This is a genomic window from Streptococcus sp. GMD4S, from assembly GCF_000296955.1.
In genome coordinates this window covers 1-56,995 of record NZ_AJRE01000031.1, presented here as the reverse complement: position 1 = coordinate 56,995, position 56,995 = coordinate 1, and the positions used below count along the sequence as shown (strand labels likewise).

Annotated in this window: 58 protein-coding genes, 1 tRNA gene and 1 riboswitch (1 of these 60 cut by a window edge); of the genes, 50 read left to right on the top strand and 9 right to left on the bottom strand. The window is 42.5% G+C overall.

Annotation, left to right across the window (positions count from 1 at the left end; translation table 11 throughout):
- The 5 genes in view from folP to GMD4S_RS02255 are tightly spaced (at most 41 nt apart) and all read left to right on the top strand, a layout consistent with a single transcriptional unit that may run on beyond the window.
- Positions 1–52 carry the final stretch of a dihydropteroate synthase gene (gene folP / locus GMD4S_RS02275; protein WP_000491578.1) on the top strand. It extends 893 nt beyond the left edge of the window, so only the last 52 of its 945 coding nucleotides appear in the window; its start codon lies off the left edge, out of view; the stop codon is at positions 50–52.
- A gap of 1 nt (position 53) precedes the next feature.
- Entirely contained in the window at positions 54–1,376 is a 1,323-nt protein-coding gene (locus tag GMD4S_RS02270) for a bifunctional folylpolyglutamate synthase/dihydrofolate synthase (RefSeq protein WP_001002329.1), read from the top strand.
- Positions 1,357–1,911: a GTP cyclohydrolase I FolE gene (gene folE, locus GMD4S_RS02265; protein WP_000380931.1), complete on the top strand. Its 555-nt coding sequence runs from the start codon at positions 1,357–1,359 to the stop codon at positions 1,909–1,911. The genes GMD4S_RS02270 and folE overlap by 20 nt, the downstream gene beginning before the upstream one ends.
- Before the next feature lie 41 nt (positions 1,912–1,952).
- Entirely contained in the window at positions 1,953–2,774 is an 822-nt protein-coding gene (gene folK, locus GMD4S_RS02260; protein ID WP_000372498.1) for a 2-amino-4-hydroxy-6-hydroxymethyldihydropteridine diphosphokinase, read from the top strand.
- Positions 2,767–4,050, top strand: coding sequence for a hypothetical protein (locus GMD4S_RS02255; protein WP_000040986.1), 1,284 nt, complete (start codon positions 2,767–2,769; stop codon positions 4,048–4,050). The genes folK and GMD4S_RS02255 overlap by 8 nt, the downstream gene beginning before the upstream one ends.
- Before the next feature lie 50 nt (positions 4,051–4,100).
- Here GMD4S_RS02255 and GMD4S_RS02250 read toward each other — a convergent pair whose 3' ends face one another.
- On the bottom strand, positions 4,101–4,418 hold the full coding sequence (locus tag GMD4S_RS02250) for a DUF960 domain-containing protein (protein ID WP_000886044.1): 318 nt from the start codon (positions 4,416–4,418) through the stop codon (positions 4,101–4,103).
- 204 nt (positions 4,419–4,622) lie between these two features.
- Between GMD4S_RS02250 and ccpA the strand changes: the two genes are divergently transcribed.
- On the top strand, positions 4,623–5,633 hold the full coding sequence (gene ccpA / locus GMD4S_RS02245) for a catabolite control protein A (RefSeq protein WP_001090635.1): 1,011 nt from the start codon (positions 4,623–4,625) through the stop codon (positions 5,631–5,633).
- 51 nt (positions 5,634–5,684) lie between these two features.
- On the opposite strand, the gene GMD4S_RS02240 is transcribed toward ccpA, so the two are convergent.
- Complete coding sequence (locus tag GMD4S_RS02240; protein WP_001124799.1) at positions 5,685–6,647, bottom strand: asparaginase; 963 nt, start codon at positions 6,645–6,647, stop codon at positions 5,685–5,687.
- A gap of 65 nt (positions 6,648–6,712) precedes the next feature.
- Here GMD4S_RS02240 and GMD4S_RS02235 point away from each other — a divergent pair, with 65 nt between their 5' ends.
- Complete coding sequence (locus GMD4S_RS02235; RefSeq protein ID WP_000453118.1) at positions 6,713–8,104, top strand: Cof-type HAD-IIB family hydrolase; 1,392 nt, start codon at positions 6,713–6,715, stop codon at positions 8,102–8,104.
- Between the two features lie 496 nt (positions 8,105–8,600).
- Entirely contained in the window at positions 8,601–10,586 is a 1,986-nt protein-coding gene (locus GMD4S_RS02230) for a CAP domain-containing protein (RefSeq protein WP_000731516.1), read from the top strand.
- Between the two features lie 121 nt (positions 10,587–10,707).
- On the opposite strand, the gene GMD4S_RS02225 is transcribed toward GMD4S_RS02230, so the two are convergent.
- Positions 10,708–11,160 (bottom strand): universal stress protein, encoded by a 453-nt coding sequence (locus tag GMD4S_RS02225; protein ID WP_000079162.1) that lies wholly within the window; start codon positions 11,158–11,160, stop codon positions 10,708–10,710.
- 166 nt (positions 11,161–11,326) lie between these two features.
- Between GMD4S_RS02225 and GMD4S_RS02220 the strand changes: the two genes are divergently transcribed.
- From GMD4S_RS02220 to rpmH, 3 genes are all read left to right on the top strand, one after another.
- The gene (locus tag GMD4S_RS02220; protein WP_000651408.1) at positions 11,327–11,626 is read left to right on the top strand and encodes a hypothetical protein; all 300 of its coding nucleotides are present in this window, start codon (positions 11,327–11,329) and stop codon (positions 11,624–11,626) included.
- A 144-nt stretch (positions 11,627–11,770) separates the two neighbouring features.
- Complete coding sequence (locus GMD4S_RS02215; RefSeq protein ID WP_000666454.1) at positions 11,771–12,985, top strand: pyridoxal phosphate-dependent aminotransferase; 1,215 nt, start codon at positions 11,771–11,773, stop codon at positions 12,983–12,985.
- A 144-nt stretch (positions 12,986–13,129) separates the two neighbouring features.
- Positions 13,130–13,264: a 50S ribosomal protein L34 gene (rpmH, locus tag GMD4S_RS02210; protein ID WP_000831905.1), complete on the top strand. Its 135-nt coding sequence runs from the start codon at positions 13,130–13,132 to the stop codon at positions 13,262–13,264.
- 181 nt (positions 13,265–13,445) lie between these two features.
- Here rpmH and GMD4S_RS02205 read toward each other — a convergent pair whose 3' ends face one another.
- Positions 13,446–15,290 (bottom strand): APC family permease, encoded by a 1,845-nt coding sequence (locus GMD4S_RS02205; RefSeq protein ID WP_000488831.1) that lies wholly within the window; start codon positions 15,288–15,290, stop codon positions 13,446–13,448.
- Positions 15,291–15,440: 150 nt separating this feature from the next.
- Between GMD4S_RS02205 and GMD4S_RS02200 the strand changes: the two genes are divergently transcribed.
- The 12 genes from GMD4S_RS02200 to pflA all read left to right on the top strand — a co-directional run bounded on the left by GMD4S_RS02200 (position 15,441) and on the right by pflA (position 26,234).
- On the top strand, positions 15,441–16,217 hold the full coding sequence (locus tag GMD4S_RS02200) for a TatD family hydrolase (RefSeq protein ID WP_000575652.1): 777 nt from the start codon (positions 15,441–15,443) through the stop codon (positions 16,215–16,217).
- Positions 16,214–16,792, top strand: coding sequence for a ribonuclease M5 (gene rnmV / locus GMD4S_RS02195; protein ID WP_000659978.1), 579 nt, complete (start codon positions 16,214–16,216; stop codon positions 16,790–16,792). The genes GMD4S_RS02200 and rnmV overlap by 4 nt, the downstream gene beginning before the upstream one ends.
- Complete coding sequence (locus tag GMD4S_RS02190; RefSeq protein WP_000832168.1) at positions 16,789–17,643, top strand: SDR family NAD(P)-dependent oxidoreductase; 855 nt, start codon at positions 16,789–16,791, stop codon at positions 17,641–17,643. Before rnmV ends, GMD4S_RS02190 begins: the two co-directional genes overlap by 4 nt.
- 186 nt (positions 17,644–17,829) lie before the next feature.
- Positions 17,830–18,702 (top strand): 16S rRNA (adenine(1518)-N(6)/adenine(1519)-N(6))-dimethyltransferase RsmA, encoded by an 873-nt coding sequence (gene rsmA / locus GMD4S_RS02185; protein ID WP_001216884.1) that lies wholly within the window; start codon positions 17,830–17,832, stop codon positions 18,700–18,702.
- Between the two features lies 1 nt (position 18,703).
- Complete coding sequence (gene rsgA / locus GMD4S_RS02180) at positions 18,704–19,582, top strand: ribosome small subunit-dependent GTPase A (RefSeq protein ID WP_008289073.1); 879 nt, start codon at positions 18,704–18,706, stop codon at positions 19,580–19,582.
- Between the two features lie 10 nt (positions 19,583–19,592).
- Entirely contained in the window at positions 19,593–20,249 is a 657-nt protein-coding gene (gene rpe / locus GMD4S_RS02175; RefSeq protein WP_000084979.1) for a ribulose-phosphate 3-epimerase, read from the top strand.
- Positions 20,212–20,874, top strand: coding sequence for a thiamine diphosphokinase (locus GMD4S_RS02170; protein WP_001001250.1), 663 nt, complete (start codon positions 20,212–20,214; stop codon positions 20,872–20,874). Before rpe ends, GMD4S_RS02170 begins: the two co-directional genes overlap by 38 nt.
- Position 20,875: 1 nt before the next feature.
- Positions 20,876–22,132, top strand: coding sequence for a DNA recombination protein RmuC (rmuC, locus tag GMD4S_RS02165; RefSeq protein WP_000450905.1), 1,257 nt, complete (start codon positions 20,876–20,878; stop codon positions 22,130–22,132).
- On the top strand, positions 22,122–23,063 hold the full coding sequence (locus GMD4S_RS02160) for a 3'-5' exoribonuclease YhaM family protein (protein WP_000703210.1): 942 nt from the start codon (positions 22,122–22,124) through the stop codon (positions 23,061–23,063). The genes rmuC and GMD4S_RS02160 overlap by 11 nt, the downstream gene beginning before the upstream one ends.
- A 104-nt stretch (positions 23,064–23,167) precedes the next feature.
- Entirely contained in the window at positions 23,168–23,995 is an 828-nt protein-coding gene (gene purR, locus GMD4S_RS02155) for a pur operon repressor (protein ID WP_002874197.1), read from the top strand.
- Positions 23,996–24,061: 66 nt separating this feature from the next.
- Positions 24,062–25,318 carry a diaminopimelate decarboxylase gene (locus tag GMD4S_RS02150; RefSeq protein ID WP_000856549.1) on the top strand — a complete coding sequence of 419 codons (1,257 nt, stop codon included), beginning with the start codon at positions 24,062–24,064 and terminating at the stop codon, positions 25,316–25,318.
- 121 nt (positions 25,319–25,439) lie between these two features.
- A complete protein-coding gene (gene pflA, locus GMD4S_RS02145) occupies positions 25,440–26,234 on the top strand; it encodes a pyruvate formate-lyase-activating protein (RefSeq protein WP_001288281.1) in 795 nt (264 codons plus the stop codon).
- 71 nt (positions 26,235–26,305) lie between these two features.
- Here the strand turns inward: pflA and yidC are convergent, their stop codons facing one another.
- Together yidC and GMD4S_RS02135 are read right to left on the bottom strand one after the other, a co-directional pair.
- Positions 26,306–27,235: a membrane protein insertase YidC gene (gene yidC, locus GMD4S_RS02140; protein WP_008289070.1), complete on the bottom strand. Its 930-nt coding sequence runs from the start codon at positions 27,233–27,235 to the stop codon at positions 26,306–26,308.
- Positions 27,236–27,312: 77 nt separating this feature from the next.
- Complete coding sequence (locus GMD4S_RS02135) at positions 27,313–27,591, bottom strand: acylphosphatase (protein WP_001174609.1); 279 nt, start codon at positions 27,589–27,591, stop codon at positions 27,313–27,315.
- A 33-nt stretch (positions 27,592–27,624) separates the two neighbouring features.
- Between GMD4S_RS02135 and GMD4S_RS02130 the strand changes: the two genes are divergently transcribed.
- The 11 genes from GMD4S_RS02130 to GMD4S_RS02085 all read left to right on the top strand — a co-directional run bounded on the left by GMD4S_RS02130 (position 27,625) and on the right by GMD4S_RS02085 (position 36,414).
- Complete coding sequence (locus tag GMD4S_RS02130; protein WP_008289068.1) at positions 27,625–28,365, top strand: TrmH family RNA methyltransferase; 741 nt, start codon at positions 27,625–27,627, stop codon at positions 28,363–28,365.
- A gap of 54 nt (positions 28,366–28,419) precedes the next feature.
- Positions 28,420–29,103, top strand: coding sequence for a Bax inhibitor-1/YccA family protein (locus GMD4S_RS02125; RefSeq protein ID WP_001076860.1), 684 nt, complete (start codon positions 28,420–28,422; stop codon positions 29,101–29,103).
- A 109-nt stretch (positions 29,104–29,212) separates the two neighbouring features.
- Positions 29,213–30,205 carry an aspartate--ammonia ligase gene (asnA, locus tag GMD4S_RS02120; RefSeq protein ID WP_000747998.1) on the top strand — a complete coding sequence of 331 codons (993 nt, stop codon included), beginning with the start codon at positions 29,213–29,215 and terminating at the stop codon, positions 30,203–30,205.
- A gap of 64 nt (positions 30,206–30,269) precedes the next feature.
- Positions 30,270–30,809, top strand: coding sequence for a 16S rRNA (guanine(966)-N(2))-methyltransferase RsmD (gene rsmD / locus GMD4S_RS02115; RefSeq protein ID WP_000706939.1), 540 nt, complete (start codon positions 30,270–30,272; stop codon positions 30,807–30,809).
- Positions 30,799–31,287, top strand: a complete 489-nt coding sequence (coaD, locus tag GMD4S_RS02110) for a pantetheine-phosphate adenylyltransferase (protein ID WP_001280714.1) — start codon at positions 30,799–30,801, stop codon at positions 31,285–31,287. The genes rsmD and coaD overlap by 11 nt, the downstream gene beginning before the upstream one ends.
- Complete coding sequence (locus GMD4S_RS02105; protein WP_000730776.1) at positions 31,271–32,308, top strand: SepM family pheromone-processing serine protease; 1,038 nt, start codon at positions 31,271–31,273, stop codon at positions 32,306–32,308. The genes coaD and GMD4S_RS02105 overlap by 17 nt, the downstream gene beginning before the upstream one ends.
- A gap of 55 nt (positions 32,309–32,363) precedes the next feature.
- Positions 32,364–32,594: a DUF1146 family protein gene (locus GMD4S_RS12765; RefSeq protein WP_008289067.1), complete on the top strand. Its 231-nt coding sequence runs from the start codon at positions 32,364–32,366 to the stop codon at positions 32,592–32,594.
- 23 nt (positions 32,595–32,617) lie between these two features.
- A complete protein-coding gene (gene murA, locus GMD4S_RS02100) occupies positions 32,618–33,901 on the top strand; it encodes a UDP-N-acetylglucosamine 1-carboxyvinyltransferase (RefSeq protein WP_000411919.1) in 1,284 nt (427 codons plus the stop codon).
- A complete protein-coding gene (locus GMD4S_RS02095) occupies positions 33,888–34,082 on the top strand; it encodes a DNA-directed RNA polymerase subunit beta (protein ID WP_000739701.1) in 195 nt (64 codons plus the stop codon). The genes murA and GMD4S_RS02095 overlap by 14 nt, the downstream gene beginning before the upstream one ends.
- Positions 34,083–34,122: 40 nt before the next feature.
- The gene (locus GMD4S_RS02090; protein WP_000358998.1) at positions 34,123–34,947 is read left to right on the top strand and encodes a DNA/RNA non-specific endonuclease; all 825 of its coding nucleotides are present in this window, start codon (positions 34,123–34,125) and stop codon (positions 34,945–34,947) included.
- A gap of 135 nt (positions 34,948–35,082) precedes the next feature.
- Positions 35,083–36,414, top strand: coding sequence for a hemolysin family protein (locus tag GMD4S_RS02085; protein WP_000390022.1), 1,332 nt, complete (start codon positions 35,083–35,085; stop codon positions 36,412–36,414).
- A gap of 134 nt (positions 36,415–36,548) precedes the next feature.
- Here GMD4S_RS02085 and GMD4S_RS02080 read toward each other — a convergent pair.
- Positions 36,549–36,619: transfer RNA gene (locus GMD4S_RS02080), tRNA-Cys, on the bottom strand.
- A 299-nt stretch (positions 36,620–36,918) separates the two neighbouring features.
- Here GMD4S_RS02080 and GMD4S_RS02075 point away from each other — a divergent pair.
- The 5 genes from GMD4S_RS02075 (at position 36,919) to GMD4S_RS02055 (ending at position 43,403) form a co-directional block, all read left to right on the top strand.
- On the top strand, positions 36,919–38,898 hold the full coding sequence (locus tag GMD4S_RS02075) for a peptide ABC transporter substrate-binding protein (RefSeq protein ID WP_000749704.1): 1,980 nt from the start codon (positions 36,919–36,921) through the stop codon (positions 38,896–38,898).
- A gap of 66 nt (positions 38,899–38,964) precedes the next feature.
- Positions 38,965–40,461 carry an ABC transporter permease gene (locus tag GMD4S_RS02070; protein ID WP_000759891.1) on the top strand — a complete coding sequence of 499 codons (1,497 nt, stop codon included), beginning with the start codon at positions 38,965–38,967 and terminating at the stop codon, positions 40,459–40,461.
- Complete coding sequence (oppC, locus tag GMD4S_RS02065; RefSeq protein WP_000103692.1) at positions 40,461–41,387, top strand: oligopeptide ABC transporter permease OppC; 927 nt, start codon at positions 40,461–40,463, stop codon at positions 41,385–41,387. Before GMD4S_RS02070 ends, oppC begins: the two co-directional genes overlap by 1 nt.
- Positions 41,388–41,395: 8 nt before the next feature.
- Positions 41,396–42,463, top strand: coding sequence for an ABC transporter ATP-binding protein (locus GMD4S_RS02060; protein ID WP_000589650.1), 1,068 nt, complete (start codon positions 41,396–41,398; stop codon positions 42,461–42,463).
- Between the two features lie 10 nt (positions 42,464–42,473).
- On the top strand, positions 42,474–43,403 hold the full coding sequence (locus GMD4S_RS02055) for an ATP-binding cassette domain-containing protein (RefSeq protein ID WP_001291310.1): 930 nt from the start codon (positions 42,474–42,476) through the stop codon (positions 43,401–43,403).
- Positions 43,404–43,491: 88 nt separating this feature from the next.
- Here GMD4S_RS02055 and GMD4S_RS02050 read toward each other — a convergent pair whose 3' ends face one another.
- Positions 43,492–44,931, bottom strand: a complete 1,440-nt coding sequence (locus GMD4S_RS02050) for a TrkH family potassium uptake protein (RefSeq protein ID WP_001043432.1) — start codon at positions 44,929–44,931, stop codon at positions 43,492–43,494.
- 3 nt (positions 44,932–44,934) lie between these two features.
- On the bottom strand, positions 44,935–46,284 hold the full coding sequence (gene trkA / locus GMD4S_RS02045) for a Trk system potassium transporter TrkA (protein ID WP_000706815.1): 1,350 nt from the start codon (positions 46,282–46,284) through the stop codon (positions 44,935–44,937).
- A 400-nt stretch (positions 46,285–46,684) separates the two neighbouring features.
- Here trkA and GMD4S_RS02035 point away from each other — a divergent pair, with 400 nt between their 5' ends.
- From GMD4S_RS02035 to rpsI, 11 genes are all read left to right on the top strand, one after another.
- On the top strand, positions 46,685–47,188 hold the full coding sequence (locus GMD4S_RS02035) for a tRNA (cytidine(34)-2'-O)-methyltransferase (protein WP_000181370.1): 504 nt from the start codon (positions 46,685–46,687) through the stop codon (positions 47,186–47,188).
- Positions 47,189–47,228: 40 nt separating this feature from the next.
- Positions 47,229–47,447: riboswitch (FMN riboswitch) on the top strand.
- Positions 47,448–47,600: 153 nt separating this feature from the next.
- The gene (locus tag GMD4S_RS02030; protein ID WP_000185840.1) at positions 47,601–48,164 is read left to right on the top strand and encodes an ECF transporter S component; all 564 of its coding nucleotides are present in this window, start codon (positions 47,601–47,603) and stop codon (positions 48,162–48,164) included.
- Entirely contained in the window at positions 48,154–48,804 is a 651-nt protein-coding gene (locus GMD4S_RS02025; protein ID WP_009013718.1) for a phosphatase PAP2 family protein, read from the top strand. The genes GMD4S_RS02030 and GMD4S_RS02025 overlap by 11 nt, the downstream gene beginning before the upstream one ends.
- 27 nt (positions 48,805–48,831) lie before the next feature.
- Complete coding sequence (locus GMD4S_RS02020; RefSeq protein WP_000867350.1) at positions 48,832–49,251, top strand: hypothetical protein; 420 nt, start codon at positions 48,832–48,834, stop codon at positions 49,249–49,251.
- A gap of 311 nt (positions 49,252–49,562) precedes the next feature.
- Positions 49,563–50,609: a phenylalanine--tRNA ligase subunit alpha gene (pheS, locus tag GMD4S_RS02015; RefSeq protein ID WP_008289063.1), complete on the top strand. Its 1,047-nt coding sequence runs from the start codon at positions 49,563–49,565 to the stop codon at positions 50,607–50,609.
- The gene (locus GMD4S_RS02010; protein WP_000619930.1) at positions 50,609–51,118 is read left to right on the top strand and encodes a GNAT family N-acetyltransferase; all 510 of its coding nucleotides are present in this window, start codon (positions 50,609–50,611) and stop codon (positions 51,116–51,118) included. The genes pheS and GMD4S_RS02010 overlap by 1 nt, the downstream gene beginning before the upstream one ends.
- Positions 51,119–51,194: 76 nt before the next feature.
- Positions 51,195–53,600, top strand: coding sequence for a phenylalanine--tRNA ligase subunit beta (pheT, locus tag GMD4S_RS02005; protein ID WP_000961535.1), 2,406 nt, complete (start codon positions 51,195–51,197; stop codon positions 53,598–53,600).
- A gap of 250 nt (positions 53,601–53,850) precedes the next feature.
- Positions 53,851–54,744, top strand: a complete 894-nt coding sequence (locus GMD4S_RS02000) for an ABC transporter ATP-binding protein (protein WP_000895260.1) — start codon at positions 53,851–53,853, stop codon at positions 54,742–54,744.
- Positions 54,741–55,940, top strand: a complete 1,200-nt coding sequence (locus GMD4S_RS01995) for an ABC transporter permease (protein ID WP_001245393.1) — start codon at positions 54,741–54,743, stop codon at positions 55,938–55,940. The genes GMD4S_RS02000 and GMD4S_RS01995 overlap by 4 nt, the downstream gene beginning before the upstream one ends.
- A 210-nt stretch (positions 55,941–56,150) precedes the next feature.
- Positions 56,151–56,597: a 50S ribosomal protein L13 gene (rplM, locus tag GMD4S_RS01990; protein WP_001044624.1), complete on the top strand. Its 447-nt coding sequence runs from the start codon at positions 56,151–56,153 to the stop codon at positions 56,595–56,597.
- An 18-nt stretch (positions 56,598–56,615) separates the two neighbouring features.
- Positions 56,616–56,995, top strand: a 380-nt coding sequence (gene rpsI, locus GMD4S_RS01985) for a 30S ribosomal protein S9 (protein WP_000075972.1), incomplete at its 3' end; no start/stop codon positions are given.

Here is a 56,995-nt window from a genome sequence, read left to right as displayed (position 1 = left end):
CATTCGTTTGGCAGATGATGCAGAAAATCTAGATTTAAAACAATATAAGTAAGATGAACGAAATTGAAAACAATCAGTGGATTGCCCACTACCGGACGGACCAACCACATTTTGGTTTGGAGCGAATGGTAGAACTCCTAGCTTTACGTGGCAATCCCCATCTCAAACTCAAGGTTATCCATATCGGCGGAACAAATGGTAAAGGTTCGACCATTGCTTTTTTGAAAGAGATGCTGGAAAAGCTAGGCCTGAGAGTAGGGGTGTTCAGCTCGCCCTATCTCATTCATTATACAGATCAGATTAGCATCAATGGGGAATCTATCCCCGAGGCTAGGCTAGAAGCCCTCATGGCAGACTATCAGTCGTTGCTTGAGGGAGAATCGGCTGACAATTTGCAGGGAACAACCGAGTTTGAGATTATCACAGCTCTAGCTTATGATTACTTTGCCTTAGAGCAAGTAGATGTGGCTATCATGGAAGTCGGCATGGGTGGTCTTTTGGATAGTACTAATGTTTGTCAGCCAATTTTGACAGGGATTACGACCATTGGTTTGGACCATGTAGCCCTACTTGGTGACACCTTGGAAGCCATAGCAGAACAGAAGGCTGGAATCATTAAGCAAGGTGTTCCTTTAGTGACAGGTCGTATAGCTCCAGAAGTCTTGGCCGTTATCGACCGCATTGCGGAAGGGAAACATGCACCGAGACTTGCCTATGGGACAGATTATCAGGTTTGTTATCAAGAAAGTGTAGTGACAGGTGAGGTCTTTGACTATACAAGTGCTGTCAGACAAGGTCGCTTCCAGACAGGCCTGCTTGGTTTACACCAGATAGAGAATGCGGGGATGGCCATAGCTTTACTTGATACTTTTTGTCAAGAAGATGGGCGGGAGTTGGCAAGTAATGACTTAATTGCTCAAGCTTTGAAAGAGACCAGATGGGCAGGGCGTTTGGAGGTCATGTCTAGCGACCCATTGTTGCTTTTGGATGGGGCCCACAATCCTCATGCTATCAAGGCTTTATTAGCAAACTTGCAAGAACGCTTTGCGGATTATCATAAGGAAATCCTCTTTACGTGTATTAAAACCAAGGCTTTGGAGGATATGCTGGATTTGCTAGAAACGGTGCCAGGTAGTCAATTGACTTTAACCCATTTTGACGATAGTCGGGCGACGGATGAAAGCGTGCTGAAAGAGACAGCCAAGTCTAGAAATCTCAATTACCAAAGTTGGCAGGATTTTCTAGAGCAGAAATTGACAGATAAAAATGAAGAGAAACAAACAGTTAGGATTATCACAGGTTCCTTGTATTTCTTGAGCCAAGTGAGAGCCTATCTGATGGAGAGGAAGAACGAGAATGGATACACAAAAGATTGAAACGGCTGTAAAAATGATTATCGAGGCTGTTGGTGAGGACGCTAACCGCGAGGGCTTGCAGGAAACACCTGCTCGTGTAGCCCGTATGTACCAAGAGATTTTTTCAGGTCTTGGCCAAACTGCTGAGGAACACTTGTCAAAATCCTTTGAGATTATTGATGATAATATGGTGGTAGAAAAGGATATCTTTTTCCACACTATGTGTGAGCACCACTTTCTGCCTTTTTATGGGAGAGCGCACATTGCCTACATTCCAGATGGTCGTGTGGCAGGCCTGTCTAAGCTAGCCCGTACGGTTGAAGTTTATTCGAAAAAACCACAAATTCAAGAGCGGTTAAATATCGAAGTGGCCGATGCCTTGATGGACTATCTGGGGGCTAAGGGAGCCTTTGTTGTCATTGAGGCGGAACATATGTGTATGAGTATGCGTGGTGTTAGAAAGCCAGGCACGGCAACCTTGACGACAGTAGCTCGTGGTCTATTTGAAACAGATAAAGACCTCCGAGACCAGGCTTATCGTTTAATGGGACTATAAAAGAATCCGCTTTAAGCGGATTTTTCTAGAAAGGACTAGTTATGGATCAACTGCAGATTAAAGATTTGGAAATTTTTGCCTATCATGGTCTTTTCCCTAGTGAGAAGGAATTGGGGCAGAAGTTTGTTATTTCCGCAAGCTTATCTTATGATATGACCAAGGCGGCGACAGACTTGGATTTGACAGCTTCTGTCCATTACGGAGAATTGTGTCAGCAGTGGACGACCTGGTTTCAGGAAAGTGCTGAGGACTTGATTGAGACGGTAGCCTACAAACTCGTTGAACGTACCTTTGAGAGCTATCCTCTTGTCCAAGAGATTGAGTTGGAACTAAAAAAACCGTGGGCGCCAGTGCATTTACCGTTAGATACCTGCTCGGTGACCATTCACCGTCGTAAGCAGCGGGCCTTTATCGCTCTAGGAAGTAATATGGGAGACAAGAAAGCGAACTTGGAACAAGCTATTGATAAACTGCGGACTCGAGGTATCCATATTCTCAAAGAGTCCAGTGTCTTGGCGACGGAGCCTTGGGGTGGTGTGGAACAAGATAGCTTTGCCAATCAGGTGATTGAAGTAGAAACCTGGCTTCCAGCATCAGTCTTATTAGAGACCTTGTTAGCAATTGAGTCCGAGATGGGACGGGTTCGAGAGGTGCATTGGGGACCGCGTTTGATTGATTTGGACCTGCTTTTTGTGGAGGATCAGGTCATTTATACAGACGACCTCATCTTGCCTCATCCTTATATAGCAGAGCGCCTCTTTGTCCTTGAACCGTTAGCGGAAATAGCTCCCCATTTTATCCATCCAATCTTAAAACAACCAATTCGATACTTGGTTGACCAGTTGGAGCAAGGAAATGTCTAAGCTTTCCGAGACCTATAGCAAGTGGAAGAGTATCGGGGAGGGACTACTTGCTATTGTTTTAGGGCTTCTCTTGATTCGTTTTGGACAAGTTATTCCGCGAATGGGGTACCAGTTGCTGATGGGCTATTTTTCCTTGTCAGCAGTTTGGCACTTGTTGACTCGCTGGTTTCAGGATAAAAAACGTCGGGAAAATATCTTTGTAACCTTGGGCAAGCTGGTGGTTGCGGCTCTTGTATTTGACTCTATCATCTTGCAAGACCTCGCCCTCTATCTCCTGGTTTTTATCATTGCGAGCTATCAGCTGTTTACGGGCATCATTAGCCTTGTGACTTGGTCTCTCTATCAAAAAAATGCCATTCATCCTCGGCTCCATCATCTCTTCGATGCTGTATGGATGATAGGATTCGGTCTTTATAGCATCTCTCCTTTTCACGATGCAGCGAATTTTGAATTGCTCTTGCTTGGGTTTTACTTGCTCATGCTAGGAGCCAGTAGCCTCCGGGACGGTTTCTTTTTTGAAAGGATAGAAAACAATCCCAAGCTAAAACGACGAATGCGAATGACTTTGCCGATCTTTGTGACGGCTTTGATCCCTATCAGCACCTTGCGCAAATTGAATGAGTGGCTGTCAAATCATGAAAGTCAAGAAGGGGAAGTTCATTCAGAAAGAAAAAACGATCAGGTAGTTGATCTAGAAATTTTTATTCATACCTCAGAAACATCCTTCTTCCTCGCTATGGGACATGTGGATATTTGTTATCAAGGGAAGGTTATTTCCTATGGTTCGTATGATCCCCACTCGGAGCGTTTGTTCGGCATGGTTGGAGATGGTGTTTTGTTTAAGGCCAATCGGGAAAAATACATCGAGCTCTGTAAGAGGGAAAGTCAGAAGACCTTGTTTGCTTATGGTCTGAGTTTGACGGACCAACAGAAAGCAGCCATCCAAGCTCGTCTAGAGGAGATAGAAGACCTGTTAATTCCTTGGGAACCAAGTTCACAGTTGATGAAAAGAAGAGAGGGCGAGGTAAAGCATACCTACTCCTACCAACTGAAACAAGAAGCAGATGCGACCCTCTATAAATTCAGTTCATCCGAGTTTAAGACCTACTTTGTTCTCAGTACCAATTGTGTTTTGCTGGCAGACTCTATCGTGGGAAAAGCTGGGACTGATATATTGAGTCCCCAAGGTTTCATTGTGCCAGGGACTTATCAGGATTACCTTGACTTAGAGTATACAAAACCAAATGGTCTAGTTGTCAGTCGCTCTATTTATTAGAAAAAGAAAACTCTAGTTCCTCAGCAGTTTGTGCCAAGAAGCTAGAGTTTTTAAAATAGGTCATTTTCTTCTGGAAGGAGGATGGTTTCTCTGCCGTCCAAGTCTAAAATAAGGACCCTAGGAGGGTAAAGCGGATCGAAAGGATGATTGAAATCAAAATCGATGCTAGTCGGAAGGTGCTGGCTAGAAAAATGGAAGGTGATGGTCCCCTTATTGTTGAGCAGTTGAAACTCAAGCTCTTCTTCTAATTCAAAGACATTTTTTAGGAAATGATCGATAATATACCATAAAGAGTCAATGACATCGTCAGGTAGGCTGGTCACGACACCAAAACTAGCGGAACGTCTCTGTGTATTTGTAAAAGCCATGTTTTCATCCCCCTTTTATTTTCCTTATCATACAGCAAAATGTCTTAAAAATCAAGAAATCGTAATTGCTTTTTCAAAATGGGAATAAACTGTGAAATTTTTTCAAAGTTTCTCTAAAAAATACTTGAAAGTGTTTACAATAAGTGATAAAATGGAGTAAGTAGATGCGTGAAAGCGAAATTTTCATTATAGAAAGGAAACGGAATGAACACAGATGATACAGTAACGATTTATGACGTCGCCCGTGAAGCAGGAGTTTCAATGGCAACAGTTAGCCGTGTCGTTAATGGCAACAAGAATGTTAAAGAGAACACTCGAAAAAAAGTCCTAGAAGTGATTGATCGCTTGGACTATCGTCCAAATGCGGTAGCACGTGGTTTGGCTAGCAAGAAAACAACGACAGTCGGAGTTGTGATTCCTAACATTACCAATGGTTATTTCTCAACACTTGCTAAGGGGATTGACGACATTGCTGAAATGTACAAGTATAACATTGTCCTAGCAAATAGTGATGAGGATGATGAAAAGGAAGTTTCAGTGGTTAACACTCTCTTTTCAAAACAAGTCGATGGGATTATCTTTATGGGCTATCACTTGACTGAAAAGATTCGTTCAGAATTCTCTCGTTCACGGACACCGGTTGTTCTTGCCGGTACTGTGGATGTAGAACACCAACTTCCAAGTGTGAATATTGACTACAAACAAGCAACGATTGATGCCGTGAGCTACCTTCTCAAAGAAAACGAGAAAATTGCTTTTGTGAGTGGACCACTCGTCGATGATATCAATGGCAAGGTTCGTTTGATTGGTTACAAGGAAGCCTTGAAAAAAGCTGGACATTCTTATAGCGAGGGATTGGTCTTTGAATCAAAATACAGCTATGATGATGGTTATGCCTTGGCAGAACGCTTGATTTCATCACAAGCTACAGCCGCAGTTGTAACAGGCGATGAATTGGCAGCAGGTGTCCTAAATGGTTTGGCTGACCACGGTGTGTCTGTACCAGAAGAGTTTGAAATCATTACGACAGATGACTCTCAGATTGCACGATTCACTCGTCCAAACTTGACTACTATTGCCCAACCTCTTTATGACTTAGGTGCTATCAGCATGCGTATGTTGACTAAGATTATGCATAAGGAAGAATTGGAAGAACGTGAAGTTCTCTTACCTCATGGTTTGACAGAACGCCGCTCTACACGAAAACGTAAATAGAAAAAATCAGGAAATCGTGAGATTTCCTGATTTGCTTTCTAGAGAAGAGGATTAGCCTTCCATATAGTCTTTTAAGGCTTGTCCTTTTAATCCAGCATTAAGGGCAATTAATAATTTGAGGCGAGCTTTTTGAGCGTTGAGTTCTTTGACAAAGAGAACGCCAGACTCTTGCAATTGAACCCCCCCACCTTGGTAGGCATAAACAGGTTCAGCAATGCCATTAAAACAACGTGAGACCAAGGCGACTGGGATTCCTTTTTGGAGGAGATTTTCCAACTTTTGAGCTGTTTCTTTGGGAACATTGCCTGCTCCAAAAGCCTGAATGACTAAGCCATCCAGCTGTTCCAAGTCTAACATATCGATCAGCTCGTCTGTCATACCGGCATAGGCTGAGATGATGGGAACTAGACCTTGAATATGCTCAAGATCAAAGCGGACACGAGGTTCAGCCGTTTTAAAGTAGAGGATTTCTTGCTTCATGATGAGGCCAAGTGGTCCATGTGTTGGGGTTTGAAAGGTGCTGACGTTGGTCGTATGAGTTTTGGTAACATACTTTGCTGCATGAATCTCGTCGTTCATGACGACCAGCACACCCTTGTCGGCTGCTTTATCATCGCTGGCAACTCGTAAAGCGCTCAGATAGTTATAAACACCGTCGCTACCAAGTTCGTTTGAACTACGCATGGCCCCGGTTAGAACGATGGGGATGGGCGGGATTTTCATGGTATCAAGGAAGTAGGCTGTTTCTTCTAAGGTATCTGTACCATGTGTGATGACAACTCCATCGTAGTTATCAGCTTCCTCTTTAATCTTATGATAGAGTGCAAGCATATGCTTGGGTTTGATATGAGGGCTTGGCAGATTAAAAAAGTCTAGGGCATGAACCTCAATCCCTTCAAGCGGATTGGAAACATGGTTCATGGGATTGTCCTGGCTAGTTACAACGGCACCAGTGGCATCTGCTTGCATGGAAATAGTCCCACCTGTATGTAAAACAAGGATTTTCTTAGGCATGATTTAGTCACTCTTTCTGAAATGTGGTATAATCATTGTAACACAAAAGGGGAGAATGGGACAGGATGGAAGTCAAGGCTGTTTTTTTTGATATCGATGGAACGCTAGTCAACGATCGCAAGAGTGTTTTGAAATCCACTAAGGACGCGATTAAGATTGTCAAAGAGCAAGGAGTGCTTGTTGGAGTAGCGACAGGACGAGGGCCGTTTTTTGTCAAGGAATTGATGGAAGACTTGGACCTAGACTTTGCGGTGACCTACAATGGCCAATACATTTTTAATAAAGAAAAGGTGCTCTTTGCGAGTCCGATTGCTAAGTCAAGCCTGCGTCAACTGATTGCTTACGCTAAAAAGGAGCGTAAAGAAATCGCTCTTGGAACCGAGCATGCCGTTGTTGGTTCGAAAATTATGTCATTTGGTCTCGGCTCCTTTTCCCAACTGGTTAGTCGTTTTATTCCGACTGTTCTGACAAGAACCGTTAGCCGTTCCTTTAATCGAATGGTTAGCAAGGCAGTTCCTCAAAAGGAAGACGACCTGCTTAACTTGATTAATCAACCCATTTATCAAGTTTTGATGCTGATGACGCCAGAAGAATCTGAGAAGGCAGCAAGTGATTTTGACGACTTGAAATTAACTCGAAGCAATCCTTTTGCAGCAGATATCATCAACCAAGGAAATTCCAAATTAGAAGGCATTCGCCGAGTCGGGAAAGAATATGGCTTTGATCTCAACCAAGTCATGGCCTTTGGTGATTCAGACAACGATCTGGAAATGTTGGCGGGTGTTGGTATGTCGGTTGCTATGGGGAATGGCAGTAGCAGTGTTAAAGAAGTTGCTAAGCATATTACGGCAAGTAATCAACAAGATGGTATCCACAAGGCGCTCGAGCACTTTGGTGTTTTGGCTTCAGAAAAAGTGTTTGTCAGTCGAGACTACCACTTTAATAAGGTCAAGACCTTCCACCACATGATGGATGAACGAACTCAAGAAGAGCCACAGGCATGGGATGCTGAAGGTGCAACCCACCGCGCAGATTTTAAAATTGAAGAATTAGTAGAGTTTGTTCGCGCAGCAAGTTCTTCGGAGGAAGAATTCCAAGACTCCCTTGCAAGCATGCGTGAGGCACTTGATAAGGCGGCAGAGAAAGTGGCGAAAAAGACACCTGCTAAGCAAAATTTGGTCGGTCAAGTGGATGCTTTGATTGACACACTGTATTTTACATACGGTAGTTTTGTTTTGATGGGAGTAGACCCAGAACGCATTTTTGATATTGTCCATGAAGCAAATATGGGGAAGGTTTTCCCTGATGGGAAAGCTCATTTTGATCCAGTTACACACAAGATTTTAAAACCAGAAGACTGGGAAGAAAAATATGCTCCAGAACCTGCCATTCGACAGGAACTACAACGTCAGTTTAAAGCTTATGAGCGACATAAAGAAAGAAAAAATAAAAAATAAGAGAAAATTCTTTTCCCTGGATGAAAAATTCGGGGATTTTTTGAGCTGAAAAACCGAACAATTTTATATATATCACTAATTATTATTAGCATATTTATACTAGAAAAAGAAAAGAAAAAAATGAAAAGATAGTGAAAATAAAGCAACAGGAAATTATATTTCTTACAAAGAATAGTTAAAAAGCTAGATATATTACTGATATATCTAGCTTTTCTTTTAAAAAACATCAAAAAAAGACAAGTCAAATTATTTGATATTTGAAAGTTTATGTGTTAGAATAAATTCAGAAAGCGAATAAATATAAAATCCTCATGCTACTACAATATGCTCTTTTTTAAGGCAGAAAGTCAACTTGTTTATTTCAGGCCTGTTAACAAGTTGATGTGAGGAGTTCACTCTAGCTTTGAGGTTTAGTTATAAAATTGTGCACAATTGCTTTCCAAATTTTTATTATTTTAATTTTCAAGTTTAAAAATTAAAGAATTAAGAGGTTGAAATGAAGAAAAAATATACCTATTTGACAGCTTCTGTTTTAACAGCTGTAACAATGCTTCCAACTTTTGCACCAAGTGAAGCTCACGCTGCTTACAATTGGAATGGAAATAATAGCTACTATACAAGAACTAGCCGTCGTTCAAGCAATCGTACTTCTAACCGTACTACTGCAAATCGTAGCCGTACATCAAACTATACTGTAAGAAGTTACAGCTACAATAGTTATTACCCAAGCTATAACTATGGCTACAATAGCTACTACCCAAGCTATAACTATGGATATGGTAGCTATTACCCAAGTTACAACTACGGTTACAATAATTGGAATAACTACTATGGCTATGGCAACAGTAGCAACTACTATGGTTATAACTATTGGAATAATTACAACAACCTTGCTAGCGATGAAAACTATATTTACTGGAATGGCAATCACTACTACCGTATGAACGATGGTAGCTTCCGTATTTATCGTAACGGTCAGTGGAAACCTTTGACAAACAATAGTAATAACAACTCATCTACTAACAACTTGGAAAACGATCCTCACTATCGTTACGAAAATGGGTACCATTACTATGTATTGGACAATGGTGATTATTACTACTACCAAAATGGTAAGTGGGTATTGGTGAAAGATTCTGCTGATACAACACTAGCACAACCGGCAACACCTGCTGAACCAAAACCAGAACAACCAACAACTCCGGTTGAGCCAGCACAACCAAGTCAACCTGAAGTTCCTGCTCCAACACCAGCAGAACCAGAGACTCCAACACCAGCACCTAGTGATAAACCTGAAGAGCCGACAACACCAACTGAGCCACAACCAGCACAACCAGCACAACCAGCAACTCCAAGTGTTGACCTACCAGAAAATCCACCAATTAATGGTGCTGATAGTGAATTTGATCCATTCAAGCCATCAACAGAAACGCCAGTAGAACCAAAACCAGCAACACCAGCAACTCCAGCTATCCCAACAACGCCAGGTTTAGTAACGACTGATGAACCAAGTGAAAACCAAATCCCTGATTATGTTGAAAAACCAGCTGAAGGATTGGAACACTTGGCTTGGGCACCAAATGGACAAACTCCAAAATTGGTTTACCCACCAGGTAAACCAGGTGATGCAGTCCTCAAGAATGATAAAAACTACTACTTCGACGGTAGTGTACATTACTACTATGTACCATCTAACTCAGAGCGTACAGGTTACTCAGCATACTGGAAGTGGCTTGGAGGAAAATGGAAACTTCAAGGGATGACTGATCCAAACGATCCAGCTCGTGATCCAAAACTTCACGAAAACACTGCTGATGACGAGTACATGTACAGTGACAAGAACTCAAGTGTGAAACTTTACTCAACTAACTTGGTAACGACTGCTAAAGCAGGTCAAGCATTGCCATTCAAGAATGTTGAAGAGTTCAAAAACTATGTCATCGAAAAAATGAATCCTAAGTTCCTTGATAACTCTGGTTGGGATGCTAAAGTTGAGTGGGAAATCGAAGATCCAGAAATCTTTGAGAAGACGAAAGAAAACCCATACGCTAAGGACTATGTCTTGATTGCAAATCTCAAGAGTGGTGTCGAAGACAAGAAATACAGTGATGTAGAATTTGGTTATGTGAAGTTTGTTTACCGTGTTGAAGCAACAAACGATACAAATTATGACTATGTTTCAAAAGCGAAAGAAGCTTTCGCTAAAATCAATGAAGAGCGTAAAGCTCAAGGATTGAAAGAATTGACTTGGTCTGAAGACATTTATCAAAATCAAGCACTTCCAAAAGTAAATGAAATTTCACGTCAATACGATAGCACAGGCTTTGTAGGACGTCGTGATGAAGATGCTGCTGTTGTCGTTAAGAAATGGGCAAACAGTGGTTTGAGAGACTTGCTTCTCGATCCGAATGTCACTGAAGGAGCTGTAGCAGCAGTAGTTGATGGAAACGGTGTATACTACTGGGCATACAGTTACAAATAATTCAATCTTTTGAGATTGACTACTTTCTAAATAAGATAGAGGCTTTAAACAATTGATTAAAGCCTTTTTGTGACCCAATCAGGACAAACAAAAAGGAGCTCAAGGCTCCCTTTTTTAATGATTACAATGTTTTTTCACTTTCTCTCACGACCAGCAAATCGACTTTTGCATGGCGGAGAATGTACTCAGATGAAGAGCCAACCAAGAGGCGTTCAAAGGCATTGAGCCCTGTTGCACCAACGAGAATCAGATCAACATTTTCTGCGTCTGGAATAGTACGGGCAAGGAGGGTTTTTGGATTTCCCATTTCGATGACGATGTGAATATCGGTCACACCAGCATCTCTTGCGCGCTTTTCGTACTCCTTCATCAGACTTTCAGCATCGACTTGGAGTTCTTCGTAAACTTCAGCATCAAAGGTAGATACGCTTTGAAGAGCGCGTGTGTCAATAACATGGGCAATGGTGAGCTTGGATTCGTTGCGTAGAGCAGTGTAAACACCTTTGACGAAAGCCAAGTCCGCTTCTTTAGAACCATCAATTGCGACCATAACATTTTGGTAACGTTGTGCCATAATGAAACCTCCTGAAATTTTCTTACTGTTATTGTAACCCTTTTCACTAAAGAAGTAAAGTAAAAATCATATTTAAATAAATATTATTGGAGATTCAATTTGGTGGAGATATGTTAAAATAAAAGAAAACGAGCTAGTAGGAAAGACAGCGAGGGGATGAGAAAGTATGAAAGATTTTGTTCAAGCTTCTAAAAAAATAAGTTTTTTTTATCATGGAATTATCCTTGCGTCACTTGTAGGTGAAGTAGTGATGCTTTGGCAGCTGGAAAGAGTCGTGCCCGTTCTCTATCCAGGATTTGTTGGTTTTCTTCTCGTTCACTTAGTCTACCACATCATTTTATTTGTGATTGCAAAGAGAAGTGGTCGCTTGGACTATCTGGTCACGTGGGGGCTCTTTCTCATGTTTAATCTTTTGTATGATTCCTTTTTAGCGCTGATCTTTCTAGGTATGTCTTTTGGTATGTGAGAAAATACTTCTGTATTCTAGTTGTTTAGATGGTGAGAACTTAGTCGTTGTGAGTTTTTTTCTTTGCTTGCTCATTTCAGGAAACTTGTCGCAATCCCTTTCTAGTGGTATAATGTTACTATCTCGATGAATTGAGGAAACAAGATGAAAGAATATAACAAGTCTAGTAAGTTAGAGCATGTTGCTTATGATATCCGTGGCCCTGTTTTGGAAGAAGCTATGCGGATGCGAGCAAACGGAGAAAAGATTTTACGTCTGAATACAGGGAATCCAGCAGAATTTGGCTTTACAGCGCCAGATGAGGTCATTCATGACTTGATTATGAATGCGCGTGATAGTGAAGGATATTCTGACTCCAAAGGGATTTTCTCAGCCCGCAAGGCCATCATGCAGTATTGCCAACTGAAGAAATTCCCTAATGTAGACATTGATGATATCTACCTTGGAAATGGTGTCAGTGAGCTGATTGTTATGTCCATGCAAGGACTTTTGGATAATGGCGATGAGGTCTTGGTGCCTATGCCAGACTATCCTCTCTGGACAGCCGCTGTCAGCCTAGCTGGGGGAAATGCTGTTCACTATATCTGTGATGAAGCTGCAGAGTGGTACCCTGATATTGACGATATTAAGTCAAAAATTACTTCCAATACCAAGGCAATCGTCCTTATCAATCCGAACAACCCAACTGGAGCCCTTTATCCTAAGGAACTCTTGTTGGAGATTATTGAGATTGCCCGTCAAAACGATTTGATCATTTTTGCGGATGAAATTTATGATCGCATGGTGATGGATGGGCATGTGCATACGCCTGTGGCAAGCTTGGCACCAGATGTTTTCTGTGTCAGCATGAATGGTTTGTCAAAATCTCACCGTATCGCTGGTTTCCGTGTAGGATGGATGGTCTTGTCTGGTCCTAAGCACCATGTCAAGGGCTATATCGAAGGTCTCAATATGCTGTCCAATATGCGTCTTTGCTCTAACGTTTTGGCCCAGCAAGTCGTACAAACTTCACTAGGTGGGCACCAGTCAGTGGATGAATTGCTCCTTCCTGGTGGACGGATCTATGAGCAAAGAAACTTCATTTACAATGCTATTCAAGATATCCCAGGTTTGTCTGCGGTCAAGCCGAAGGCAGGTCTTTATATCTTCCCTAAAATTGACCGCAATATGTACCGCATCGATGATGATGAACAGTTCGTTCTTGATTTCTTGAAGCAGGAAAAGGTTCTCTTGGTTCATGGTCGTGGTTTTAACTGGAAGGAACCAGACCATTTCCGTATCGTTTACCTTCCTCGTGTGGACGAATTGGCGCAAATCCAAGAAAAGATGACACGTTTCTTGAGTCAGTATCGTAGATAAGGCTTTCATAGGGAAAAGCAGGAAACATTTACTTAGAGCTATTGACAAATAGGTAAGAATCAGATAGAATAGTAAAGTATGTTTAGTAACTGATCACTTTATAGCCGGCTAAACGAATACAAAATCTATGAGGAGGTATTCATCGTGAAACGTACTTATCAACCAAGTAAACTTCGTCGTGCGCGCAAACACGGATTCCGTAACCGTATGTCAACTAAAAACGGTCGTCGCGTATTGGCAGCTCGTCGTCGTAAAGGACGCAAAGTTTTGGCTGCTTAATCCAAACGAATTCAACAAAGAAGTCAGTAGGAACTCGAGTCTACTGGCTTTTCTTTTGATTTCAAAGAGTGCATTGTCCACGAAATCGGTCATTTCAGATGAAACTCATGGAGGGCTCATTTAAAGGTCACATACAAAAAAACTCAAAACCAGAAATAAGTTACTGATTTTGAGTTTTTGTTTATTCTTTTAAGTGATAAGAGTAGCTAGCGACAACGACGTCTTCGTGCCATCTGAGAGCGTATTTTAGTTTGAGGCTCATTTGATTGTGCAGGATATTTTGCCAAGGCTTGTTAGGGATAAACTGTGGGACAAGGACTGTAACAGTGTAGTTTTTTTGCTTAGCTTCTTGGGCGATTCGTTTGACATACTTAACGCTAGGGGTGATGATGTCGCGGTAGCTAGTATTGATATTCTTCAGAGTGATATTTGGGAAGTAATCGGCAAATTCCTGAAGAATTTCTTGGTCTTTTTCTGCCGTTTCTTTAGTAGAAATGTGCATGGCTAACACTTCGTCACCGATACTTTGAGCGTAGTTAATGGCTCCGACACTTACTCGAGTAACATTTCCTACTAGGACAAGAACCAGATTGCCATCGTAGGTACGTTTTTCAATTCCTTCGTAGAGTCGTAGCTGTTTTGCCACTTTTTGGTAATGGCTGTGAATGGACAAAAAGAGGAAAGTTAAAACTAGGATAATTGGAAAGAAAGGCCAGATATCACCCAGTCTGAAGAGGAGTAAAATGAGGACAATAGCATAACAAATGATGGCCCCAAGGATATTAGCAAAGGCAGGTTTTAAGAAGTTTGCTCCTTTTTCCTTTTTCCAATGACGAATCATCCCAGTCTGAGAAAGGGCAAAGGGAACGAAGACCCCGATAGTATAAAGAGGAATCAAGCGTTCAGTATTCCCATTAAAAATGAGAAGAAGGATCATAGCTCCAAAGGCCAGAGTTAAGATACCGTTGGAGTAGCCAAGGCGATCCCCTTTTTCCATAAAGAGATGGGGCATGTACTTGTTTTTAGCCATATTGTATGCCAGCATAGGGAAGGCTGAAAAGCCAGTATTTGCAGCTACAGCTAGAATTAAGGCTGTCGAGAACTGGAAGAGATAGTAGCTAGCATGACCAAAGAATGAATCACCAAGAATGCCCTTGGCCATTTGCGAGAGGATGGTTTCTCCATTTTGAGGAGTGATGCCCATCCAGTAGTTTAGGAAGGTAATGCCTGCAAAAAGGAATCCTAAAATGAGGGACATGATGGTCAAGGTCTGAGCAGCATTCTTTTCTTTCGGAGTTTTGAAAAATGGTACCGCATTTGAAATAGCCTCAACCCCTGTCAGAGAGGCAGAGCCACTGGTAAAGGCTCTTAATAGGAGAACGATGGAAAGGCTCGGAACGGTTTGCCCAATGGTTGAAGTCGCCTGATAGTTTAGGGAACCTGTAAATAGTTGAAAGAACCCATAAAGCAAGAGAAAGACGGTACTGAAGATAAAGAGGTAGACGGGAATCATCAGAGAGCTGGCAGATTCTTTCAATCCTCTTAAATTCAAGAGCATGAGCAGGCAGACTAGGAAAATAGAGATATGAAGATTATAGGGATGGAGGGCAGGGATGGCTGCTGTAATAGCATCAGCTCCAGACGCAACGGATACGGCTACTGTCAGCATATAGTCAACAAGGAGACTGCCTCCTGCAATCAAGCCCAGTTCAGGGGAAAGATTTTCCCGAGTGACCATATAAGCTCCTCCACCTTGAGGATAGGCATGAATGATCTGACGATAAGAAATGGTCAAACTAGCGAGCAGTAAGAGGACAAAAATACCAATAGGGAGGCTCCACCAAATAGCGAGAGGAGACAGACTGACTAATACGAGAATGACTTGTTCGGGCCCATAGGCAATAGAAGACAGGGCATCACTGGATAACATTGCAAGTGCCTGCATTTTTCCCAACAATCCCCCTTCGCCGTCTGTGAGAGACTTGAGTGGTCGACCGATAAAGGTATATTTTAATTTTCTAAACATTTTCTTTTCCTTTGCTGAAAATTTCAATAAGTGTTATTATACTGCTTTGAAAAAGAGCAGTCAAGGGAGAATGATTGGTATTAGAATATTTTTACAAGCCGAGGGATGCTATTTTTGGTATAATAATGGAAGAAAATGAGGTTAGAAGAGATGATTTTTGATACGCACACACATTTAAATGTGGAAGAATTTACAGGCCGTGAGGCAGAAGAAATCGCCTTGGCTGCTGAGATGGGTGTGACGCGGATGAATATTGTTGGTTTTGACAAGCCAACCATTGAACGGGCCCTAGAGTTGGCAGATGGGTATGAGCAACTCTACGCAACTATTGGCTGGCATCCGACTGAAGCAGGGACATACACAGATGAGGTCGAAGCTTACTTGCTGGAAAAACTAAAACATCCAAAAGTTGTTGCCTTGGGGGAGATTGGTCTGGACTATCACTGGATGACAGCATCTAAGGAAGTACAGGAGCAGGTTTTTCGCCGTCAGATTCAGCTGTCCAAGGACTTGGATTTACCTTTTGTGGTCCATACCCGCGATGCGCTGGAAGATACTTATAAGATTATCAAGAGTGAGGGCGTCGGCCCTCGTGGTGGCATCATGCATTCATTTTCAGGTTCTCTGGAGTGGGCTGAGAAGTTTGTCGAGCTTGGTATGACGATTTCCTTCTCAGGAGTGGTGACTTTCAAGAAGGCGACAGATGTTCAGGAAGCAGCTAAAGAGTTACCTTTGGATAAGATTTTGGTAGAGACAGATGCCCCTTACTTGGCACCAGTTCCTAAACGTGGCCGTGAAAACAAAACAGCCTATACTCGCTATGTGATAGACTTTATTGCGGATTTGCGTGGGATGACGACTGAGGAGTTAGCCGCAGTAACAACTGCAAATGCAGAGCGTATTTTTGGATTGGAAAAACAATCATGAAAGAAAAAATTTCCCAAGTCATCGTAGTCGAAGGACGGGATGATACGGCCAATCTCAAACGTTACTTTGATGTAGAGACCTATGAAACACGAGGTTCTGCAATAAATGACCAGGATATAGAGCGGATTCAGCGCCTGCATGAACTGCATGGAGTCATTGTCTTTACAGATCCAGATTTTAATGGGGAGCGGATTCGTCGCATGATTATGACGGCCATTCCAACAGTACAGCATGCCTTTCTCAAGCGAGATGAGGCTGTTCCCGAATCTAAGTCCAAGGGACGTTCTCTGGGAATCGAACACGCCAGCTATGAAGATCTAAAAACAGCGCTGACTCAGGTGACAGAGCAATTTGAAAACGAGAACGAGTTTGACATCAGTCGTGGTGACTTGATTCGCCTAGGTTTCTTGGCGGGAGCAGACAGTCGTAGGCGCCGAGAGTATCTAGGCGAACAGCTCCGCATCGGCTATTCCAATGGAAAACAGCTGCTCAAGCGGTTGGAGTTGTTTGGAGTGACCTTGGCAGAAGTGGAAGAGGTGATAGCTAAGTATTCAGTCCAAGGGAGTCAGAAATGAAAAGAGTGATTATTACAGGTGGCAATAGTGGCATTGGTTATCAGGTTGCTAAACAGTTGGCTGAAAAAGGCTGGTCGGTAACTCTCTTTTGTAGACGGGAAGAAGCTGCGGAGCAAGCTTGTGAGGAAATTCGTCGACAGACAGGAAATCCACATGTAGATTATATCTTGGTTGATCTATCTGATATGAAGAGTGTCAGGGAAGCAGCGGAACAGTATATTCAAAAAGAAGACTTTCTAGACGTTCTAATTAACAATGCAGCTGACTTTGATTTGTCAGTTAAAAAGCCCATCCTGACTAAGGATGGTTTAGAAAAGCAATTTGCGACCAATGTTGCCGCCCCTTTCTTGCTTTCTATCTTGTTGAAAGGTTTGTTAGAAAAGTCTGAGAGTGGTCGGATTATTAATATTTCTTCTCAAGGGCTGATACTCTATCCTTTCATGAAACTTGATTTTGAAAATTTATCTGGTCAAAAACATTACAGTCCTGCTAAGACCTATTATCAAAATAAACTGGCCTTGTTGATGTTGTCACTTTATATGCGAGAACATTGGGAAGGTATCAAGGTTCAGGCAATCCGTGTGACCAATGTCAAAGTAGATATGCGTCGCTACAATCACCTCAGCGCTTTTATGAAAAATCTGTATAAAATTAAGTCAAAACTTTCGATTAGTCCTGAAGAAATGGCCAAAGTTTATACAGCTTTATCTACAGAAGATCGCTATGAAGGATTTTTGTATGACGAGAAATGCAAGGAAGTAAAAGCAAATGCACCTGCTTACGAAGAAGAGGAGCAAGAAAAACTCTATTCTTTGCTTGAGCACCTGACTTTCTCAAGAGACAATCCATAAAGGATGAGAAAAATAAATTTCATGGACTGCTTCAATAGTGGAAAGAAATTCAGATATTTAACTCTGTTTGGAGTGACCTTGGCCGAAGTGGAAGAAGTGATGGAAAGTTATGATAATAGCTAAGCACTCCCAAAATACCAGGGGAATGTGTTACAATAGAGGTAGTAACTATAGAAAAGAGAATAGATGAGAATTGCAGATTATAGCGTGACCAAGGCAGTGCTGGAGCGTCACGGTTTTACATTTAAAAAGTCCTTCGGGCAAAATTTCCTGACGGATACCAATATTCTTCAAAAGATCGTGGATACGGCTGAAATTGATAACCAGGTTAATGTCATTGAAATTGGGCCAGGAATTGGTGCTTTGACGGAGTTTTTGGCTGAGCGTGCGGCAGAGATTATGGCCTTTGAGATTGACCACCGTTTGGTACCGATTTTGGCAGATACTTTACGTGATTTTGACAATGTTACCGTAGTCAACGAGGACATTCTCAAAGTTGACTTGGCCCAGCATATCCAGAATTTCAAAAATCCTGACCTGCCCATTAAGGTGGTAGCCAACTTGCCTTACTACATTACGACGCCTATTCTCATGCACTTGATTGAAAGTGGCATTCCTTTTAGCGAGTTTGTGGTTATGATGCAAAAAGAAGTGGCAGATCGCATCTCAGCCCAACCCAACACCAAGGCTTACGGTAGTTTGTCGATTGCTGTCCAGTATTATATGACAGCTAAGGTTGCCTTCATCGTGCCTCGTACGGTCTTTGTGCCAGCCCCAAACGTGGACTCAGCCATTTTAAAAATGGTGCGCCGTCCAGAGCCTGCTGTAGCAGTGGAAGATGAGAACTTCTTCTTTAAGGTTTCCAAGGCTAGTTTCACTCATCGCCGCAAGACCTTGTGGAATAACCTGACAGGCTACTTTGGCAAGACTGATGAAGTCAAGGAAAAGTTGACCAAGGCTTTGGATCAGGCAGGCTTGTCTCCATCTGTGCGTGGGGAAGCACTTAGCTTGGAAGAATTTGCTAGCCTTTCAGATGCGCTTAAAGGACAAGGACTCTAAGATGCAGGGACAAATCATTAAAGCCTTGGCAGGCTTCTATTATGTGGAGAGTGAGGACCAAGTCTATCAGACACGTGCGCGCGGGAATTTTCGTAAAAAAGGCCACACGCCCTATGTTGGGGATTGGGTAGATTTTTCTGCAGAGGAAAATTCCGAAGGTTATATCCTCAAGATTCATGAACGGGAAAACAGTCTCGTCCGTCCGCCTATTGTCAATATTGACCAAGCTGTGGTGATCATGTCCGTCAAGGAACCTGATTTTAACAGCAATTTGCTGGATCGGTTCTTGGTTCTTCTGGAACACAAGGGCATTCATCCCATCGTCTATATTTCCAAAATGGATTTGCTGGAAGATAGCGAAGAATTAAGTTTTTATCAACAAACCTATCGTGCCATTGGTTATGACTTTGTGACCAGTAAGGAGGAACTCCTGCCTTTGTTGACAGGAAAAGTGACGGTCTTTATGGGGCAGACAGGTGTTGGAAAATCAACACTCCTTAATAAAATCGCACCAGACCTCAATCTTGAAACAGGAGAAATCTCAGACAGTCTGGGTCGCGGTCGCCATACTACTCGAGCTGTTAGTTTTTACAATCTCAATGGGGGTAAAATCGCGGACACACCAGGCTTTTCATCACTGGATTATGAAGTGTCAACGGCTGAAGACCTCAATCAGGCCTTTCCAGAGATTGCCAGTGTCAGTCGAGACTGTAAATTCCGTACTTGTACCCATACCCATGAACCGTCCTGTGCGGTTAAGCCGGCTGTCGAAGAGGGTATCATTGCATCCTTCCGTTTTGACAACTACCTGCAATTTCTCAGTGAAATTGAAAATCGCAGAGAAACCTATAAAAAAGTCAGTAAAAAAATTCCAAAATAAGGAGAAACCTATGTCTCAATACAAGATTGCTCCGTCAATTCTGGCAGCAGATTATGCCAACTTTGAATGTGAAATCAAACGCCTAGAAGCAACTGGTGCAGAATATGCCCATATCGATATTATGGATGGTCACTTTGTACCACAAATCAGTTTTGGTGCCGGTGTGGTTGAAGCTCTTCGCCCCCATAGCAAGATGGTCTTTGACTGCCACTTGATGGTCGCTAATCCAGAGCATCATTTAGAGGACTTTGCGCGTGCAGGTGCAGATATCATCAGTATCCATGTGGAAGCAACGCCTCATATCCATGGGGCTCTTCAAAAAATTCGTTCTCTTGGTGTCAAACCTTCTGTTGTCATTAACCCTGGTACGCCTGTGGAGGCAATCAAGCACGTTCTTCACCTAGTTGACCAAGTCTTGGTCATGACGGTTAACCCTGGATTTGGAGGACAAGCCTTTCTGCCTGAAACCATGGACAAGGTTCGTGAGTTGGTTGCCCTTCGTGAAAAAAAAGGACTGAACTTTGAAATTGAAGTCGATGGCGGTATTGATGACCAGACCATTGCTCAGGCCAAAGAAGCTGGAGCAACCGTTTTTGTAGCAGGATCCTATGTCTTTAAGGGAGATGTCAATGAACGAGTGCAAACTCTCAGAAAACAACTGGACTAGGGTTGCTGTTTTTGCCGGCGGAGATCGCGGTCATTATCGGACGAATTTTGATTGCTTTGTCGGTGTGGATCGTGGCTCACTCTGGGTCTTGGAAGAAGACCTGCCTCTCGCTCTAGCAGTTGGGGATTTTGATTCGGTGACTGCAGAAGAGCGTCAGTTGATTCAAAAACGTACCCAACATTTTGTTCAAGCTCAGCCAGAAAAAGATGATACGGATCTGGAATTGGCTCTCTTGACCATCTTTGAGCAAAATTCTCAGGCTCAGATCACTATTTTCGGTGCTCTTGGTGGTCGGATTGATCATATGCTGGCCAATGTTTTTCTTCCGAGTAATCCCAAGTTAGCACCCTATATGCGCCAGATAGCGATTGAGGATGGGCAAAATGTGATTAGCTATTGTCCAGAAGGGACCAGTCAACTTCAACCTCGTTCGGATTATGACTATCTAGCCTTTATGCCAGTTCGGGATAGTCAGTTGACCATTATCGGTGCCAAGTATGAGTTGACAGAGGAAAATTTTTTCTTTAAAAAAGTGTATGCTTCTAACGAATATATAGATAGGGAAGTTTCGGTGACTTGCCCAGATGGCTATGTCGTCGTGCTGCATAGCAAGGACAGGAGGTAGGATGGAGACTGTATTACTACTATTATTAATTGCCAACCTAGCTGGACTCTTTCTCATTTGGCAAAGGCAAGATAAGCAAGACAAGTACCTAGCCAAGAGCTTGGAGGATCAGGCAGACAATCTTTCAGATCAACTGGATTACCGCTTTGAACAAGCCAGACAAGCCAGCCAGCTGGATCAAAAAGACTTGGAAGTGGCTGTCAGCGACCGTTTGCAAGAAGTGCGAATGGAGTTGCACCAAGGGCTGACTCAAGTTAGACAGGAGATGAACGAGAATCTCCTTCAAACCAGAGATCAGACCGACCAACGCCTTCAAGCCCTGCAGGAGTCCAATGAGCAACGTTTGGAACAAATGCGTCAAACTGTCGAGGAAAAGTTAGAAAAGACCTTGCAGACACGCTTGCAGGCTTCCTTCGAGACAGTTTCCAAACAACTGGAGTCTGTCAATCGTGGCCTGGGAGAAATGCAGACAGTTGCCCGCGATGTTGGCGCACTCAACAAAGTTCTCTCTGGGACCAAGACGCGAGGGATTCTAGGAGAATTGCAACTGGGGCAAATCATCGAAGACATCATGACACCAGCCCAGTACGAACGAGAATTTGCAACGGTTGAGAACTCTAGCGAGCGAGTGGAGTATGCCATCAAGTTACCTGGACAGGGGGACCAGGAATATGTCTATTTACCGATTGACTCCAAGTTTCCACTGGCGGATTATTACCGCTTAGAAGAAGCTTATGAAGCAGGCGATAAGGACGAAATCGAACGTTGTCGTAAGTCACTTTTAGCTAGCGTCAAGCGCTTTGCCAAGGATATCAAGAGCAAGTATCTGGCGCCGCCTCGAACGACCAATTTTGGAGTCTTGTTTGTTCCAACAGAAGGACTTTACTCAGAAATCGTCCGCAATCCTGTCTTCTTTGATGATTTGAGACGGGAGGAGCAGATTATTGTTGCTGGTCCAAGTACCCTATCAGCCCTGCTTAACTCTCTATCAGTTGGCTTCAAAACTCTCAATATCCAAAAGAGTGCAGATCATATCAGCAAGACTCTTGCTAGCGTTAAGACTGAGTTTGGCAAGTTCGGGGGGATTTTGGTTAAGGCACAAAAACATCTTCAACATGCCTCTGGCAATATTGATGAATTATTAAACCGTCGTACCACAGCTATCGAGCGGACGCTCCGTCACATTGAGTTATCAGAAGGTGAGCCTGCGCTTGATCTACTCCATTTCCAAGAAGATGAGGAAGAATATGAAGATTAGTCACATGAAAAAAGATGAGCTGTTTGAAGGTTTTTACCTGATTAAGTCAGCTGACCTAAGACAGACGCGTGCTGGGAAAAACTACCTAGCCTTTACCTTCCAAGACGATAGCGGCGAGATTGAGGGGAAACTATGGGATGCCCAACCTCATAACGTTGAGGCCTTTACCGCTGGGAAGGTGGTCCACATGCAGGGACGTCGAGAAGTGTACAATAATACTCCTCAAGTCAATCAAATTACTCTCCGCTTGCCTCAGCCTGGGGAACCCAATGATCCAGCTGACTTCAAGGTCAAGTCACCAGTTGATGTCAAGGAAATCCGTGACTACATGTCGCAAATGATTTTCAAGATTGAAAATCCTGTCTGGCAGCGTATCGTTCGTAGTCTCTACACCAAGTATGATAAGGAATTCTACTCCTATCCGGCTGCCAAGACCAACCACCACGCCTTTGAAACGGGTTTGGCCTATCATACAGCAACCATGGTGCGCTTGGCAGATGCTATTAGTGAGATTTATCCTCAGCTCAACAAGAGCCTACTCTATGCGGGGATTATGCTGCACGACTTGGCTAAGGTTATTGAGTTGACGGGACCAGATCAGACGGAGTATACAGTACGAGGCAATCTCCTTGGCCATATCGCCCTGATCGATAGTGAGATTACCAAGACCGTCATGGAACTGGGCATCGATGATACTAGAGAAGAAGTGGTGCTACTGCGCCATGTTATCCTCAGTCATCATGGCTTACTGGAGTATGGAAGTCCAGTCCGTCCACGTATCATGGAGGCGGAGATTATCCATATGATTGACAATCTAGATGCCAGCATGATGATGATGTCAACAGCTCTAGCTTTGGTGGATAAAGGAGAGATGACCAATAAAATCTTCGCTATGGACAATCGTTCCTTCTATAAACCAGATTTAGATTAATAATTTAAGAAAAACGAGCATTTTTTACGCAATAATGTTCGTTTTTTTATGTGAATGTGGTATAATGGATAAAATATCAAAATTAAATGGAATGGTAAATAAAAATGAAATTAAGAAGAAGTGATCGGATGGTTGTCATTTCCAACTATTTGATTAATAATCCATACAAACTAACAAGTCTCAATACCTTTGCAGAAAAGTACGAATCTGCTAAATCATCGATTTCAGAGGACATCGTGATTATCAAGCGTGCCTTTGAGGAAATCGAAATCGGCCATATTCAGACTGTGACTGGAGCAGGTGGTGGCGTTATCTTTACACCATCAATTTCGAGTCATGAAGCCAAAGAAATGATCGCAGACTTGCGTGACAAACTTTCAGAAAGCGACCGTATCTTGCCAGGTGGCTACATTTACCTGTCTGATTTGCTTAGTACGCCTGCCATTTTGAAAAATATTGGGCGTATCATTGCCAAGAGCTTTATGGACCAAAAAATCGATGCCGTTATGACAGTAGCAACAAAAGGTGTGCCACTCGCAAATGCAGTTGCCAATGTCCTCAATGTTCCATTTGTCATTGTGCGCCGTGATTTGAAAATTACCGAAGGTTCAACGGTCAGCGTCAACTATGTTTCAGGTTCCAGCGGTGACCGCATTGAGAAAATGTTCCTTTCAAAACGCAGCCTCAAGGCAGGCAGTCGTGTCTTGATTGTGGATGACTTTTTGAAAGGCGGCGGAACGGTCAACGGGATGATTAGTCTCTTGCGTGAGTTTGATTCAGAGTTGGCTGGTGTTGCAGTCTTTGCAGACAATGCCCAAGAAGAACGTGAAAAGCAGTTCGATTACAAGTCACTCTTGAAAGTAACCAATATTGATGTTAAGAACCAATCCATCGATGTTGAGATTGGAAATATCTTTGACGAAGACAAATAAGAGATAGAACTAAAGGTTGGAACGATTGTCCCAGCCTTTCTTTGCAAACAGAATAGAAGGATGCTTATGAAAACACCATTTATCAGCCGTGAAGATTTAGAAACAATTGTTGCAGAGTTCCCGACTCCCTTTCACTTGTATGATGAGAAGGGGATTCGTGAAAAAGCAAGAGCAGTCAACCAGGCCTTTTCTTGGAATAAGGGATTCAAAGAATATTTTGCAGTCAAGGCCACTCCAACTCCAGCCATCTTGAAAATCCTCCAAGAAGAAGGTTGTGGTGTGGACTGTTCTAGTTATGTAGAGCTTTTGATGAGCCATAAACTGGATTTCCCCGGTTCTGAAATCATGTTCTCTTCTAACAACACGCCTGACAAGGAATATGCCTATGCGCGTGAATTAGGTGCGACCATTAACTTGGATGCCTTTGAAGATATTGAACATCTAGAGCGAGCGGCAGGCATTCCAGAAATTATCTCTTGTCGTTACAATCCTGGAGGAGTTTTTGAGCTAGGGACAGACATCATGGACAATCCTGGAGAAGCCAAGTTTGGCATGACCAAGGATCAGCTTTTTGAAGCCTTTGCGGTTTTGAAGGAAAAAGGAGCCAAGACATTTGGGATTCACTCTTTCCTAGCATCCAATACCGTCACCCATCTCTACTACCCAGAGTTGGCGCGTCAGCTTTTTGAATTAGCCGTTGAAATTAAGGAAAAGTTGGGTATTTCGCTAGACTTTATCAATCTTTCCGGCGGAATCGGAGTCAATTATCGCCCAGACCAGGAGCCAAATGACATCGCTGTGATTGGTGAGGGAGTTCGTAAGGTTTATGAGGAAGTCCTCACACCTGCAGGACTTGGTCAGGTCAAGATTTTTACTGAATTAGGCCGCTTTATGTTGGCGCCTCACGGAGCTTTGGTCACAAGAGTCACTCATAAGAAAAAAACCTACCGTACCTATCTGGGCGTGGATGCCTCAGCAGTCAACCTCATGCGCCCCGCCATGTATGGAGCCTACCACCATATCACCAATCTGACCCATCCAGATGGACCAGTTGAGGTGGTAGATGTGGTTGGTTCACTCTGTGAAAACAATGATAAATTTGCAGTGAACCGCGAACTACCTCATACAGAAATCGGTGATTTGCTAGTGATTCATGATACAGGTGCACATGGATTCTCCATGGGTTACCAGTACAATGCCAAACTACGCTCGGCAGAAATCCTCTATACCGAAGAAGGAAAAGCCCGCCAAATCCGCCGTGCAGAGCGCCCTGAGGACTATTTTGCAACCTTGTATGGTTTTGATTTTGAATCGGATCATTAAAAGAAATTGAAAATGAAAGTGAAAAACAGATTGCTTTCTAAAAAATAGACAAAAAAACCTTGTTTTTCACCTTACTCGTGATATAATAAAACTATAAAACGGTTTCAAGGAAGGTGACGATATGTCTGAAGAAACAATTGACTATGGACAAGTGACAGGAATGGTGCATTCGACAGAGAGTTTTGGGGCGGTAGATGGCCCTGGGATTCGGTTTATTGTCTTTTTGCAGGGCTGTCACATGCGTTGCCAGTACTGCCATAACCCAGACACATGGGCTATGGAGACCAATAAATCACGCGAACGGACAGTAGACGATGTCTTGACAGAAGCCCTTCGCTACCGTGGTTTCTGGGGAGACAAGGGAGGAATCACTGTCAGTGGTGGAGAAGCCCTCTTACAGATTGATTTCCTAATTGCCCTCTTTACCAAGGCCAAGGAAAAAGGAATCCACTGTACCTTGGATACCTGTGCCCTTCCGTTCCGTAATAAACCACGTTATCTCGAAAAGTTTAATAAACTCATGGCGGTAACAGACTTGGTTCTTCTGGATATCAAGGAAATCAACGAAGAACAGCACAAGATTGTCACAAGCCAAACCAATAAAAACATCTTGGCCTGTGCCCAGTACCTATCAGATATCGGGAAGCCTGTTTGGATTCGCCACGTGCTGGTTCCAGGATTGACAGATAGAGATGAGGATTTGATCGAACTTGGTAAGTTTGTCAAGACCCTCAAAAATGTTGACAAGTTTGAAATCCTACCTTATCATACGATGGGAGAATTCAAGTGGCGTGAACTAGGGATTCCTTATTCGCTTGAAGGGGTCAAACCTCCAACAGCAGACCGTGTCAAGAATGCCAAGGAATTAATGGATACAGAAAGTTACCAAGATTACATGAAACGTGTTCATGGATAAAAAAGAAGCCTGATGGAGACATCGGGCTTTTGTGATGCAAAAAGACTTAGCCTCTCAGCTAAGCCTTTTTCTTATTTTCTAGAATGTTGTTTACCAGCATTGCGTTTTTTATGTTTCTTATTAGTCATGATCGCAGTTGCTTGGTTTGGAGTGACATCTTTGCGTCCGCCTCCAGTTGAAAATGAACTTGCTTTTGGTGGGTTTTTTGCAAATTCTTCACGAACTTTTTTGCGGAGTTTTGGACGAACAACATAGTTAACGATGAACTGTTGGAGAATCATCATGAAACCACCGACAACCCAGTAAAGCGTCACACTTGCTGGTGCGAAGAAGGAGAAGACGACAATCATGAGTGGACTCACGTAAATCATTTTCTTGAGCTGTGCTCTTTGCATCTCGTCTTCTACTCCATGAAGTGAAAGAAGTGATTGGAGATAGTAGAGGATACCAGCGAAAGCGACAAGGAGCAGACTTGGTGAACCAAGATCGATACCCAAGAAGGTAGAGCTAGCTACCCCGTCAGTGTATTGGGCTGCAAAGTAGATAGCAGAGAAGAAAGGCATTTGAATGAGGATAGGGAAACATCCTACACCACCGAACATGCTAATGCCATGTTCTTTCTGAGCTGCAAAGAGAGCTTGTTGAGCCTCAAGTTTTTCTTCTTGAGTGGTTGCTTCTTTGAGACGTGTTTGATGTGGTTCAAGCACGTGTTTGAGGGCATTCATCTTTTCAGAGTGAAGCGTTGCCTTCCATGATTGGTAGATACCAAGTGGCAAGATAATCAAGCGCACGATGATGGTTACGATGATGATAGCCACACCAAAGCCTAGACCTTTATCAGTAGCGAAGTACTTGATAGCTTCAGCCATAGGTGCTCCGATGGTATTCCAAATCAATCCTGTAGGTTGTCCTGTGGCTTTGTCTACTTGGACACAGCCTGTCAAGACGAGTAGCATAGCCACTCCCATAGCAGAGAGGGCAAAACGTTTAATAGATTTCAATGTTTTCATTCCTTCTTTAAAAATTATACCTTTCTATTCTACTGTTTTTTTGTAAAATATACAATAGTTCTAGAGACCTAATTTGCGACTTTGAAGTCCGAATAGGATGAAAAGTTGCTCATTTGTACATCTAGATAGGTAACTTTTGAAAAAGGTGTCGGACCTTTTCGGATTTCTTGGATAAATTTTGCCATAGTGGCAGAGGAGTCTGCCTGAGCAAGAATTTCCACTGTGCCATCGTCGTTATTCCAGACACGACCAGTGATGCCACCGATTTCAAGAGCTAAAGTAACAACACCCCAACGAAAACCAACACCCTGCACCCTGCCTTGGGCAATCATTCTAACCTTTTGCATACCAAACCCCTTTGATTGTGTTATAATATTTCTATGACTATTATAACCTCAAAAGCCAATTCTGTGGTAAAAAATGCCAAGAAATTACATCAAAAAAAATATCGAAAGTCTGCTTATTTGATTGAAGGCTGGCACTTATTCGAAGAAGCTGTTCAAGCAGGAGTGACGATTGAAAAGGTCTTTGCCCTAGAAAGTTACCGAGATCAGCTAGTTGCTTTTCCTCAAACTATTTGGGTTTCAGAGGAGATTTTGCTAGATTTGGCAGATACGCAAACTCCTCAAGGCATTGTTGCAGTGATTCAAAAAGAAGAAGTGGGACTGCCTGATCTCCATCAGGGCAAGTATCTATTTTTAGAGGATGTTCAAGATCCTGGTAATGTGGGCACCATGATTCGGACGGCGGATGCGGCAGGTTTTACAGGGGTTATTGTTTCAGACAAGTCAGCAGATATATACAGTCTCAAGACCCTGCGTTCCATGCAAGGAAGTCATTTTCATTTGCCTATCTATCGTATGCCTCTTGTCAGCTTTGTAGAAGAGGCAAAGAAGAGCAATTTGCCCATTCTGGCAACGACCTTATCGAGAGAGTCAAAGGATTATCGTGAGCTTTCTTCACTAGAGAACTTTGTTTTAGTCATGGGAAATGAAGGGCAGGGGATTAGTTCTGTCATGGCTGAGAGTGCTGATCAGCTGGTTCATATTGGCATGAAAGGCCGAGCAGAAAGTCTCAACGTAGCAGTTGCAGCAGGAATTTTGATGTTTTATTTTAGCTAATTTATAAAATCTTTGTTATAATCAAGACATATTTATAGAAAAAGGAGAATCAGAATGAATCAAACGATTATTCAAGAACGTTCAGGTCTTAATCAATTTTACGCTAAGGTTTATGCTTTTGTGGGACTTGGGATTGGTCTATCGGCTCTCGTGTCAGCTTTGATGTTGACAGTCTTCCAAGCTCAATTGACTTACTTTTTAATGCATGGCCGTCTCTGGTTGATGATTGCAACTTTTGCAGAACTTGGTTTAGTCTTTGTTGCAAGTAGCATGGCTACAAAAAATAGCCCAGCAGCTCTCCCAGTATTTTTAGTTTATTCTGTTTTAAATGGCTTTACGCTCAGCTTTGTCGTAGCCCTCTATACACCTGGGACCGTCTTATCAGCCTTTGTATCCAGTGCCCTTCTCTTCTTTGTCATGGCGGCAATCGGAATTTTCACCAAGAAAGATTTGAGTGGAATGGGACGAGCTCTGATGGCTGCGCTTGTCGGGTTAATTATTGCCATGGTCGTTAACCTCTTTCTAGCCAATAGTTTCTTTGACTACATGATTAGTATTGCCATGGTCTTGGTTTTCTCAGGTTTGATTGCTTGGGACAACCAAAAGATTCGCTATGTTTATGAGCAGTCACGAGGGCAAGTAGCGACAGGATGGGTCATCTCAATGGCGCTCAGCATCTATCTAGACTTTATCAACCTCTTCCTTAGCATCTTACGAATCTTTGGTCGAAATGATTAATGAATGACAGAGTCAGTGTTCAAAAGAGCACTGACTTTTTCTTATTTACTCTTTTCTTTTCTTGGAAATAGGTGTATAATGCTTTTAACTAATTTTTGAGGAGCTGTTTATGAAGAAAAGTTTTATTCATCAACAAGAAGAAATTTCCTTTGTGAAGAACACTTTTACCCAGTATTTGAAAGATAAGTTAGAAGTTGTTGAAGTTCAAGGTCCTATCTTGAGCAAGGTCGGGGATGGGATGCAGGACAACCTATCAGGTGTCGAAAATCCAGTATCTGTCAAGGTTTTGCAGATTCCAGATGAAACCTATGAAGTCGTTCACTCACTTGCCAAATGGAAACGCCACACCTTGGCTCGTTTTGGTTTCGGTGAAGGTGAAGGTCTGTTTGTTCATATGAAGGCCCTTCGTCCAGACGAAGATTCGCTCGACGCGACCCACTCAGTTTATGTGGACCAGTGGGACTGGGAGAAGGTTATCCCAAACGGTCAACGCAATATCGCCTATCTCAAGGAAACTGTTGAGAAGATTTACAAGGCTATCCGTCTGACAGAGCTAGCCGTAGAAGCCCGCTACGATATCGAATCCATCTTGCCAAAACAAATCACCTTCATTCACACAGAAGAGTTGGTGGAACGCTATCCAGATCTAACACCGAAAGAGCGTGAAAATGCGATCTGTAAAGAGTTTGGTGCAGTCTTCTTGATTGGTATCGGTGGCGAGTTGCCTGATGGCAAACCTCATGACGGCCGCGCACCTGACTACGATGACTGGACAACAGAGTCTGAAAATGGCTACAAGGGGTTGAATGGCGATATTCTCGTTTGGAACGAATCTCTTGGTTGTGCCTTTGAACTTTCATCAATGGGGATTCGGGTAGATGAGGATACCCTTCGTCGCCAAGTGGCTCTTACAGGGGACGAAGATCGTCTTGAGCTGGAATGGCATAAAGCCTTGCTTAACGGCCTTTTCCCACTGACAATTGGTGGGGGTATCGGACAGTCTCGGATGGCCATGTTCCTTCTTCGTAAGAAACACATCGGAGAGGTTCAGACCAGTGTCTGGCCTCAAGAAGTCCGCGATACGTACGAAAATATTTTGTAGAGAATCGAACCGCAAGGTTCGGTTTTCTTTCTCTTTTTGCCTATAATTTGGTATAATAAACGGTATGAAAATCGTATCAGGAATCTACGGAGGGCGTCCCCTCAAGACGCTAGAAGGCAAGACGACGAGGCCGACATCAGATAAGGTGCGTGGAGCTATCTTTAACATGATAGGTCCCTATTTTGAGGGCGGTCGTGTCTTGGATCTCTATGCTGGCAGTGGTGGTTTATCCATTGAGGCAGTCTCGCGTGGGATGTCCCATGCTGTCTTAGTGGAACGGGATCGAAAGGCGCAAGCTATCATCGCTGAAAACATCCAAATGACCAAGGAAGCTTCCAAATTTCAACTCTTAAAGATGGAGGCTGAACGGGCCTTGGAGCAAGTGAAAGGTCCCTTTGACCTGGTCTTTTTAGACCCTCCCTATGCCAAGGAACAAATCGTTGCAGATATCGAAAAAATGGCAGAAAGAAACCTTTTCTCCGAAGAGATCATGGTTGTCTGTGAAACCGATAAGTCTGTAGAACTACCAGAAGAAATCGCCTGCTTAGGTATCTGGAAGGAAAAAATATATGGGATTAGTAAGGTGACGGTCTATGTCAGATAAAATTGGATTATTTACAGGTTCATTTGATCCGATGACAAATGGACATCTGGATATCATTGAACGTGCCAGCAAACTTTTTGATAAGCTCTATGTCGGGGTGTTCTACAATCCCCACAAACAAGGTTTTCTCCCTGTTGAAAATCGCAAACGAGCAGTCGAAAAAGCGGTGGCGCATTTAGATAATGTAGAGGTGCTGGCTTCTCATGACCAACTAGTCGTAGATGTTGCAAGAAGACTGGGTGCTAAGACCCTTGTCCGTGGCTTGCGAAATACCACCGACTTGCAATACGAGTCTAGTTTTGATTACTACAATCATCAACTGGCTCCAGAAATCGAAACCATTTACCTATATAGTCGCCCAGAGCATCTTTATATTAGCTCTTCAGCCATGAGAGAACTTCTGAAGTTTGGTCAGGAGATTCAGCAATATGTCCCAAACAGTGTTGTGGAGGAATTAGAACATGAAGAAAAAAACTAGATGGCCCTTATATGTCATCCTAGCACTAGTATTGACTTTTTTAGCCTTTGTAGTACCTTTACCATACTACATAGAAGTTCCAGGTGGAGCGGAAGATATTCGTCGCGTTTTGAAAGTCAATGAAACAGAAGACACAGAACCAGGAGCTTACCAGTTTGTAACAGTCGGCATTCGACACGCCACCCTGTCGCATCTTGTCTATGCTTGGTTAACGCCTTTCACAGATATTAGAAGTGCCAAGGAGACTACGGGTGGCTCTACTGATGCAGAGTTTATGCGAATCAATCAGTTCTATATGCAAACTTCTCAAAATATGGCCAAGTATCAAGGACTGAAGACGGCTGGAAAGGATATCGAACTCAAGTACCTGGGAGTTTACGTCTTGACCGTGACGGATAATTCGACTTTTAAAGGCATTCTGAACATTGCAGACACCGTGACGGCTGTTAATGACAAAACATTTGATAGTTCAAAAGACTTGGTCGACTATGTCAACTCTCAACAATTAGGGGACACGGTCAAGGTAACCTATGAAGAAGACGGAAAAGTCAAGTCTGCAGAAGGTAAAATTATCACTCTCGAAAACGGAAAAAACGGGATTGGGATTGGCTTGATTGACCGTACGGAAGTGACCAGTGATGTTCCCATTCGCTTTTCAACAGCTGGTATCGGTGGGCCAAGCGCCGGTCTCATGTTTAGTCTAGCTATTTACACTCAGATAGCAGATCCAGAACTTCGTAATGGTCGCGTCGTTGCGGGAACGGGAACCATTGATCGCGATGGAAATGTTGGCGACATCGGTGGAATTGATAAAAAAGTAGTTGCAGCCTCTCGTCAGGGAGCCAACATCTTTTTTGCCCCTGACAATCCAGTCACTGAGGAAGCAAAAAAAGCAGATCCCAATGCGAAAAGCAACTATGAAACAGCCCTAGAAGCCGCCAAAACCATCAAAACAGAGATGAAAATCATTCCCGTTAAGACCTTGCAGGATGCAATTGATTACCTTAAAAACAATCCCTAATTTGTAGAAAAATCGAAAACTAGCGCGCAAGCGGATAAGATGGTATAATAGTCAAATGGTTCAATTATTATTCACTCTAAGTAGTCATATACTCTTTATTTATTTGAGTTTTTACCTTTTGAAGGATCTTGTGAGATGGGAAAAGGTTTTAAAAGTGACCACTACTAACACAAAAAAGGTTCGTTTATTGGTAGGCTTCTTTAGTATGGTGATGGGCTACATCTTGAGTTCATTCTTTATCAGTTTGTACCAACTTTGGCAAGAAGCGCTTAGAGGACTATTATAAAATCAAAAGTAAAGGAAACAACTATGGAAAAAATTGTGGTTCAAGGCGGAGATAATCGTCTGGTCGGGAGTGTGACGATCGAGGGAGCAAAGAATGCAGTCTTGCCCTTGTTGGCAGCGACTATTCTAGCAAGTAAGGGGAAGACAGTCTTGCAGAACGTCCCAATCTTGTCAGATGTTTTCACCATGAATCAAGTGGTTCGAGGTCTGAATGCCAAGGTGGACTTTGATGAGGAAGCTCATGTTGTCGAGGTTGATGCGACTGGTGATATCACTGAGGAAGCTCCATACAAGTATGTCAGCAAGATGCGTGCATCCATCGTTGTCTTGGGGCCAATCCTTGCTCGTGTAGGACATGCCAAAGTTTCTATGCCAGGGGGATGTACCATCGGGAGTCGTCCAATCGACCTCCACCTCAAGGGCTTGGAAGCTATGGGGGCAAAGATCACCCAGACAGCTGGTTACATCGAAGCTAAGGCAGAGCGTCTGCATGGCGCTCATATCTACATGGACTTTCCTAGTGTTGGTGCAACACAAAACCTCATGATGGCAGCGACTCTAGCTGATGGTGTGACGGTCATTGAAAATGCTGCGCGTGAGCCGGAAATTGTTGACCTTGCTATTCTCCTTAATGAAATGGGAGCCAAGGTCAAGGGAGCTGGTACCGAAACCATCACAGTGACTGGTGTTGAGGAACTCCATGGTACGACCCACAATGTGGTACAGGATCGTATCGAAGCCGGAACCTTTATGGTAGCGGCAGCTATGACTGGTGGAGATGTCCTCGTTCGTGATGCAGTCTGGGAACACAATCGCCCCTTGATTTCAAAACTACTTGAAATGGGCGTTGAAGTGACAGAGGAATCAGAAGGCATCCGTGTTCGTTCTCAACTTGAAAATCTCAAGGCTGTTCATGTAAAAACTTTACCACATCCAGGATTCCCAACAGATATGCAGGCGCAATTTACAGCTCTGATGACAGTCGCAAAAGGGGAATCCACCATGGTGGAAACGGTGTTCGAGAATCGCTTCCAACACTTGGAGGAAATGCGCCGTATGGGCTTGCACTCAGAGATTATCCGTGACACAGCTCGTATTGTTGGGGGACAGGCTTTACAGGGGGCAGAAGTTCTATCAACGGACCTTCGCGCTAGTGCTTCCTTGATTTTGACAGGTCTGGTGGTGCAAGGAGAAACAGTTGTCGGTAAATTAGTCCACCTTGATAGAGGTTACTACCGTTTCCATGAGAAATTGGCTCAGCTAGGAGCGAAGATTCAGCGAATCGAGGCAAATGATGAAGAAGAATAAAAACTTACGCTATGTACTCCGTCGTTTACTGTTGATTTTTATCGTACTATTGCTAGGCTTTCTGGCTTTAGGAATCGGCTTGATGGTAGGCTATGGAATCCTAGGAAAGGGACAGGATCCATGGGCAATCTTGTCTCCAGCAAAGTGGCAGGAATTGATTAGCAAATTTACAGGAAATTAGACTGGGAGACCAGTCTTTTTCTAAAGAAATAAGGAGAAAAATGGACAAAAAAACAAGACAAGCTCTGATAGGGTTACTTATATTCTTACTCTTGGCTGCTGGAAGCTACTATATCAAGCAGATGCAGACAGCGCCAAACACCCCTAGAACCAAGGTTAGTCAGAAAAAACAAGCTTCAGAAGCTCCCAGTCAGGAGCTAGCTGAAAGTGTCTTAACTGAGTTAATCAAAAACCAAATCAAGGGGGGGCTTGAGTGGAATGGAGCAGGAGCCTTTATTGTCAATGGCAATAAAACCAATCTAGATGCCAAGGTTTCTAGCAAACCCTATGCGGATAATAAAACAAAGACAGTGGGAAAAGAAACAGTTCCAACGGTTGCCAATGCCATCTTATCCAAAGCGACTCGGCAGTATAAAAATCGTGAAGAGACTGGAAATGGCTCCACCTCTTGGACGCCACCAGGATGGCATCAGGTCAAGAATCTAAAGGGGTCCTATACACATGCAGTTGATAGAGGACACCTGCTGGGTTATGCTTTGATAGGTGGTTTGGATGGTTTTGATGCCTCTACCAGCAATCCCAAGAATATTGCAGTTCAGACAGCTTGGGCTAACCAAGCGCAGGCTGAGGATTCGACAGGTCAGAACTACTATGAGAGTTTGGTCAGAAAAGCCTTGGACCAAAACAAGAGGGTCCGTTATCGCGTGACGCTCCACTATGCGACAAATGAGGACCTAGTTCCATCCGCTTCACAAATCGAAGCCAAGTCTTCAGATGGCGAATTGGAATTCAATGTCCTAATCCCCAATGTTCAAAAGGGAATCCAGCTTGATTACCGAACAGGGCAAGTAACAGTGACGGACTAGAAACAATAGATACTATAAAAACAGCTCCTTTGTCTTTTAGAGGCAGGGGAGCTGTTGTTTAAATGAAAAATAATGTGAATCCTGAGAGATTTTATGATATAATGAAACACAAGATACTATTTTAGGAGAAGGACTATGGAAGACCCGAGCAGTCAGAATTTGTTGCTACAGTTTGTATTGTTATTTATCTTGACCTTGTTAAATGCTTTTTTCTCAGCCACTGAAATGGCAATGGTGTCACTAAACCGTTCCCGAGTTGAGCAAAAAGCAGAAGAGGGAGACAAACGTTACGTCCGTTTGTTAAAGGTACTTGAAAATCCTAACCACTTTTTATCAACCATTCAAGTCGGTATCACCTTGATCACGATCTTGTCAGGGGCAAAATTGGCAGATACACTTGGACAAGTAATTGCCTCTTGGATGGGGAATGGAGAAACAACTTATGCCATTGCAAGTTTCCTCTCTTTGGCATTCTTGACCTACATCTCTATTGTTTTTGGTGAACTCTATCCTAAACGGATTGCCCTTAATCTAAAAGATGCCTTAGCCATTCGCTCTGTTCCGATTATCATTGGGCTTGGGAAGATTGTCAGTCCCTTTGTCTGGTTGTTATCTGCTTCAACCAATCTCTTGAGTCGTTTAACGCCAATGACCTTTGATGATGCGGATGAAAAAATGACTCGAGATGAAATTGAGTACATGTTGACCAAAAGTGAGGAGACTTTGGATGCAGACGAAATCGAGATGTTACAAGGGATCTTCTCTCTAGATGAGCTGATGGCGAGAGAAGTCATGGTTCCTCGGACAGATGCCTTTATGGTGGATATTCAGGATGATAGTCAAACCATTATCCAAAGTATTTTAAAACAAAACTTTTCCCGTATCCCAGTTTATGATGGGGATAAGGACAATGTGATTGGTTTGATTCATACCAAGCGTTTGCTAAACGCTGCCTATGCAGATGGCTTTGAAAATATTGTCTGGAAGAAGATCTTACAAGATCCACTCTTTGTTCCTGAAACCATTTTTGTGGATGACTTGCTAAAAGAATTGCGAAATACCCAAAGACAAATGGCCATTTTGCTCGATGAATATGGTGGTATGGCTGGTTTGGTAACTCTGGAAGATCTTTTAGAAGAGATTGTCGGTGAGATTGATGACGAGACCGATAGGGCAGAAATCGAAGTCCATCAAATCGGTGAGGACACCTATATTGCACAGGGAACCATGAATCTTAACGACTTCAATAACTACTTTGGTGTCGAACTAGAAAGCGATGATGTGGATACCATCGCCGGTTATTATTTGACGGGTGTTGGTACGATTCCAACAACTGAAAAAATCAGTTATGAACTGGTCAGTCAAAACAAACAAATCGTCCTGACCAATGATAAGGTGAAAAATGGACGTGTTACCAAGGTAAAAGTTCAAATTACAGAACTAGAACCTGAAGAAGAAACAGAATAAAGCAGTGACTTGAGTCACTGCTTTTTGTAAATCTAGATGGTAGATACAGTTATCCCCACTTATTAGGAATAACAGAAAAAGCCCGATTTTACGGGCTTTTCATTTGGTTAATTCCTGTTCATTCAGGTACTGAAAGGCGGTAGACGGATTTGAACCGACGATCAAGCTTTTGCAGAGCCGTGCCTTACCACTTGGCTATACCGCCTCAACGTTTATTATTATACCTTGAAAATCATTTCCCGTCAATAGTTTCTTATTCTAAAATCCAATTTAGGAAAACAGATGATGATCGAAGAAGTGAGAAAAAGCTTGTAAAAATCCCATTCTAAAGAGGGTCGGACTAGAAAGTATTTCTTCCAGAAACAAATAAAGAATGCAAAAATTTTGACAAATAGAAGTTTTTTGAGGGTATACGCCTAAATATTCTGAAAATTCGTTTACTTTTTAGATAATATATGATATAATTGACAATAAGCCTAAATTTTTCAAAGAGGAGTTAACAATATGAAAAAAAGTAGAGTATTTGTCGCAGCAGGAATTGCCCTATTAGCAACTGGCGTTTTAGCTGCTTGTGGTTCTTCAAAATCATCTGATTCAACAGCGCCAAAAAATTATGGTTATGTTTATACAGCTGATCCAGAAACGTTGGATTACCTCATTTCAGGGAAACAAAGTACTAAGGTTGCCACTTCAAATGGTATCGATGGTCTTTTCACAAACGATAAGTATGGGAACCTAGTTCCTGCAGTTGCAGAGGACTGGTCCGTTTCAAAAGATGGTTTGACTTATACTTACAAGATTCGTAAAGGAGTCAAATGGTTTACATCTGACGGAGAAGAGTATGCTGAAGTAAAAGCGAAGGACTTTGTAAATGGTTTGAAACACGCAGCTGATAACAAGTCAGAAGCTCTTTACCTAGCAGAATCTTCTGTTAAAGGTTTGTCTGATTATTTATCAGGCAATTCAAAAGACTTTTCTTCAGTAGGTGTAAAGGCAGTTGATGATTATACTCTTGAGTATACTTTGAACCAACCAGAACCATACTGGAACTCTAAGATGGCTTATTCAATCTTCTGGCCATTGAACGAAGATTTTGAAAAATCAAAAGGAGCTGACTTTGCTAAAGCAACAGACCCTACATCCTTGCTTTACAATGGTCCATTCTTGCTGAAAGGGTTGACTGCTAAGTCTTCTATCGAGTTCGCTAAAAATGAAAACTACTGGGACAAAGACAATGTTCATCTCGATAAAGTTACTCTTGCTTTCTATGATGGATCAGACCAAGAGTCGCTTGAGCGTAACTTTACAAGTGGAGCTTATAGCTATGCCCGTCTCTTCCCTACAAGTTCAAACTACTCTAAGGTAGCAGAAAGCTACAAGGAAAATATCTACTACAATCCATCAGGACCTGGTATCGCTGGTTTGGGTGTGAATATTGACCGTCAAGGATACAAATACACTTCTAAGACAACTGACGAGGAGAAGACTTCTACTAAGAAAGCCCTTCTTAACAAAGATTTCCGTCAGGCTTTGAACTTTGCCTTTGACCGTACGTCTTACTCAGCACAAATTAATGGTAAAGAAGGCGCTCCTCTTGCAGTTCGTAACCTCTTTGTGAAACCTACCTTTGTCTCAGCAGGCGAAAAAACTTTCGGTGACTTGGTAACTGAAAAGATGGCTGCTTATGGTGATGAATGGAAGAACGTAAACTTTGCGGATGGTCAAGATGGACTCTTCAACGCCGATAAAGCTAAAGCAGAATTTGCCAAAGCTAAAACTGCATTGGAAGCAGAAGGTGTGAAATTCCCTATCCACTTGGATATCCCAGTAGACCAAACTTCTAAAGCCTATATTGCACGTATCCAATCCTTCAAACAATCTGTTGAAACAGTACTTGGTGAAGATAATGTGGTTATCGATATCCAACAAATTTCTAAAGATGAGTTGAACAATATCACTTACTATGCTGCAAACGCTGCGGCAGAAGATTGGGACCTCTCAGGAGCAGTTGGATGGAACCCTGACTACGAAGATCCATCAACTTATCTTGATATCTTGAAGACAACGAATGCTGAACAAACAAAAACATACATGGGTTACGAAGGTGCAGATAATGCTGCAGCAGCTCAAGTTGGTTTGAAAGAATACGATAAGCTAGTTGATGAAGCTGCTAAAGAAACAAGTGACTTGAATGTTCGTTATGAAAAATACGCAGCAGCTCAAGCTTGGTTGACAGACAGCTCACTCTTCTTGCCAGCTATGGCATCAAGTGGTGCTGCACCAATCATTTCTCGTGTTGTACCATTCTCTGCATCATACAGCCAATCTGGAGATAAGGGTTCAGATGTATACTTCAAATATATTCAGTTGCAAGACAAGGTTGTAACCAAAGCTGACTATGAACAAGCTCGTGAGAAATGGCTCAAAGAGAAAAAAGAATCAAACGAAAAAGTTCAAAAAGAATTGGCTAATCACGTTAAATAAATAACTCTCAAGAGAACTTTCTCTCCATGAGGAGAAGGTTCTTTTGGGATTTTAAAAGGAAACGATATGAAGAAATATATTTTTATGCGTGTATTGCGTTCATTGTTGTCTATTTTCTTAGTGACAACCTTGACCTACACAATTATCTATACGATGGTTCCTCGAAAATTGATTTTCAAGCAGGATACCAACTATAACAAGATTGCAACGACGCCGGACAAGCGGGATAATTATGAAAATACCGTTTATGAACGGATGGGCTATATCGAGTACTACGATACCAAAGAGTTGCAAGAAAGAGCGAGCACAATGGACTCATCTGTAACAGTGGATGCCAATGATACCAATAAGGCAATCTACGAAAAATACATCAACCAACTAGGAAATGGTTGGACACTTGGTGTGTTCTCAGAAAGTGGTCAATTCTATGCTACGCGTGAAATTCCGATTTTTGAACGTGTTTTCAAATTCTATGCGAACTTGATTGATATTGATCATCCAAACAAAATTCAAGACCCTGAAAATCCAAACTTGCAACGTTATCTTCGTTTTGAAAATGACCCTGCTATCGGTTGGTCATTGGTTGGTTCAGGTACAAAACACAAATACCTTTTGTATTTCAACAATCAATTCCCATTTGTACACCAAAACTTTGTGAACATTAACTTGGGAGATTCTTACCCAACTTATGCAAACACACCAGTGCTTCAAGTTATCACACAAGGTCAGGGACAAACTAAGACATCAGAAGTTCAATTCCCTACAGGTAAAAAGACTTCATCTGTAGATATTTACTCTCGTACTTACAAATCTCCAAGTCAAGCAGATGCGCGTGAAGTAGCCAACTATGGTAAAGACGATCCATATACAGCTACAGAAAGCAATTATCAATATCCTTCAATGATTGCAAGCTCAGCGGTTGCTGGTTTGATTGGTTTGATTATTTCGTATGCGATTGCGATTCCACTTGGATCTGCTATGGCTCGCCACAAGAATACTTGGATTGATAGCTTCTCGACAGGTGCTCTAACCTTCTTGCTTGCCCTTCCAACGATTGCCTTGGTTTATATCGTGCGCTTGATTGGATCATCTATCGGTCTGCCAGATTCATTTCCTATCTTGGGAGCAGGGGACTGGCGTTCATATGTCTTGCCAGCAGTCATTCTAGGTTTGCTGGGTGCACCAAGTACAGCTATCTGGATTCGTCGTTACATGATCGACTTGCAATCTCAGGACTTCGTACGTTTTGCTCGTGCCAAAGGTTTGTCTGAAAAAGAAATTTCAAATAAACACATCTTTAAAAATGCCATGGTTCCTTTGGTTTCAGGTATTCCTGGTGCCGTAATCGGGGTTATCGGTGGTGCAACATTGACAGAAACAGTCTTCGCTTTCCCAGGTATGGGTAAAATGTTGATTGACTCTGTTAAGGCATCAAACAACTCAATGGTAGTTGGTCTTGTCTTCATCTTCACGTGTATTTCTATCTTCTCACTCTTTGTAGGAGATATCTGGATGACCATGCTTGACCCACGTATTAAATTGACAGAGAAAGGAGGCAAATAATGTCAACAATTGATAAAGAAAAATTTCAGTTCGTAAAACGTGACGATTTTGCCTCTGAAACAATTGATGCTCCTGCCTATTCATACTGGGGTTCTGTATTTAGACAATTTCTAAAGAAAAAATCAACCGTCTTTATGCTAGGAATTTTGGTTGCCATTATCTTGATGAGCTTTATTTACCCAATGTTCTCCGATTTTGATTTCAACGATGTAAGTAAGGTCAATGACTTTAGTGCTCGTTTTATCAAGCCCAATGCTGAACATTGGTTTGGTACAGATAGCAATGGTAAATCCTTGTTTGATGGGGTTTGGTTTGGTGCGCGTAATTCAATTCTTATCTCTGTAATTGCCACTTTTATCAACCTTGTAATTGGGGTTATTGTTGGTGGAATCTGGGGAATTTCAAAATCTGTAGACCGTGTCATGATGGAAGTTTATAACATTATTTCAAACATTCCATCTCTCTTGATTGTCATTGTCTTGACTTACTCAATCGGTGCTGGTTTTTGGAATCTGATTTTTGCCATGAGTGTGACAACTTGGATTGGGATTGCTTATATGATTCGTATCCAAATCATGCGTTACCGTGACTTGGAATACAACCTTGCTTCTCAAACACTTGGAACGCCAACCTTTAAAATCATCGTTAAAAACATCATGCCACAATTGGTATCTGTTATTGTTTCTACAATGACCTTGATGTTGCCAAGCTTCATCTCTTATGAAGCCTTCCTTTCCTTCTTTGGATTGGGATTGCCTGTAACAGTGCCAAGTTTGGGACGTTTGATCTCAGATTACTCACAAAACGTTACGACCAACGCTTACTTATTCTGGATTCCGTTGACAACCTTGATCTTGGTATCCCTATCTCTTTTCGTTGTTGGTCAAAACCTAGCGGATGCTAGTGATCCACGTACACATAGATAGGAGTAGACATGATAAAAGGAAAAGATGTAATTTTGACTGCTCGTGATATTGTCGTGGAATTTGACGTTCGTGACAAAGTTCTGACGGCTATCCGAGGAGTTTCTCTAGACTTGATTGAAGGAGAAGTTCTGGCCTTGGTAGGTGAGTCCGGTTCTGGTAAATCTGTTTTAACAAAAACCTTTACAGGGATGTTAGAAGACAATGGACGTATTGCCCAAGGAAGCATCGACTATCGTGGACAAGACTTGACCGCTCTAACTTCTAACAAGGAATGGGAGAAGATTCGTGGTGCTAAAATTGCGACTATCTTCCAAGACCCTATGACAAGTTTGGACCCAATCAATACAATCGGTAGCCAAATCACTGAAGTTATCATTAAACACCAAGGGAAAACAGCTAAGGAAGCCAAAGAGATGGCAATCGACTATATGAACAAGGTCGGAATCCCAGATGCTGAAAAACGTTTTGAAGAGTATCCTTTCCAATATTCTGGAGGGATGCGCCAACGTATCGTTATTGCGATTGCCCTTGCCTGTCGTCCAGATATCTTGATCTGTGACGAGCCAACAACGGCCCTTGACGTTACCATTCAAGCGCAAATCATTGATTTGCTTAAAACCTTGCAAAATGAGTACCACTTTACCATTATCTTTATCACCCATGACCTTGGTGTGGTAGCAAGTATTGCCGATAAGGTAGCGGTTATGTATGCTGGTGAAATTGTAGAATACGGAACTGTTGAGGAAGTCTTCTACGATCCACGTCATCCATATACTTGGAGTCTCTTGTCTAGCTTGCCTCAGCTTGCTGATGATAAAGGGGAATTGTACTCTATCCCAGGAACACCACCGTCTCTTTATACTGAGTTGAAAGGTGATGCCTTTGCCCTTCGGTCAGATTATGCGATGCAAATTGACTTTGAACAGAAAGCACCTCAGTTTTCAGTCACTGATACCCACTGGGCTAAGACTTGGTTGCTTCATGAGAATGCTCCTAAAGTTGAAAAACCTGGAGTCATTGCAGATTTGCATGACAAGATTCGTGATAAAATGGGCTTTGCTCATCTAGAAGACTAGGAGGAAGGAAATGTCTGAAAAATTAGTAGAAATTAAAGATTTAGAAATTTCCTTCGGTGAAGGAAGTAAGAAGTTTGTTGCGGTTAAAAACGCCAACTTCTTTATCAACAAGGGAGAAACCTTCTCTCTTGTTGGTGAGTCTGGTAGCGGGAAAACAACGATTGGTCGTGCCATTATTGGTCTAAATAATACTAGTAAAGGTGAGATCATCTTTGATGGTCATAAGATTAATGGGAAAAAATCTCATAAGGAATCATCAGACTTGATCCGTCGCATCCAGATGATTTTCCAGGACCCTGCAGCGAGCTTGAATGAGCGTGCAACAGTTGACTATATCATCTCTGAAGGTCTTTACAACTACCACTTGTTTAAAGATGAAGAAGATCGAAAAGAAAAAGTTCAAAAGATGATTCATGAAGTTGGACTTTTGAAAGAACACTTGACCCGCTATCCACATGAGTTTTCTGGTGGGCAACGCCAGCGTATCGGGATTGCCCGTGCCCTTGTGATGGAACCTGATTTCGTTATTGCGGATGAGCCAATTTCAGCCTTGGACGTATCAGTGCGTGCGCAAGTCTTGAACTTGCTCAAGAAGTTCCAAAAAGAGTTGGGCTTGACCTATCTCTTTATCGCGCATGACTTGTCAGTTGTTCGCTTTATCTCAGATCGTATCGCGGTTATCTATAAGGGAGTTATCGTCGAAGTGGCGGAGACAGAGGAGTTGTTTAACAATCCCGTCCACCCATACACTCAAGCACTTCTATCTGCTGTACCGATTCCAGATCCAATCTTGGAACGCAAGAAGGTCTTGAAAGTTTACGATCCTGACCAACATGACTATGAGACAGATAAGCCATCTATGGTAGAAATTCGTCCAGGTCACTATGTTTGGGCTAACCAAGCAGAACTTGCTCGTTACAAGAAAGTTCTTAAAGATTAAACAAATTAGGAGAGGACCGAAAGGTCTTCTCATTTTTAATAGAAAAATTCCCCTTCTACTAGCTTGTAAAAGGGGGATTGTATTGTAATTAACGTTTAGACCAGGTACGGTTCATAAAGAGCAGCAAAATTGGGTATATCTCTAAGCGACCTGCAATCATTGCAAAGGAGAGGAGGATTTTAGAGATGGGACTAAAGATGGCAAAACTCGAGGTTGTGCCTAGAATAGGTCCGATATTGTTAAAACAGCTGAAGACCGCACTGGTCACGACTAGAAAATCATTACTATCAAGACTGACGATAAAGATGAGAGAGAGAATGATCATCATATAGATAGCAAAATATTTAAGAATTTTGTGCTGGGTATCCTTATCAATCACAGTTTTATTGACGTGTAGAGTCAAAACACGGTGAGGAGATAAAGTGGACAAAATCTGATTTTTTGCGATTTTAGAGAGGATAAGTCCTCTGATCACCTTAAGACCACCTGCAGTTGAGCCAGCTGATCCACCGATTCCCATGAGGAAGAGGAGGATAAATTGGGAGAAGAGGGGCCAGTTGGTAATATCTCCGTAACCAAAACCTGTTGTTGTGATGATATTGGAAACTTGGAAGAAGGCCATTTCAACACTTTTAGAGACACCTTGGTAGAGGTGGAGCGTATTAAGCGTAATCAAGCCGGTAGAAACTAGGACAATGATGATATATGCTCGTAGTTCTTCATCTCCAAAGAAAGCCTTAACCCGACGGAGCATGAGGTAGTAGTAGAGATTGAAGTTAACTCCAAAAACCAGAACTCCGATACTAACTAGATAGGTGATGAGTGAGCTACCATAGTGGGCAATTCCGTCGTTATAGACGGTAAAGCCCCCAGTTCCTGCCGTTCCCATAGCGATGACAAAACTATCATAGAGAGGCATGCCTGCTAGGTAGTAGATAACCACAAAAAGGGAGAAGAGAGCCAGATAAAGCAGATAGAGGATCTGGGCAGTGTTTTTTAGTTTGGATACGACCTTACCAAAGACAGGACCAGGGACCTCAGCCTTCATCACCTCCAAGTGACTATTCTTGGCATTGTCCATAATGGCAAGTGCAAAGACGAGTACCCCCATCCCTCCAATCAAGTGGGTGAAACTTCTCCAGAAGAGGAGGGAACGAGTAAGAATGGAAACATCTGTTAGGATAGTTGCTCCTGTAGTCGTAAATCCAGAGCTGATTTCAAAGAAGGCATCAATGACGCTTGGGATTTGTCCTGAAAAGACAAAGGGGAGGCCACCAAAGAAAGACCATAGAATCCAACAGAGAGCAACAATTAAGACCCCTTCCTTGGCATAAATCCGCTGATTTTTCGGTTTCCGTAAAACGCCTAGACCACCGAGAAGGACTAAAATTCCAATCGTAGAAAAGAGAGCGATAAATACTTGACTGGATTCTTGGTAATAGATCGCTACACTAACAGGAACTAAGAGAAGAACAGCCTCAATCAAGAGAAGTTTTGAGAGGAGGTAACGAATCATACTTTTATTCATTTTTTACCTCTCAATCAAATCATAAATTTTGGTGATATTTGGCAATAAGGTCGTCACGAGTAACTTGTCTCCCACCTCAAGCATATCCTCTCCAGTAGGGAAGATTGTTTTTCCTTTTCGGATAATGGCTGCAATGAGAACCCCTTTTTTCAATTTCAACTGTGATAGAGGTTTGGCAGTCATTTTATTAGCTTCCTTGATTTGGAATTGGAGAGTTTCAATTTGACCATTTGCGAGATGGTGCATGGCTTGAAGATCTGAATACTGAGCGTTTACTCGACCACGGATAAAGTGCATAATGGTATCCACTGCGATGCTTTTTGGTGTGATGATACTCGAAAAATCAGGCGCGTGGATAATCTCTAGAAGGCTTGTTCGGTTGACCTTGGTGATATTCTTATGGACGCCAACTCGGTCAAGAAACATTGAGGTGATGATATTTTCCTCATCAACCCCAGTTAAGGTTGCGACTGCATCATAGTGGGGAGCACTTTCTTCCAGCAAAATGTCTTTTGCAGTTCCATCCCCTTGGACAATATAGAGATTGGGGAACTTTTCGCTGAAGAAACGAGCTCTTTCAGGATTGATCTCGATGACCTTGGTATCAATGCGACTGTCTTTTAAAATGCCGAGTAGATAATAAGCGATCTTTCCAGCTCCAACGATAAGCAAGCTTTTCACTGCACGAGATTTAAAATAGTTATGGAAAAGCATCATATCTACGCGATTTCCTGTAACAAAAATCCTATCCTTGTCTTGGATAATAACATCACCGCTTGGAATCATCAGTTGATGATCTCTCTCCATAGCACAGACAATGACATTCCCAAACTTTCTACGGAAGTCAGAGATTGGCATTTGACAAAGACCGCTAGAATCCTTGACAACAAACTCCATGAGACTGACCCGACCTCCAGCAAATCGTTCGACAGAGAGGGCATTAGGGAAATCAATGATATTTGAGATCGCACGCGCTGCCAGGAGCTCTGGATTAACAATAAGTGAAAATCCAAGAATATTTTTCTCTTTAAAATAGGCATTAGAGTATTCAGGATTTCGAACCCGAACGATGGTTTCTTTAGCGCCCATTTTTTTAGCAAGTACCGCTGAAATCATATTCACTTCATCGTGTTCGGTTAGGGCGATAAAGATATCGCACTCTTGAACACTGGCTTGCTCCAAGATGGCAAAGTCAGCCCCATTTCCAAGGAGACCTATGATATCATAGCGACTGACAATGTGATTGAGGACAGCCTCATCTTGTTCGATGAGGACAACGTCATGGTTTTCTGCAACCAGTGAACGACAGAGGGCGAAACCAACTTTCCCTCCACCAACGAGGACAATTTTCATATAAAAAACCTACTTTTTCATGATGTAACTATCATACCCTTTTTTAGCAAAAAATGCACTTGCTAAGGCGATTTTTAAGGGAAGAAAGGCCTTTTTCACGTTTTGAAGATACATTTGCTTAATTTCTATAACGATGTCTCCGATTTGAAGTGATTTGGCTCTTTTACTATACCTTTTCAGAAAGGGAATGACCAAACATGAAAATATCATCAAAAAAAGTAAAAAAATCAAGTCATTTCTATTGACAATGATTCTGAAAGTGTTATACTAAGAAAGTAGTTTCGCTGATTTACTTCAAACCTGTTGTGAGGTAAGTTAACGATGCCTTAACCACGCTGTTTGCTGAGCTTGACTCCGGGCAGTGTGGCTATTTTTTTGCAATGATAAAAGGAAGCCAGTCATGACAAATCACATTGTATTATTTGAACCTCAGATTCCACAAAATACAGGTAACATTGCGCGTACTTGCGCTGCGACCAATTCTCCCCTCCACATCATCAAGCCTATGGGCTTTCCTATCGATGATCGCAAGATGAAGCGGGCTGGTTTGGACTACTGGGATAAGTTAGAGATTTATTTTTATGACAGTTTGGAAGATTTCATGTCTCAGATGAAAGGGCAAGTCTACCTGATTTCGAAATTTGCAGAAAAGGTCTATTCTGAGGCAAATTTGGCAAGCGGTGAAGATCAGTATTTTCTCTTCGGACGTGAGGATAAGGGTTTGCCAGAGGACTTTATGCGTGAACATCCAGAGAAGGCTCTCCGTATTCCTATGAATGATGAACATGTCCGTAGCCTCAATGTGTCTAATACGGTCTGCATGATTGTCTATGAGGCTCTTCGTCAACAAAATTTTGCTGGTTTAGAGCTCGTTCACACCTATGAAGCGGATAAATTGAAATAAACAAAATGCTTGCACTTGCAAGCGTTTTTTGTTATGATAAAGGGGTCTTCAGGGCTGGGTGAGATTCCCGACCGGCGGTGACTTTAACTAGCTATTTTGGCTTACTCTTCGTTGTCTTGTCTCGATATACTTAAGTATTATCTTCGACTGCGACGCCTAGATTAATCCAAAAAAATCTTAGTTAAAGAAGTCCGCGAGCGCAAGCTGATGTGGTGCGATTCCACAACCGACAGTATAGTCTGGATGGGAGAAGACGAAAGAATGGCTTTGTCTGTTCTGATGAGTTTATAGATGAATTGCAACCGCTTGCTCAACAGAGTGAGAGGGAACTTTTGGGATATAAAAAGTGAGAATAGATAGAGGAATCCTTTCCAACTTCTTCTGATTTTATAGAAAATTGGAGGAACCTGTTATGACAAACACACGTCGACTTTCGACCATTGCGATTTTATCAGCCATTTCATTTGTGCTGATGTACTTTGACTTTCCGCTCTTGCCAGCGGCAACCTTCCTCAAGATCGAGTTTAGTATCTTGCCAGTCCTTTTGGGTTTGGTGGTGATGGATTTGCCAGCTGCTTTAGGCATTCTCTTGCTTCGCTCACTCTTGAAGTTGCTTCTGAATAGCCAAGGAGTGAATACCTACATTGGCTTGCCAATGAATATCGTAGCCTTGGGAGTTTTTGTTATCGTCTTTGGTTTGATTTGGAAAAAGGAACGCAGCACCCTTCGTTTCCTACTGGCATCTCTGGCGGGAACTATTGGATTGACTGCTGCCATGTTGGTTCTCAACTATGTCTATGCGGTTCCTTTATACGCGCAGTTTGCCAACTTTGATATTAGAGAAATTATAGGACTTTCTAACTACTTGATGACCATGGTTTTACCTTTTAACCTGATTGAAGGTTTAATCTTTGCCGTTTCATTCTGGTTGTTATACGTCCTCTTGAAACCAACCTTAAAACATTATGAGAGATAAACAAACATTTTTAATGAAGGGCAGTTTTGCCCTTTTACTTTTCGTCCTTCTTGGCTATATGGTTAAGTTCTATCCTGAAACGCTGGTCGGTTTTGATCAACCGCTTCAGACTGCCCTTCGTGGGGACTTGCCAGATTATTTAACGGTTCTGTTCCGTGCCCTTACGCATTTGATTGATATCCCAGTAATCATTACCTGGGTTGCCATCGCAGCCTTTATCTTTTATCGTAAGCAGTGGAAGATAGAAAGCTACTTCATGGCGGGCAATCTAGCCTTAGCCGGTCTTTTGATTGTGACCTTTAAAAATATTTACCAGCGCCCACGACCAGCTATCTTACACTTGGTAGAGGAGAAGGGATTTTCCTTCCCAAGCGGGCATTCTCTGGCAGTGACGCTGATGGTAGGGACTTTGATTGTCATTCTCAGTCAACGGATTAAAGATCCGGTTTTGAGAAAAATTGTGCAAATCGTCCTTGGGGTCTACCTAGTCAGTGTGCTGCTATCTCGGGTCTATCTGGGAGTTCACTATCCATCAGATGTTCTTGCCAGTTTCTGTGTGGGCTTGGGAGTCTTGTTTATCGAATTTCCTTTCTATGACAAGCTTCGCTTCCAATGGCGATTTAAAGGCAAGCAGAAGTGAGCATCAAATTCCTTTGAGGAAAAAGAAATGAAAGTCAATATAACAGATCTCCATCCGACTCAACTATACTTATCAGAAAAGAAGTTACAAGATATCCAGATGCTTTATCAGTCGGTAGAAATAATCAATGTTGCTCCAATCAGTGTTCTTGCATTCGGAGACTGCTTGTTGATTACAGACGGGCATCACAGGGCTTATCAGGCTTTATTGGCAGGTAGGGATACGATTTCTGCTGAGTGGGATAGAGATGGTGGCGATGAACTGTATTATCTCTATGCGCAAGCTTGTGAGGAAAGAAAGATTTACTCTGTTCTGGATTTAAAAAATCATATCGTATCTCAAGATGAGTATGAAGCAAAATGGTATAACTGGTGTGATGGTTTTAATCAAGCAGCAACTCTTTTATTGAAAAGGAAAGCAGGTGAAACAGATCCTACAAATAGGTAATGCATTGTGTCTTGTTCCTTTTTATATTGAAATTAGTCTAATCTAACTTGTTTTTTAACTAAAAATCTGATAAACTAAGTAGTAATTGAATAGGAATCCGCAAGACTAGTAACTCAAGGGAAGTATATCAGGGAGGAGAGCCGTGACTGCAAGCTCTCTATATGAAAGCTGGGTGAATTCACTTGCGCATGGATTTAGAAATGAAGGTCTGACTTGTCAGATGAAAACGGATGGTACCGCGTGTCAACGCTCCGAGTGGAGTTTTTGGCATGTGGTTTTCTTTTTATCTACGAGAGACTGATGGAGGAATTATGTCAACTATTGAAGAACAATTAAAAGCGCTTCGCGAAGAAACGCTGGCTAGCTTGAAGCAGATTACTGCTGAAAATGAAAAAGAGATGCAAGACTTGCGTGTCTCTGTCCTTGGTAAAAAAGGTTCCCTTACGGAAATCCTCAAAGGGATGAAGGATGTCTCTGCTGAGATGCGTCCAATCATCGGGAAACACGTTAATGAAGCGCGTGATGTTTTGACAGCGGCTTTTGAAGAAACAGCTAAGCTCTTGGAAGAAAAGAAAGTAGAAGCTCAACTAGCAAGTGAGAGCATCGATGTAACACTTCCAGGTCGCCCAGTTGCGACTGGTCACCGTCACGTTTTGACACAAACCAGTGAAGAAATCGAAGATATTTTCATTGGGATGGGTTACCAAGTCGTGGATGGTTTTGAAGTAGAGCAAGACTACTACAACTTCGAGCGTATGAACCTTCCAAAAGATCACCCAGCTCGCGATATGCAGGATACTTTCTACATCACAGAAGAAATCTTACTCCGTACTCACACGTCACCAGTTCAGGCGCGTGCTATGGATGCTCATGATTTTTCAAAAGGTCCTTTGAAGATGATCTCACCAGGACGTGTGTTCCGTCGTGATACGGACGATGCAACCCATAGTCACCAGTTCCACCAAATCGAAGGCTTGGTTGTTGGGAAAAACATCTCTATGGCAGACCTTCAAGGAACGCTTCAGTTGATCGTCCAAAAGATGTTCGGTGAAGAACGTCAGATCCGTTTGCGTCCATCTTATTTCCCATTCACAGAGCCATCTGTTGAGGTGGATGTTTCCTGCTTCAAGTGTGGTGGAGAAGGCTGTAACGTATGTAAGAAAACAGGTTGGATTGAGATTATGGGGGCCGGTATGGTTCACCCACGTGTCCTTGAAATGAGTGGAATCGATGCGACTGTTTATTCTGGATTTGCCTTTGGTCTTGGACAAGAGCGTGTCGCTATGCTCCGCTACGGAATCAATGATATCCGTGGGTTCTACCAAGGCGATGTCCGCTTCTCAGAACAGTTTAAATAATGATTAGAAAAGTAGAAAAGGCAGATATTGGGGCGTTGTCCAAAATTGCCAAACAAACCTTTCGTGAAACATTTGCTCATGATAATACGGAAGAGCAGTTACAGGAATACTTTGAAAAGACTTATAGTCTCAGAGTTTTGTCAACTGAGTTGGAAAATCCAGATTCCGAAACCTATTTCATTATGCATGAAGAGGAGATAGCTGGTTTTCTCAAAGTCAACTGGGGAAGTGCTCAGACTGAGAGAAAATTAGAGGATGCTTTTGAAATTCAACGCCTCTATGTGCTACAAAAATTCCAAGGATTTGGACTAGGTAAGCAACTGTTTGAATTCGCTCTTGAACTTGCTACCAAAAATAGTTTTTCCTGGGCTTGGTTAGGTGTTTGGGAGCATAATACAAAAGCTCAAGCGTTTTATAACCGATATGGTTTTGAGAAATTTAGCCAACATAGTTTTATGGTTGGTCAAAAAGTAGATACAGATTGGTTACTGAAAAAGAAATTAAGGTAAGAAGAGGATTCTTCTATTGAAATGATAGGAAAGGAAAAGAACTAGAGTGGCAACTGTCATTCTGGAGAACTAAATTATGCTTGTATCTTATAAATGGTTAAAAGAATTGGTGGACATTGATGTGCCATCACAAGAGTTGGCTGAAAAAATGTCAACTACAGGGATTGAGGTCGAAGGTGTGGAATCACCTGCTGCTGGTCTCTCAAAAATTGTCGTCGGTGAGGTCTTGTCTTGCGAAGATGTGCCAGAAACTCACCTCCATGTTTGTCAGGTTAACGTTGGCGAAGAAGAAGCACGTCAAATCGTTTGTGGTGCACCGAATGTGCGTGCTGGTATTAAGGTTATGGTGGCTCTTCCAGGAGCTCGTATTGCTGACAATTACAAGATTAAAAAAGGGAAAATCCGTGGCTTAGAGTCACTTGGAATGATCTGTTCACTTGGTGAATTAGGTATTTCTGACTCAGTTGTACCAAAGGAATTCGCAGATGGTATTCAAATCTTGCCTCAAGATGCTGTTCCTGGGGACGAAGTCTTTTCTTACCTAGACTTGGATGATGAAATCATCGAACTTTCTATCACACCAAACCGTGCAGACGCTCTATCTATGCGTGGAGTAGCGTACGAAGTGGCAGCCATCTATGACAAGGCAGTCAACTTTAAAGAATTCAGTTTAATAGAAACAAATGAAGCTGCAGCAGATGCCCTTTCTGTCAGCATTGAAACAGACAAGGCGCCTTACTATGCAGCCCGTATCTTGGACAATGTGACCATCGCACCAAGTCCACAATGGTTGCAAAACCTTCTTATGAATGAAGGGATTCGTCCTATCAACAACGTTGTAGACGTGACCAACTATATCCTGCTCTACTTTGGTCAGCCTATGCATGCCTTTGACTTGGATACCTTTGAAGGGACTGACATCCGTGTGCGTGGAGCGCGTGCTGGTGAAAAATTAGTGACCTTGGACGGTGAAGAACGTGACTTGGAAACAAATGACCTAGTCATTACTGTCGCAGACAAGCCAGTAGCCCTTGCAGGTGTTATGGGTGGTCAAGCAACAGAAATCTCTGAAAATTCTAGTCGTGTTGTCCTTGAAGCGGCTGTTTTCAATGGCAAATCGATTCGCAAGACTAGCGGACGCCTCAATCTGCGTTCTGAATCATCTTCTCGCTTTGAAAAAGGCATCAATGTGGCAACTGTTAACGAAGCCCTTGATGCGGCAGCGAGCATGATTGCTGATCTTGCAGGTGCGACGGTGCGTAAGGGCATCGTTTCAGCAGGAGCGCTTGATACTTCTGATGTAGAAGTTTCTTCGACTCTGGCTGACGTTAACCGCGTCCTTGGTACGGAGCTTTCATATGCTGATGTGGAAGATGTCTTCCGTCGTCTTGGCTTTGGCCTTTCTGGCAATGCAGAAAGCTTTACAGTCAGCGTTCCACGTCGTCGTTGGGATATCACCATCGAAGCGGACCTCTTTGAAGAAATCGCTCGTATCTATGGTTATGATCGCTTGCCAACTAGTCTTCCAAAAGATGACGGTACAGCTGGCGAATTGACTGCGACACAAAAATTGCGTCGCCAAGTTCGTACCATCGCTGAAGGAGCAGGTTTGACAGAAATCATTACCTACGCTCTGACAACGCCTGAAAAAGCAGTTGAGTTCACAGCTCAACCAAGTAACCTTACAGAACTCATGTGGCCAATGACAGTGGACCGTTCTGTCCTCCGCCAAAATATGGTCTCAGGTATCCTTGATACAGTTGCTTACAACGTAGCGCGTAAGAACAAAAACTTGGCCCTTTACGAGATTGGAAAAGTCTTTGAACAAACAGGCAATCCAAAAGAAGAATTACCAAACGAAATCAACAGTTTTGCCTTTGCCTTAACAGGCTTGGTTGCAGAAAAAGATTTCCAAACGGCAGCAGTTCCAGTTGATTTCTTCTATGCTAAGGGAATCCTTGAAGCGCTCTTTACTCGCTTGGGACTAGAAGTGACTTATACAGCAACAGCTGAGATTGCAAGTCTCCATCCAGGACGTACAGCCGTGATTTCACTCGGCGACCAAGTTCTTGGTTTCCTTGGCCAAGTGCATCCAGTCACTGCCAAGGCCTACGATATTCCAGAAACGTATGTAGCTGAGCTCAACCTTTCCGCCATCGAAGCTGCCCTTCAACCAGCTGCTCCATTTGTAGAAATCACTAAATTCCCAGCAGTCAGTCGTGACATGGCTCTACTCCTCAAGGCAGAAGTCACTCATCAAGAAGTTGTAGACGCTATCCAAGCTGGAGGCGTGAAACGTTTGACAGATATCAAACTCTTTGACGTCTTCTCAGGCGAAAAACTGGGAGTTGGCATGAAGTCAATGGCCTATAGCTTGACCTTCCAAAATCCAGAAGATAGCTTAACAGACGAAGAAGTCGCACGCTATATGGAAAAAATCCAAGCATCACTCGAAGAAAAAGTGAATGCAGAAGTGCGTTAATAGTCTAAAATCCATCCCTCGGGGTGGATTTTTAGTTTCAAAAGGACAGTTCAGAAGAGAAAAGCGATAGTTGAGGAGGAAGCCATCTCAGAAAGTCTTTAATGAGTTATACTAAAGCTATCGCTGAAGCACTTAAATTTATTAGAGATAGGATACTTTTGCTATTTATAATCCGATAAAATGGACATAAATCGTTGTAAAGGCTATCAAAAAGGAGTATAATAAGTGCAACATATCTCGGAGGTGGAAAATGTTAGAAGTAAGAAATCTAGAGAAAAGTTTCGGTCCCAAGCAAGTCTTGTTTGGTGTCGATTTTCAGGCAAGTCCAGGAAGGATTCTGGGCTTGGTCGGGAAGAATGGTGCTGGGAAAACAACGATTTTCCACAGTATGTTGAAATTTTTGGAGTATCAAGGAGAGATCAGTCTGGATGGGCAGGAGATTCGTCAGGAAACCTATGCACGGATTGGTTATCTGCCTGAGGAACGCAGTCTCATGCCCAAGTTGACAGTCCTTGAGCAAGTTCGCTACCTGGCGACTCTAAAAGGTATGGATGCTAAGGAAGTCAAGGAAAAACTCCCTCAATGGATGGAAAAATTGGAAGTGAAGGGCAAATTGACCGACAAAATCAAGAGCCTCTCCAAAGGGAATCAGCAGAAAATTCAGCTGATTATCACCCTAATCCATGAGCCAGACTTGATTATCTTGGATGAGCCTTTTAGTGGTTTGGATCCAGTCAATACTGAGTTGCTCAAGCAGGTCATCTTAAAAGAGAAAGAGCGCGGTGCAATCATTATCTTTTCTGACCATGTCATGACCAACGTTGAGGAACTTTGCGATGATATTCTGATGATTCGTGACGGGCGTGTGGTCTTGCATGGACCAGTTCAGGATGTCCGTAATCAATATGGGAAAACACGTCTCTTTGTTTCAAGTGAACAAAGCAAGGAAGAATTGGAAAAACTTCCTCACGTCAAACAGGTGAGCTTGACCAAGCAAGGTAGTTGGAAATTGATCCTAGATGATGAAAGTGCTGGAAGGGAACTCTTCCCCATCCTCACTCAAGGTCAATATATTGCGACCTTTGACCAACAGGCTCCAACAATCGATGAAATCTTTAAACTAGAATCAGGGGTGGAAGTATGAGAAATATGTGGGTTGTAATGAAGGAAACCTATCTTCGACATGTCAAGTCGTGGAGTTTCTTCTTTATGGTGATTTCGCCGTTCCTCTTTTTAGCCTTATCTGTAGGAATCGGCTTTCTCCAAGGGTCTTCTATGGCCAAGAATAGCAAGATAGCAGTAGTAACAACTGTGCCATCTGTGGAAGAAGGGCTCAAGGGTACCAATGGTATCAACTTTGATTATAAGGATGAAGCCAGTGCCCAGGCTGCTATCAAGGATGAGAAAATCAAGGGTTACCTAACCATTGACCAAGAGGACAGTGTCCTCAAGGCCGTCTATCATGGTGAAACTTCTCTTGAAACAGGCATCAAACTAGCAGTAACCAATAAGTTAAACGAACTGCAATACCAACTCAATCGTTCGGCAGCCAATTTGTCTCAAGAACAGGAAAAACGTCTGAGTCAAACCGTTGATTTTACTGAGAAGATTGATGAATCTAAGGAAAACAAAAAAATTGTTCAAACCATTGCTGCCGCAGGGCTTGGCTTCTTCCTTTATATGATTTTGATTACCTATGCTAGTGTCACTGCTCAGGAAGTGGCTAGCGAGAAAGGAACCAAAATCATGGAGGTGGTCTTCTCTAGTATCCGAGCAAGTCATTATTTCTACGCTCGCATGCTGGCTCTGCTTCTTGTGATTTTGACTCATATTGGCATTTACGTCGTGGGTGGGCTGGCTGCTATTCTGCTCTTTAAAGATATCCCTATCTTGGCACAATCTGGAATTTTAAATCATCTAGGAGAGGCCTTCTCGCTCAATACCTTATTGTTTGTCTTGGTTAGTCTCTTTATGTACGTTGTTTTAGCAGCCTTCCTAGGCTCTATGGTTTCTCGCCCTGAGGATTCAGGAAAGGCCTTGTCGCCATTGATGATCTTGATTATAGCAGGATTTGTCGGTGTGACCTCTCTAGGTGTTGCTGGGGACAATTTAGTTCTGAAAATTGGTTCCTATATTCCTTTCATCTCGACCTTCTTTATGCCATTTAGAGCTATAAATGGGTATGCCAGTGGTCTGGAAGCTTGGATTTCGCTTGCCATAACGGTTGTTTTTGCAGTCACTGCAACAGCCTTTATCGGACGCATGTATGCTAGTCTAGTCCTTCAAACAGATGATTTGGGAATCTGGAAAACCTTTAAACGTGCCTTAGCTTATAAATAGGAAAGCCTCGCAAAAGCGAGGTTTTTCTAGATGTTAAACACTGAAATCGGCAAAAATATTTTTCATATCTATTGACTTTTAGTAGTGAAATTTGGTATGATAGTAGACGGTATTGTTTACCCCATTTGTAAGGCCCCGGAACCTTTCAAATACCCCGCGGACCGGAACATCCGCCCTGTAAACAAAAACGATATTCATATAGGAGAAATCATGAACAAAACTACATTCATGGCTAAACCAGGCCAAGTAGAACGCAAATGGTACGTTGTTGACGCAACTGATGTACCTCTTGGACGCCTTTCAGCAGTTGTTGCTAGCGTACTTCGCGGAAAAAACAAACCAACATTCACACCACACACTGATACAGGTGACTTCGTAATCGTTATCAATGCTGAAAAAGTTAAATTGACTGGTAAAAAAGCAACTGATAAGATCTACTACACTCACTCAAACCACCCAGGTGGATTGAAACAAATCTCTGCTGGTGAACTTCGTTCTAAAAATGCAGTACGTTTGATCGAAAAATCAGTTAAAGGTATGCTTCCACACAATACTCTTGGTCGCGCTCAAGGTATGAAATTGAAAGTATTCGTTGGAGCTGAGCACACTCACGCTGCACAACAACCAGAAGTTCTTGATATTTCAGGACTTATCTAAGGAAAGGAACAATAAAGTATGTCACAAGCACAATATGCAGGTACTGGACGTCGTAAAAACGCTGTTGCACGCGTTCGCCTTGTTCCAGGAACTGGTAAAATCACTGTTAACAAAAAAGATGTTGAAGAGTACATCCCACACGCTGACCTTCGTCTTGTTATCAACCAACCATTCGCAGTTACTTCAACTGTAGGTTCATACGACGTTTTCGTTAACGTTGTAGGTGGTGGATACGCTGGTCAATCAGGAGCTATCCGTCACGGTATCGCTCGTGCCCTTCTTCAAGTAGACCCAGACTTCCGCGATTCATTGAAACGCGCAGGACTTCTTACACGTGACTCACGTAAAGTTGAACGTAAGAAACCAGGTCTTAAGAAAGCTCGTAAAGCATCACAATT

Bases quoted from the DNA above. Each gene is read 5' to 3' on its own strand.
- GMD4S_RS02270 (WP_001002329.1), top strand. From the start codon at position 54: ATGAACGAAATTGAAAACAATCAGTGGATTGCCCACTACCGGACGGAC.
- folE (WP_000380931.1), top strand. From the start codon at position 1,357: ATGGATACACAAAAGATTGAAACGGCTGTAAAAATGATTATCGAGGCT.
- folK (WP_000372498.1), top strand. From the start codon at position 1,953: ATGGATCAACTGCAGATTAAAGATTTGGAAATTTTTGCCTATCATGGT.
- GMD4S_RS02255 (WP_000040986.1), top strand. From the start codon at position 2,767: ATGTCTAAGCTTTCCGAGACCTATAGCAAGTGGAAGAGTATCGGGGAG.
- GMD4S_RS02250 (WP_000886044.1), bottom strand. From the start codon at position 4,418: ATGGCTTTTACAAATACACAGAGACGTTCCGCTAGTTTTGGTGTCGTG.
- ccpA (WP_001090635.1), top strand. From the start codon at position 4,623: ATGAACACAGATGATACAGTAACGATTTATGACGTCGCCCGTGAAGCA.
- GMD4S_RS02240 (WP_001124799.1), bottom strand. From the start codon at position 6,647: ATGCCTAAGAAAATCCTTGTTTTACATACAGGTGGGACTATTTCCATG.
- GMD4S_RS02235 (WP_000453118.1), top strand. From the start codon at position 6,713: ATGGAAGTCAAGGCTGTTTTTTTTGATATCGATGGAACGCTAGTCAAC.
- GMD4S_RS02230 (WP_000731516.1), top strand. From the start codon at position 8,601: ATGAAGAAAAAATATACCTATTTGACAGCTTCTGTTTTAACAGCTGTA.
- GMD4S_RS02225 (WP_000079162.1), bottom strand. From the start codon at position 11,160: ATGGCACAACGTTACCAAAATGTTATGGTCGCAATTGATGGTTCTAAA.
- GMD4S_RS02220 (WP_000651408.1), top strand. From the start codon at position 11,327: ATGAAAGATTTTGTTCAAGCTTCTAAAAAAATAAGTTTTTTTTATCAT.
- GMD4S_RS02215 (WP_000666454.1), top strand. From the start codon at position 11,771: ATGAAAGAATATAACAAGTCTAGTAAGTTAGAGCATGTTGCTTATGAT.
- GMD4S_RS02205 (WP_000488831.1), bottom strand. From the start codon at position 15,290: ATGTTTAGAAAATTAAAATATACCTTTATCGGTCGACCACTCAAGTCT.
- GMD4S_RS02200 (WP_000575652.1), top strand. From the start codon at position 15,441: ATGATTTTTGATACGCACACACATTTAAATGTGGAAGAATTTACAGGC.
- rnmV (WP_000659978.1), top strand. From the start codon at position 16,214: ATGAAAGAAAAAATTTCCCAAGTCATCGTAGTCGAAGGACGGGATGAT.
- GMD4S_RS02190 (WP_000832168.1), top strand. From the start codon at position 16,789: ATGAAAAGAGTGATTATTACAGGTGGCAATAGTGGCATTGGTTATCAG.
- rsmA (WP_001216884.1), top strand. From the start codon at position 17,830: ATGAGAATTGCAGATTATAGCGTGACCAAGGCAGTGCTGGAGCGTCAC.
- rsgA (WP_008289073.1), top strand. From the start codon at position 18,704: ATGCAGGGACAAATCATTAAAGCCTTGGCAGGCTTCTATTATGTGGAG.
- rpe (WP_000084979.1), top strand. From the start codon at position 19,593: ATGTCTCAATACAAGATTGCTCCGTCAATTCTGGCAGCAGATTATGCC.
- GMD4S_RS02170 (WP_001001250.1), top strand. From the start codon at position 20,212: ATGAACGAGTGCAAACTCTCAGAAAACAACTGGACTAGGGTTGCTGTT.
- rmuC (WP_000450905.1), top strand. From the start codon at position 20,876: ATGGAGACTGTATTACTACTATTATTAATTGCCAACCTAGCTGGACTC.
- GMD4S_RS02160 (WP_000703210.1), top strand. From the start codon at position 22,122: ATGAAGATTAGTCACATGAAAAAAGATGAGCTGTTTGAAGGTTTTTAC.
- purR (WP_002874197.1), top strand. From the start codon at position 23,168: ATGAAATTAAGAAGAAGTGATCGGATGGTTGTCATTTCCAACTATTTG.
- GMD4S_RS02150 (WP_000856549.1), top strand. From the start codon at position 24,062: ATGAAAACACCATTTATCAGCCGTGAAGATTTAGAAACAATTGTTGCA.
- pflA (WP_001288281.1), top strand. From the start codon at position 25,440: ATGTCTGAAGAAACAATTGACTATGGACAAGTGACAGGAATGGTGCAT.
- GMD4S_RS02135 (WP_001174609.1), bottom strand. From the start codon at position 27,591: ATGCAAAAGGTTAGAATGATTGCCCAAGGCAGGGTGCAGGGTGTTGGT.
- GMD4S_RS02130 (WP_008289068.1), top strand. From the start codon at position 27,625: ATGACTATTATAACCTCAAAAGCCAATTCTGTGGTAAAAAATGCCAAG.
- GMD4S_RS02125 (WP_001076860.1), top strand. From the start codon at position 28,420: ATGAATCAAACGATTATTCAAGAACGTTCAGGTCTTAATCAATTTTAC.
- asnA (WP_000747998.1), top strand. From the start codon at position 29,213: ATGAAGAAAAGTTTTATTCATCAACAAGAAGAAATTTCCTTTGTGAAG.
- rsmD (WP_000706939.1), top strand. From the start codon at position 30,270: ATGAAAATCGTATCAGGAATCTACGGAGGGCGTCCCCTCAAGACGCTA.
- coaD (WP_001280714.1), top strand. From the start codon at position 30,799: ATGTCAGATAAAATTGGATTATTTACAGGTTCATTTGATCCGATGACA.
- GMD4S_RS02105 (WP_000730776.1), top strand. From the start codon at position 31,271: ATGAAGAAAAAAACTAGATGGCCCTTATATGTCATCCTAGCACTAGTA.
- GMD4S_RS12765 (WP_008289067.1), top strand. From the start codon at position 32,364: ATGGTTCAATTATTATTCACTCTAAGTAGTCATATACTCTTTATTTAT.
- murA (WP_000411919.1), top strand. From the start codon at position 32,618: ATGGAAAAAATTGTGGTTCAAGGCGGAGATAATCGTCTGGTCGGGAGT.
- GMD4S_RS02095 (WP_000739701.1), top strand. From the start codon at position 33,888: ATGAAGAAGAATAAAAACTTACGCTATGTACTCCGTCGTTTACTGTTG.
- GMD4S_RS02090 (WP_000358998.1), top strand. From the start codon at position 34,123: ATGGACAAAAAAACAAGACAAGCTCTGATAGGGTTACTTATATTCTTA.
- GMD4S_RS02085 (WP_000390022.1), top strand. From the start codon at position 35,083: ATGGAAGACCCGAGCAGTCAGAATTTGTTGCTACAGTTTGTATTGTTA.
- GMD4S_RS02075 (WP_000749704.1), top strand. From the start codon at position 36,919: ATGAAAAAAAGTAGAGTATTTGTCGCAGCAGGAATTGCCCTATTAGCA.
- GMD4S_RS02070 (WP_000759891.1), top strand. From the start codon at position 38,965: ATGAAGAAATATATTTTTATGCGTGTATTGCGTTCATTGTTGTCTATT.
- oppC (WP_000103692.1), top strand. From the start codon at position 40,461: ATGTCAACAATTGATAAAGAAAAATTTCAGTTCGTAAAACGTGACGAT.
- GMD4S_RS02060 (WP_000589650.1), top strand. From the start codon at position 41,396: ATGATAAAAGGAAAAGATGTAATTTTGACTGCTCGTGATATTGTCGTG.
- GMD4S_RS02055 (WP_001291310.1), top strand. From the start codon at position 42,474: ATGTCTGAAAAATTAGTAGAAATTAAAGATTTAGAAATTTCCTTCGGT.
- GMD4S_RS02050 (WP_001043432.1), bottom strand. From the start codon at position 44,931: ATGAATAAAAGTATGATTCGTTACCTCCTCTCAAAACTTCTCTTGATT.
- trkA (WP_000706815.1), bottom strand. From the start codon at position 46,284: ATGAAAATTGTCCTCGTTGGTGGAGGGAAAGTTGGTTTCGCCCTCTGT.
- GMD4S_RS02035 (WP_000181370.1), top strand. From the start codon at position 46,685: ATGACAAATCACATTGTATTATTTGAACCTCAGATTCCACAAAATACA.
- GMD4S_RS02030 (WP_000185840.1), top strand. From the start codon at position 47,601: ATGACAAACACACGTCGACTTTCGACCATTGCGATTTTATCAGCCATT.
- GMD4S_RS02025 (WP_009013718.1), top strand. From the start codon at position 48,154: ATGAGAGATAAACAAACATTTTTAATGAAGGGCAGTTTTGCCCTTTTA.
- GMD4S_RS02020 (WP_000867350.1), top strand. From the start codon at position 48,832: ATGAAAGTCAATATAACAGATCTCCATCCGACTCAACTATACTTATCA.
- pheS (WP_008289063.1), top strand. From the start codon at position 49,563: ATGTCAACTATTGAAGAACAATTAAAAGCGCTTCGCGAAGAAACGCTG.
- GMD4S_RS02010 (WP_000619930.1), top strand. From the start codon at position 50,609: ATGATTAGAAAAGTAGAAAAGGCAGATATTGGGGCGTTGTCCAAAATT.
- pheT (WP_000961535.1), top strand. From the start codon at position 51,195: ATGCTTGTATCTTATAAATGGTTAAAAGAATTGGTGGACATTGATGTG.
- GMD4S_RS02000 (WP_000895260.1), top strand. From the start codon at position 53,851: ATGTTAGAAGTAAGAAATCTAGAGAAAAGTTTCGGTCCCAAGCAAGTC.
- GMD4S_RS01995 (WP_001245393.1), top strand. From the start codon at position 54,741: ATGAGAAATATGTGGGTTGTAATGAAGGAAACCTATCTTCGACATGTC.
- rplM (WP_001044624.1), top strand. From the start codon at position 56,151: ATGAACAAAACTACATTCATGGCTAAACCAGGCCAAGTAGAACGCAAA.